The 45,189-nt window shown below is 46.4% G+C and carries 34 protein-coding genes; 13 read left to right on the top strand and 21 right to left on the bottom strand.

Annotated features, from left to right (window positions below; translation table 11 throughout):
- The first annotated feature begins 136 nt into the window (after positions 1 to 136).
- Positions 137 to 337, top strand: a complete 201-nt coding sequence (locus HMPREF2955_RS16110; RefSeq protein ID WP_070720708.1) for a hypothetical protein — start codon at positions 137 to 139, stop codon at positions 335 to 337.
- 212 nt (positions 338 to 549) lie between these two features.
- Here the strand turns inward: HMPREF2955_RS16110 and HMPREF2955_RS02775 are convergent, their stop codons facing one another.
- From HMPREF2955_RS02775 to HMPREF2955_RS02710, 14 genes are all read right to left on the bottom strand, one after another.
- Positions 550 to 1,575, bottom strand: a complete 1,026-nt coding sequence (locus HMPREF2955_RS02775; protein ID WP_070720706.1) for a glycosyltransferase family 2 protein — start codon at positions 1,573 to 1,575, stop codon at positions 550 to 552.
- Positions 1,576 to 1,597: 22 nt separating this feature from the next.
- Complete coding sequence (mtaB, locus tag HMPREF2955_RS02770; RefSeq protein ID WP_070720702.1) at positions 1,598 to 2,938, bottom strand: tRNA (N(6)-L-threonylcarbamoyladenosine(37)-C(2))-methylthiotransferase MtaB; 1,341 nt, start codon at positions 2,936 to 2,938, stop codon at positions 1,598 to 1,600.
- A 47-nt stretch (positions 2,939 to 2,985) separates the two neighbouring features.
- Entirely contained in the window at positions 2,986 to 3,849 is an 864-nt protein-coding gene (locus HMPREF2955_RS02765; protein WP_070720700.1) for a phosphatidate cytidylyltransferase, read from the bottom strand.
- Positions 3,850 to 4,033: 184 nt separating this feature from the next.
- On the bottom strand, positions 4,034 to 6,037 hold the full coding sequence (gene ftsH / locus HMPREF2955_RS02760; protein WP_070720697.1) for an ATP-dependent zinc metalloprotease FtsH: 2,004 nt from the start codon (positions 6,035 to 6,037) through the stop codon (positions 4,034 to 4,036).
- A gap of 48 nt (positions 6,038 to 6,085) precedes the next feature.
- Positions 6,086 to 6,445 carry a ribosome silencing factor gene (gene rsfS, locus HMPREF2955_RS02755; RefSeq protein ID WP_009235315.1) on the bottom strand — a complete coding sequence of 120 codons (360 nt, stop codon included), beginning with the start codon at positions 6,443 to 6,445 and terminating at the stop codon, positions 6,086 to 6,088.
- A gap of 162 nt (positions 6,446 to 6,607) precedes the next feature.
- A complete protein-coding gene (locus tag HMPREF2955_RS02750) occupies positions 6,608 to 7,288 on the bottom strand; it encodes a Crp/Fnr family transcriptional regulator (protein WP_070720694.1) in 681 nt (226 codons plus the stop codon).
- A gap of 53 nt (positions 7,289 to 7,341) precedes the next feature.
- On the bottom strand, positions 7,342 to 8,370 hold the full coding sequence (locus tag HMPREF2955_RS02745) for an FAD:protein FMN transferase (protein ID WP_070720692.1): 1,029 nt from the start codon (positions 8,368 to 8,370) through the stop codon (positions 7,342 to 7,344).
- A 95-nt stretch (positions 8,371 to 8,465) separates the two neighbouring features.
- A complete protein-coding gene (locus HMPREF2955_RS02740; RefSeq protein WP_070720690.1) occupies positions 8,466 to 9,161 on the bottom strand; it encodes a DUF6048 family protein in 696 nt (231 codons plus the stop codon).
- On the bottom strand, positions 9,112 to 9,603 hold the full coding sequence (locus tag HMPREF2955_RS02735; protein WP_070720687.1) for a DUF6452 family protein: 492 nt from the start codon (positions 9,601 to 9,603) through the stop codon (positions 9,112 to 9,114). Before HMPREF2955_RS02735 ends, HMPREF2955_RS02740 begins: the two co-directional genes overlap by 50 nt.
- Positions 9,591 to 10,553 carry a glycosyltransferase family 2 protein gene (locus tag HMPREF2955_RS02730; protein WP_070720682.1) on the bottom strand — a complete coding sequence of 321 codons (963 nt, stop codon included), beginning with the start codon at positions 10,551 to 10,553 and terminating at the stop codon, positions 9,591 to 9,593. The genes HMPREF2955_RS02735 and HMPREF2955_RS02730 overlap by 13 nt, the downstream gene beginning before the upstream one ends.
- 163 nt (positions 10,554 to 10,716) lie before the next feature.
- Positions 10,717 to 11,235, bottom strand: a complete 519-nt coding sequence (locus HMPREF2955_RS02725; RefSeq protein ID WP_070720681.1) for a DUF4199 domain-containing protein — start codon at positions 11,233 to 11,235, stop codon at positions 10,717 to 10,719.
- A 280-nt stretch (positions 11,236 to 11,515) separates the two neighbouring features.
- Positions 11,516 to 13,147, bottom strand: coding sequence for a hypothetical protein (locus tag HMPREF2955_RS02720; protein WP_070720766.1), 1,632 nt, complete (start codon positions 13,145 to 13,147; stop codon positions 11,516 to 11,518).
- A gap of 22 nt (positions 13,148 to 13,169) precedes the next feature.
- Positions 13,170 to 14,894 (bottom strand): hypothetical protein, encoded by a 1,725-nt coding sequence (locus tag HMPREF2955_RS02715; RefSeq protein WP_070720763.1) that lies wholly within the window; start codon positions 14,892 to 14,894, stop codon positions 13,170 to 13,172.
- Positions 14,895 to 14,943: 49 nt separating this feature from the next.
- Positions 14,944 to 15,195 carry a hypothetical protein gene (locus HMPREF2955_RS02710; protein WP_019187911.1) on the bottom strand — a complete coding sequence of 84 codons (252 nt, stop codon included), beginning with the start codon at positions 15,193 to 15,195 and terminating at the stop codon, positions 14,944 to 14,946.
- Positions 15,196 to 18,006: 2,811 nt separating this feature from the next.
- Here HMPREF2955_RS02710 and HMPREF2955_RS02705 point away from each other — a divergent pair.
- From HMPREF2955_RS02705 to HMPREF2955_RS02695, 3 genes are all read left to right on the top strand, one after another.
- On the top strand, positions 18,007 to 19,395 hold the full coding sequence (locus tag HMPREF2955_RS02705) for an amino acid ABC transporter substrate-binding protein (RefSeq protein ID WP_070720678.1): 1,389 nt from the start codon (positions 18,007 to 18,009) through the stop codon (positions 19,393 to 19,395).
- Between the two features lie 3 nt (positions 19,396 to 19,398).
- A complete protein-coding gene (locus tag HMPREF2955_RS02700; protein WP_070720674.1) occupies positions 19,399 to 20,145 on the top strand; it encodes a porin family protein in 747 nt (248 codons plus the stop codon).
- Between the two features lie 104 nt (positions 20,146 to 20,249).
- Positions 20,250 to 21,923 (top strand): peptide MFS transporter, encoded by a 1,674-nt coding sequence (locus tag HMPREF2955_RS02695; protein WP_070720672.1) that lies wholly within the window; start codon positions 20,250 to 20,252, stop codon positions 21,921 to 21,923.
- A 182-nt stretch (positions 21,924 to 22,105) separates the two neighbouring features.
- On the opposite strand, the gene kbl is transcribed toward HMPREF2955_RS02695, so the two are convergent.
- On the bottom strand, positions 22,106 to 23,293 hold the full coding sequence (gene kbl / locus HMPREF2955_RS02690; RefSeq protein WP_019187904.1) for a glycine C-acetyltransferase: 1,188 nt from the start codon (positions 23,291 to 23,293) through the stop codon (positions 22,106 to 22,108).
- Between the two features lie 183 nt (positions 23,294 to 23,476).
- Between kbl and HMPREF2955_RS02685 the strand changes: the two genes are divergently transcribed.
- A complete protein-coding gene (locus HMPREF2955_RS02685; RefSeq protein ID WP_009229511.1) occupies positions 23,477 to 24,433 on the top strand; it encodes an NAD-dependent epimerase/dehydratase family protein in 957 nt (318 codons plus the stop codon).
- A gap of 401 nt (positions 24,434 to 24,834) precedes the next feature.
- Here HMPREF2955_RS02685 and uvrA read toward each other — a convergent pair whose 3' ends face one another.
- A complete protein-coding gene (gene uvrA, locus HMPREF2955_RS02680) occupies positions 24,835 to 27,666 on the bottom strand; it encodes an excinuclease ABC subunit UvrA (RefSeq protein WP_246830052.1) in 2,832 nt (943 codons plus the stop codon).
- A 164-nt stretch (positions 27,667 to 27,830) separates the two neighbouring features.
- Between uvrA and HMPREF2955_RS02675 the strand changes: the two genes are divergently transcribed.
- Genes HMPREF2955_RS02675 through HMPREF2955_RS02665 form a run of 3 tightly spaced genes read left to right on the top strand, consistent with a single transcriptional unit; the run spans position 27,831 to position 29,370 of the window.
- A complete protein-coding gene (locus HMPREF2955_RS02675) occupies positions 27,831 to 28,490 on the top strand; it encodes a DUF6249 domain-containing protein (RefSeq protein WP_070720667.1) in 660 nt (219 codons plus the stop codon).
- Positions 28,491 to 29,042 (top strand): RNA polymerase sigma factor, encoded by a 552-nt coding sequence (locus tag HMPREF2955_RS02670; RefSeq protein ID WP_070720665.1) that lies wholly within the window; start codon positions 28,491 to 28,493, stop codon positions 29,040 to 29,042.
- The gene (locus tag HMPREF2955_RS02665; RefSeq protein ID WP_246830051.1) at positions 29,026 to 29,370 is read left to right on the top strand and encodes a DUF5056 domain-containing protein; all 345 of its coding nucleotides are present in this window, start codon (positions 29,026 to 29,028) and stop codon (positions 29,368 to 29,370) included. Before HMPREF2955_RS02670 ends, HMPREF2955_RS02665 begins: the two co-directional genes overlap by 17 nt.
- A 1,227-nt stretch (positions 29,371 to 30,597) precedes the next feature.
- Here HMPREF2955_RS02665 and HMPREF2955_RS02655 read toward each other — a convergent pair.
- The 5 genes from HMPREF2955_RS02655 to HMPREF2955_RS02635 all read right to left on the bottom strand — a co-directional run bounded on the left by HMPREF2955_RS02655 (position 30,598) and on the right by HMPREF2955_RS02635 (position 36,382).
- Positions 30,598 to 32,019, bottom strand: coding sequence for a threonine/serine exporter family protein (locus tag HMPREF2955_RS02655; RefSeq protein WP_070720654.1), 1,422 nt, complete (start codon positions 32,017 to 32,019; stop codon positions 30,598 to 30,600).
- Between the two features lie 125 nt (positions 32,020 to 32,144).
- A complete protein-coding gene (locus HMPREF2955_RS02650; RefSeq protein WP_070720755.1) occupies positions 32,145 to 32,873 on the bottom strand; it encodes an SDR family NAD(P)-dependent oxidoreductase in 729 nt (242 codons plus the stop codon).
- 246 nt (positions 32,874 to 33,119) lie between these two features.
- Positions 33,120 to 34,481: a tRNA lysidine(34) synthetase TilS gene (gene tilS / locus HMPREF2955_RS02645; protein WP_070720652.1), complete on the bottom strand. Its 1,362-nt coding sequence runs from the start codon at positions 34,479 to 34,481 to the stop codon at positions 33,120 to 33,122.
- Between the two features lie 33 nt (positions 34,482 to 34,514).
- A complete protein-coding gene (locus HMPREF2955_RS02640; protein ID WP_070720650.1) occupies positions 34,515 to 35,702 on the bottom strand; it encodes a class I SAM-dependent rRNA methyltransferase in 1,188 nt (395 codons plus the stop codon).
- 56 nt (positions 35,703 to 35,758) lie between these two features.
- The gene (locus HMPREF2955_RS02635; protein ID WP_070720648.1) at positions 35,759 to 36,382 is read right to left on the bottom strand and encodes a 3'-5' exonuclease; all 624 of its coding nucleotides are present in this window, start codon (positions 36,380 to 36,382) and stop codon (positions 35,759 to 35,761) included.
- A gap of 112 nt (positions 36,383 to 36,494) precedes the next feature.
- Between HMPREF2955_RS02635 and HMPREF2955_RS02630 the strand changes: the two genes are divergently transcribed.
- The 5 genes from HMPREF2955_RS02630 to HMPREF2955_RS02610 all read left to right on the top strand — a co-directional run bounded on the left by HMPREF2955_RS02630 (position 36,495) and on the right by HMPREF2955_RS02610 (position 45,068).
- Positions 36,495 to 38,981, top strand: a complete 2,487-nt coding sequence (locus HMPREF2955_RS02630) for an FtsK/SpoIIIE family DNA translocase (protein ID WP_070720646.1) — start codon at positions 36,495 to 36,497, stop codon at positions 38,979 to 38,981.
- Positions 38,982 to 39,067: 86 nt separating this feature from the next.
- Positions 39,068 to 39,679 carry an outer membrane lipoprotein periplasmic chaperone LolA1 gene (locus HMPREF2955_RS02625; protein ID WP_070720642.1) on the top strand — a complete coding sequence of 204 codons (612 nt, stop codon included), beginning with the start codon at positions 39,068 to 39,070 and terminating at the stop codon, positions 39,677 to 39,679.
- Positions 39,680 to 39,715: 36 nt separating this feature from the next.
- Positions 39,716 to 41,233, top strand: coding sequence for a DUF5687 family protein (locus HMPREF2955_RS02620; RefSeq protein ID WP_246830050.1), 1,518 nt, complete (start codon positions 39,716 to 39,718; stop codon positions 41,231 to 41,233).
- 148 nt (positions 41,234 to 41,381) lie between these two features.
- Entirely contained in the window at positions 41,382 to 43,130 is a 1,749-nt protein-coding gene (gene recJ, locus HMPREF2955_RS02615; protein ID WP_070720635.1) for a single-stranded-DNA-specific exonuclease RecJ, read from the top strand.
- Positions 43,131 to 43,136: 6 nt separating this feature from the next.
- Positions 43,137 to 45,068 carry a RecQ family ATP-dependent DNA helicase gene (locus HMPREF2955_RS02610; RefSeq protein WP_070720633.1) on the top strand — a complete coding sequence of 644 codons (1,932 nt, stop codon included), beginning with the start codon at positions 43,137 to 43,139 and terminating at the stop codon, positions 45,066 to 45,068.
- Positions 45,069 to 45,189: the final 121 nt, after the last annotated feature.

Genomic DNA, 45,189 nt, shown 5'->3' with positions numbered 1-45,189 from the left:
AAATGCAGTGCGTTTTGGTGCTAAATGCAAGGTGTTTTGCTGCTAAACGCAAGGTAAAATGGTGCTAAATGCGAGACGAAAAGCATAAATATACATAACATTGGTATAAACAAAACCTTTTAAACCCATCAAAAACATGGCTAAAAAGGGCAAAATGGCCGCTAAAAAGTGGGGTTTGGTGGTTAAAAAGTGGGTAATTGGGCTTGGAAAATTACGAGCTGGCATCCAAATTAGAAAGGCTAAATGGTGCAAAATGCAGGTTTTGTTCTCACAGATAGACAAAATAAGCGGTGTGGAAGGTTATAAAAAGTGGAAATTTGTGTACTTTATAGCCTAATTTTGCGCTAGAATGGAATGAAAAATAGAGCCATGTTGTAAAATAAAAGCGATATTTTAAGATTTGTGTTGGTGAGTTGATAAGCTTGTGTGTTTTGGAGCTTTTAAGATGAGCTGCTTATGTTTTTTGAGTTTTAAGGTGGAACAGGGGGATAATAGCAAGTATGGGGTGTTGCCCACGCCCTTGCAGCTGTTGCGGGGGAAGGCCTTTGCTTACTTTTGTGGTAGCGCGTGGAAAGTGTGCTTGCCCATTGCATAATACTTCCACAGGATGGAGAAAGGGCTATTGGGGTTTTCGGTGTGTATAGTTTTGGTGCTTTGTATTTCTTTTCGGGCGGTGTCAAAGCTGTGTTTCCATTTGTTGAAGTCGCGGCGCGCCTTGATAATGGCCTTGAAGTCGCCCCAGTTTCTGTTGAAAACGAGGGTTTGGAAGGCCGCGACATAGTCTAAGAATAGTCGCCAAACCATAACCTTACGCATCTGTGAAGGGGCAAGGTTCTTGTAAAGCATGGTTAGATTGTTGCGAAAGTTGAGGTAGGTTTTCATTGGGTTTACCTTGGGGAGCGTGCCGCCACCTACGTGGTAAACCGCACTTTCGGGTATGCAGAATATCCTTTTGCCTCTGAGTCTTAGTCGCCAGCAGAGGTCAATCTCTTCGTTGTGGGCAAAGAAACGTGCATCTAGGCCGCCTACGGCCCAATAGTCTTTGGCTCGCACCATGAGACAGGCTCCTGTGGCCCAATGTATTTCTTGGCGATAGTCGTATTGTCCTTCGTCTTTTTCAACGTGTTCGAATATTCTACCGCGGCAATAGGGATAACCCAAGCTGTCGATGAAACCGCCCGACGCACCGGCATATTCAAACGATTCCCTGTCGTGCATGGCCAAAAGTTTGGGTTGGCAGGCCGCTATGTCGGGGTGGGCGTCCATCTCTTCGATGAGCGGCGTTAGCCATTGGTGGGTAACTTCAACATCGGAATTGAGCAACACGTAATATTCGGAATCTATTTGTGCCAAAGCTTTGTTGTAGCCTTCGGCAAATCCCCAATTCTTTTCCAAGGCGATGGTTTGACAATGGGGAAAATGTTGGGCGAGATAGGCCAATGAGTTGTCGGTAGAGGCGTTGTCGGCAACATAAACCGCCGCATCGTTACGCGAATGACGCATAACGGAAGGCAGATATTGGGCAAGCATTGACTGCCCATTCCAGTTCAGAATAACGATTGCTACCTTGTGCATGACTCTGTTTTATGTTGAGATGTTATATAAGTTCTACCTTTATGGCACTCTTGTTATGGTTGAATTGGGTTAACCTAACGGGTAACAGTTGGTTGTCAAATTCGTCTTTGGCTAGCGAGGCTGGCAATTCAACGCGCACATAGTTGGGGGTAAAGCCGTGCATAGCCTTGCCTTTGGCTGCCTTCTCAAAGAGAACTAGGCTTTGTGAGCCAATCTGCGAGGCATAGAAGGTTTCCAGTTTCTCGTCGGACAGCTCTAAAAGCAGTTTGCTGCGGCGGCGTTTCTCGGCATCGTTAACTACGTAGGGAATGCGAAGGGCAGCCGTTCCTGGACGTTCGCTGTAAGGGAAAACATGCAACTGGCTGATGTCTAACGATTTTAGGAAGTCGTAGCATTCTTCGAAATAGGCGGGTTCTTCGCCTCGCGAACCCACCATAACATCTACACCGATAAAGGCATTGGGTATTCGTTGCTTAATGAGTTGTACCTTATGGGCAAAAAGGGCTGTGTCGTATCGACGGTGCATCAGCTTTAAAACCTCGTCGCTACCGCTTTGTAAGGGTATGTGGAAGTGGGGCATGAAAGCTCTGCTGGATGCGCAATAGTCGATAAGCTCGTCGGTAAGCAAATTGGGCTCAATGCTGCTGATGCGAAAACGCTGTATGCCTTCAACTTGGTCGAGTGCCTTGACAAGGTCGATAAAGCATTCGTTGCCCTCGCCTTTGAACTCGCCTATGTTTACACCTGTTAGCACAATCTCTTTTCCACCTTCGTTGGCGGCATCGCGTGCTTGCTGAACAAGTGATGCGATGGAAGGGTTTCGGGAAAAACCTCGTGCGAAGGGAATGGTGCAGTAGGTGCAGAAATAGTCGCACCCGTCTTGCACTTTAAGGAAATAACGTGTTCGGTTGCCACGGCTGCAACTGGGGGCAAAGGTCTTGATGTCTTTGGTGTTCACCGAGAAATGACGGTGTAAAGCCTTTCCGCGTTGCCCGTCGGCCCAAGCATCGTTAAGATATTGTATGAGGTTGGCCTTTTCGTTGCTGCCTAAAACGAGGTCTACGCCTTCGATGGTGCTAACCTTTTCGGATTCAAGTTGGGCGTAACATCCCGTTACAACCACAAAGGCTCCTGGGTTTTCGCGCACCATGCGGTGGATAATCTGCCTACATTTGTGGTCGGCCACTTCGGTAACCGAGCAGGTATTGATGAGGCAAATGTCGGCAGGCTCGCCTTCGTTGGCGGTTGTAACGCCCATGTCTTGGAGCATTTGCCCAAAAGTGGAGGTTTCCGAAAAGTTTAATTTGCAACCTAATGTGTAGTAAGCAGCCGTTTTACCCTGAAAAGCTGAACTGTCTATCATATTATATATGGAAGAGAACGCACAATGCTGAGACGTTCTCTACGATGTTATTGAAATAGTGTTAATGAATAGAGATATACCACAGAGGCGGGTATGGCCATGAATGAGGAATCGAAACGGTCGAGCATTCCACCATGACCAGGCAGGATGTTGCCGCTGTCTTTGATGCCGAGTGTGCGTTTGAAGAGCGACTCAACAAGGTCGCCCCACGTGCCGAACACCACCACTACAAGGCCTAAGCCTAACCATTGGGGGATGGTGAGGTTTGTGGGAGCTGTGGATTGCGTTTCGAGATAGCCGATAAGAGCGGCTACGAGCAGTACGAGAATGCCTCCGCCGATGCTGCCTTCCCAACTCTTGGCAGGCGAAATGCGTGGGAAAAGCTTGTGTTTGCCGAAGAGCGAACCAGAACAATAGGCACCAGTGTCGTTGGTCCAAAGGAAGATAAACACGCTAAGGGGGAGGAGATGGTAAAAGTAAATTTGGTTGTCGGCTTGTCTGAACGCCAACACATTTATCATTGAGAGGGGTAGGGCGATGTACATCTGCCCCAACATGGTGTAGGCCCAATTGTTGATGGGGTCGTTGGCCTTGGTGTAAAGTTCGCTGACGAAGAGATAAACGATGGTTAGGAGATAAGGCACGAACACGGCATTGGTGCCGATGAAACCGCTGTTGACGCCTGCAACGGCTAAGAAAAGGTATGTGCCGGCAACGGTTGAAATGAAACGATTAACGCTAGTGCCCTTGTTCTCGTTAACTAGCCCAGCGTATTCCCAAAGGCTGAGCGACGTTATGAGCGCGAAAACAAATACCATGCCCAATGGGCGCAAGAAACAAGTAACCATGATGGCTACAAAAAAAACACCTGTTATGGTTCGCGTAATCAAATTCTTAATCTTTGGAGTCATTGTCTTCTCTTTTTCATCATTATATTAATGGTAACTGATGGAGGTGCGTTGTGGCATCCCCGTTTTTGCGTATGGGCCGGTTGAACGTATTTTACTTGTGGAGTAAAGCGGGAAATGGTAACAGCGTATCGCCATCCGCCTGTCTTGTAAGCAAGATGGGCGAATGGCGACAGCACGTTTGGGGTTATAGTCCACGCGACCTGCGGTGTTCTTCCTCGGCCGCTTTCACCTCGTCGGGCATGTCTTCCAACTTCGGTGTATTGTCTTCAATGATTTCTTCGGAGCGGCTAACCCATGGTCGTTTGCCGAAAATCTCTTCTACGTCTTCGGCGAAAATAACTTCTCGAGAGATGAGCAGGTCGGCCAACTTGTTGTGGCCGTAGCTGTTTTCTTGAAGTATTTTCTTCGCACGGTCGTACTGCTCGTTTACCATCTTCATCACTTCGTCGTCGATAACTTTCGCCGTTGTTTCAGAATATGGCTTTTGGAATTGGTATTCCTGGTTGTTGTAGAAACTGATGTTGGGCAACTTATCGCTCATACCGGCGTATGCCACCATGCCGTATGCACTCTTTGTGGCTCTCTCTAAGTCGTTCATTGCACCGGTAGAGATATGGCCAGTGAACAATTCTTCGGCAGCACGTCCGCCCATCAGTGCACACATTTCGTCGAGCATTTGCTCTTTGGTGGTGATTTGGCGTTCTTCGGGTAGATACCATGCTGCACCCAAGGCTCGGCCACGTGGTACGATAGAAACCTTTACCAAAGGGTCGGCATGTTGGCAGAACCAAGACACGGTGGCGTGGCCTGCCTCGTGCAAGGCGATAGTGCGCTTTTCGGCGGCAGTCATTATCTTCGTTTTCTTCTCTAATCCACCGATAATACGGTCTACGGCGTCGAGAAAATCTTGCTTGCCTACCGATTTACTATTATGACGTGCCGCAATAAGAGCAGCTTCGTTGCAGACGTTGGCGATGTCGGCTCCTGAAAAGCCCGGAGTTTGCCGCGAGAGGAAATCGATGTCTACGGTGGAGTCGACCTTTACGGGGCGAAGGTGTACTTGAAAGATTTGCTTACGCTCAGGCAGGTCGGGCAGGTCTACATTTATTTGTCGGTCGAAACGCCCTGCTCTAAGTAGTGCGCTGTCAAGCATGTCGGCGCGGTTGGTGGCTGCAAGAATGATAACGCCACTGTTTGTGCCAAATCCGTCCATCTCGGTAAGCAGTGCGTTGAGGGTGTTCTCGCGCTCATCGTTTCCGCCCATCGAGGGATTTTTGCTCCTAGCACGGCCCACTGCATCAATTTCATCGATGAAAATAATACAGGGTGATTTTTCTTTGGCTTGGTGGAAAAGGTCGCGAACACGACTTGCACCTACACCCACGAACATTTCGACAAAGTCGGAGCCGCTCATGGAGAAGAAAGGCACGCCCGCTTCGCCTGCAACGGCTTTGGCCAAAAGCGTTTTACCCGTACCCGGAGGACCAACGAGCAATGCGCCCTTGGGGATTTTACCACCGAGGTCGGTGTATTTCTGCGGACTTTTAAGGAACTCTACAATCTCTTGAACCTCTTGTTTGGCTCCTTCTTGGCCGGCAACGTCTTTAAAGGTGATGCCGATTTCGTTTCCTTTCTCGTACATCTTGGCTTTGCTTTTGCCTACGCTGAACACGCCCGAACCCCCTCCGGCTCCGCCACTGCCCATTCTACGCATGATGAAAATCCAAATGGCAATGAGCGCGATGAATGGAACAAACTGGATAAGGATGTCGGTGAAGTGTCCGCCTTTATCGTTATCGAAAGCAAAGTCTTTGATTTTACCTGCCTGTTGAATTTCAGTGAGATACTTTTCAAGTTCCTCGGCCGAACCATATTGTACACTTACGTATGGTTTTTCGCCTAGTTGTTTCGGGTCTTTTCCGAAAACGTCGCGCAGGTTGGCAGGCTTAACGTACATTTTAAGCGTACGTTGCTCGCTGTTTACCACCACGTTGTTGACATAGCCTTTGTTCACATACTCCTTAAATTTGGTGTATGTAGCCTCTTGCTTAACACTTCCAGCCATCATGTCGCCTTTCCCCGTGAAGAAGAAAAGCCCCAACGCGATGATGATCAACCCGTAAATCCAGTTCATGTTGAAACGTGGCATCTTGGGTTGCTTATTGTTGTATGGTTGTTTGTTGCTCATAATTGAATTGTTGGTGACACGAACGTTCCATCAAATGCCATGCCAATTTTAGTCGATGTCAGTGAGGTGGGTTAGTTTGGCATCGGCCCAAAGGTGTTCAAGGTCGTAAAAAGAACGCATCTCTGGCATGAAAACGTGTACGATAACGTCTACAAAGTCTATTGCTACCCATTGGTTTAACCCTAGGCCTACGGCACTTGTGGGCTTGTCTTTGAGTTCTTTACGCACGGTTTCGCCGATAGATTCGGCTATGGCCTCTACCTGTGTGGGCGAGTTTCCTTGGCATATAACGAAATAATTGGTTATTGCACCTTCTATTTCCTTTAAGTCGGCTACAACGATATTGCTGCCTTTTTTCTCTTGTATTCCTTTAATAATGGTATTTACCAAATTGTTTGTTCTTGTCATTCTTATGTTGATGTAATAGCTTTAAGCTACAAAGTTAAGGCTTTTTATTTGATTTGGCGCGTATTTTACCGCATATTTGTGGTAAGAACGGCAGAATAGCAAGAGAAGGGAGGTTAAGAAGGGCTGTGTTTGATATGGAAGATGTTGGGTAACATGCCTAGGCTAACCCCATTCGGCCACAAGTTTTTCGAGCATGGGTATCACAATACAGCCGCGTTTAAGTTGAATTAGCCCCTGCTTTTGCATGCCATTGAGAGCTCGCGAGACGTTTAGACGGTTGTCGTTCAACTCGTTTGCAAGTTTCTGCATCTTGATGTGCACAAGCTTACTGCCTGCGGGATGTATACAATGCGTCGTGATGAAACGGGTGATGCGGTGTTCGAGGTTGGGGGCGCAATGTCGCCAAGGTAGCCTTTCTGCTTTTTGGGCTTGTGTGGAGATGGTGTTGAGTAGGTTGAACTTGAAGATAATAAAGTCGTCTGTAAGTCTTAATACCTCAGACTTGCTTAGCAAGAGCAGGCTACATGTAGCTTTGGCAACGAATGTTCGGGTGTAACGGGGGGAAATACCGAAGAGGTTTTCGGGCTGGAGAATGTAGGGCGCGCCTATCTCTTCTGTGAAAACGTAGCCATTATCGTGGGCTTGCGCGCTCACTTCCATCCGTCCGTTAAGCAAAAAATAAAGGTGCGTGCATTCGTTTCCTGCTCTAACTATCGTAGCCCCTGCTTTCTTTTGCGCAAAGTCGAATCGGGTTTGACCAAGTACTGCGGCCAAATCTTCTTTGCTCATGCCTTGAAACATGGGCAATTCCATTAGTTTGCCATATAGAGGAATGCGGTGCATCTGTTGTTGCTTGTTGACATTAGCCTATTGTCGCCGTGGGGGGTACAAAGGACTTACTTCTGAATTTTGTCTTTTAGCGATGGCGAAAACCAAACGGCGTTTTTCCCATTCTTGTCTGAATAGATAAAATATGCCATGAGTTCGGGATGCTGCTCCAATACTTTCTTGGCCTTGTCGAGCCCTAATACCATGAAAGCCGTGGCATAGGCATCGGCTTCTGCACAGTTGTTGGCTAGTACCGTAGACGAAAGAATGTTGTGCTGAACAGGATAACCTGTGTTTGGATCGATGGTGTGGGCGTATTTCTTGCCATTCTTATAATAGAACTTGCGGTAATTTCCGCTTGTGGCCATCGACTTATCCGTTACGTTCAAGATGGTTTGCAGCTCTTGGTTTACATTTAACGAATCGTCAGTGGGCTTGGTTACGCCCACTTTCCATGGCAGACGCTTTTCGCTAATACCGCGTGTAACGATTTCTCCGCCAATCTCTACCATGAAGTTCTCAATGCCTTTGCGCTTTAGTAAGTTGGCAACTACATCGCTGCCATAACCTTTGGCGATGGCACTGAAATCGAGCATCAATCGTGGGTCTTGTTTCTTGATGCGCTCGTTAACGTAAGCCACCTTTTGATAGCCGATGAATTGTTTCAGGCTGTCAATGGTTTGTGGGGTGGGGTGGACTCCGTTTTTAAAGCCGAACCCCCATGCGTTAACCAGAGGAGCAACGGTAACATCGAATGCCCCATTGGTTTCGATGGATATTTTGTTGGCCAATTGGAATACATCTACGAACATTTTGTCGGGCTGTACCTGTTCGTTGCGGTTTATTTTGGAGATGACAGACCCTTTATTAAAGGTAGACATCGATTGGTCTACCTCGTTGAGTGCGGCCATAATTTCTTTGTTCAGGTTCTCGTTGCTTTGGTAAATGATACTATATGTTGTACCGAAGATTGCACCCTTGTTGTGTTGATAGGGTGCATCTTGCTGCTGTTTAATGATGTAGATTGTTCCAACAATGAGGAACAAGAGAAAGGGTATTTGCCAAAGCAGGCGTCGTTTTCTATTTGGAGTGGTCATTTGCTTATTTGTTTAGTGCTTATTGTCGACGGCCTGAAAAGACCGAAAGGGAATACTTTTCTTGCTTTATATTTTTTGAAGGTGGACAAAAACATCTACAAGTTGATGATGATGTTAAATGTTCCACCTAGTCGAGAATTGCCCGTTTTTCCAAAACCTGGCACATACCAAACATTTCCCGATTCGCCATCGTTGTGAGCTAAGCGTCGTCTGTAACGCACCGACCATCCTAAATGTAGTGGTCCCCATATCTTGGCATCCACTGCGAACACAAGTTCTGCCCAATGGCATGAGGCTGGAATGTTATTTAACTCGATTTCGGCTGGGTCTTTCCATACGGGGTCCGTCAACACGGGGCTGGCCACATCGTACTTAAATGAGGTGAAAGCGTATCTCGCCCCTACATAAACTCGGTAAATGTCGTGCTTGTTTTTCATGATGTTGAAATCCATTCCCACCTTGCCGTATGGTGCGGAGGTTTTATACACTACGTGAGTAACGGGGTCGTCTTCGTGATTGGCTGTGCCGTAGCCAAGCTCGAACACAGGAAAATACTTGTCTTTTAAGTTTATGCGCAGGGCGGCCTCGTATTGTCCATAGTCGCTTACTGCCAGCTGTATTGGTCCGACAGCATCCACCATGACTTGAAGGCCACGGAAAAAGCGAGTTGTGTCGGGGCGTTCGCTTTGTGGTTTCAATCCTTGCGCACTGGCCGACAACGCGCCCAAGGCAAGTAAGGTGCTAATGGCCGCTCTTGAAATAGATACGGAAATGTGGCGATGAGGTGTCATATGTTACGTTTGGATTGACAAGTATAATGGAGTCGATGGCGTGATGCGACGTACTGACAGCTGTTATCGTGTGAAAATAAGACATGGGGCAATCTACCGATTCGAAGTGCGGCGTGTTAGTCTTACTTACCTTGATGGTGTCGTGCACAATATGGCCAAGGGTATCTTTCAATTGGAAGAAGAGTGCGTCTTGGTCGCGTGTATAACTCATAGGCAAGCTAAAACTTGTTGTCTTAACCCCTCTATTAAAGATAATGGTGTCTTGTCCGTCTCGCCTTGTCGTAAGAATGGTCAGCGTATCAGTGAGGGTGTCGGCTTTAATGCCGCCACCTTTCATCAGTACATATTGCGAATAGACCGTATTATTGAACGGACAGTCTATCGACGAGCATGCGGTTAGCACGGCCGAGGCCAATATGAGCAATGGAATTAGTCTCCGCATCTTATCTCCTCCTCTATTTGGTAATCGTTTCTTCCTTGCGAATTTCGGCTGATAAGGTCGCCTAAGAAACCTGCAAGGAAAAGCTGCGTACCTATCATCATCGTTGTTAGCGAGAGATAGAAGTAGGGCGAGTCGGTTATCAGACGTTGTGGAATGCCTTGGGTAATGCAATATAGTTTGTCGGCACCCAACAGACAAGTGGCGATGAAACCCAAAAGGAACATCAACGAGCCTAATAGACCGAACACGTGCATGGGCTTTTTGCCGAAATTACTGAGAAACCAGAGTGTGATGAGGTCTAGATAGCCATTGAAAAAACGGTTTAGACCGAATTTGGAACTACCGTATTTGCGGGCTTGATGCTGCACCACTTTCTCGCCAATGCGTCCAAAACCTGCGTTCTTGGCCAGGTAGGGAATGTAGCGGTGCATCTCACCATACACTTCGATGTTCTTAACCACGGCCTTGCGATAGGCTTTCAGGCCACAATTGAAGTCGTGTAGGTTCTTTATCCCACTTATTTTCCTAGCCGTGGCATTGAACAATTTGGTGGGGATAGTTTTGGAAAGCGGGTCGTATCGCTTTTGTTTGTAACCCGAAACGAGGTCGTATTTCTCCTCGGTAATCATGCGATAGAGTTCGGGTATTTCCTCGGGCGAGTCTTGTAGGTCGGCATCCATGGTGATAACCACGTTGCCGTTGGCCTCCTTGAAACCGCAAAACAGGGCGGGACTTTTACCATAGTTGCGCCTGAACTTTATCCCCCGAACGTGTTCGGACTGTTTGCTCAGTTCTTCAATCACCTCCCACGAGCGGTCGGTAGAGCCGTCGTTGACGAATATCACTTCGAAACTAAAATGGTTGTCGTTCATTACCCGCTCAATCCATGAGTAGAGTTCGGGCAGCGATTCGTCTTCGTTGTACAAGGGTATAACTACAGAAATGTCCATTGTTGTTTGTGTTGTATTATCTGTTATATTGCTTAATCGTTTATTCTTGATGTGGGGGCGATGGGCTTTGTCTGACTTTGGGAAACTTTTCTTTGCTGTTGTTTATGGTTTAGGCAGCCTTTGTTGTTGCTCCCATTTTGCTTTTAAACGTCAGCTTAGCTTGTTACCTTCTGTACCTCATTCCAAATGCGGCTATGATGAGGCTAAGGAAAAGACCAATGAAAATGTTTTGGGTGAAGAAAAGGAATACCAACTCGATGGGTTGAAGTGTGCCAAGGAGTTTAACCGCCTCTTGCATTTGGGCTTCGTTCATGCCCATTTGCTGGTAAGCTGCACCAAACGCGTGTACCGAATCGCGCATCATGGTGATGAGCGACTCTGAGTCGTAGAAACGAATATAGAGATATTGTGCCAAGGCGAAAATGAGTGAGGCATAAACGAAGGTGTACCACGAGTAGGCCAGTGCGCGCCGATATGAGATTTCGCCATCAAGGGCGTTGTTACGGAACGCGCGTAACCGCCACGCCACGACGAATGGTGTGGAAAGGGTTAAGAGATTTCCCACCATGGATTGGGGTAGCTGCATGGTGAAAAGAAAGGCCACAATCCATACCAATGCCAAGATGGCACCGTCTTGGCGTGCAAACGCCTTGAGTTGTTTCAATGATTCTAAAAAGTTCATGTCGTGCAAAATTACGTATTTTTTATTATATATTGCGCGCTATGCGCGGAAAACTAACAAATCTAGTTAAAGTATGTTATGGCTTTGGTGTTATTGGCGTTAAGATGGTTGGCCTAATGGGGCAGGGGTGGGTAATGAAGAGCAGAACGTGAGAAACGTTGTTCAACAACTTTGAGCCTGTGTCGTATAAAGAATAAATCAAAAAGGCAGGCTGATGTCTCATCAGCCTGCCTTCCATTAAGCTATGAAGTATTATTGATTGATAAAAACGAGTTCGTTGTTAGGGGCGAATGTCGCCCGTGAAAGGTGTGCATCCCCACTCCTTATTGCCGTCATGGTTTATGCTCACCCCTGTTTTGGTTACCTTCAGGTAGTAGGCTTTGCTGTTCGCACTGCTAGGGTCGGCTCTGTTAATCCAGTAGTAGCCAGCTGTTCCCACATCTACAAGTGCACCGTCTACATACCGCCCGATGAGTGGCAAGGGATAGTAGCCCACAATTGGATGCTCCTCGTCTGAGATTGCATTTTTTGACTTAGAGCTTGGTACGCTTGTCCAATCCTTACCATCGAAAGCCGTGGTGTGCCCTTTACTAATAATAGGAACCCATAGCGCTCCTTTTTGTAGATGCCCATCGAAAGCCCACAGGTAATTCTCGTCCCAATAGCAATCCTTGGCCAAGATGTAAGAGGCATCGTTGATTGTGAAGGCATCGTCTGTTAACACACCCGCAGGCGCATCCTCGTCTTCGCTATACCAGCGTGTGTCTCCATCGTGCGGCCATCTTTCGTCTTCGGGCGCAGGTATGCTCGTTGCATTTTTGTTCCAATTGTGTGGTGCCTTTGCGTCTAGGGTGTAATATGGGTCTTCTGCGCCCCACATGCTGTAATTGTTGAACGAGGGTGTGAAGTCAACCACTTCAAGCCGGCAGAATATGGGTTGATTCAGACCCGCTTCCAAGTTCAATGCAGGGTAAGACTTCTTCACGTCGAACCTTTTCCCTGTGCTATGGTCCTTAATGATGAATTTCACAAGCACATCGGTATATTTACCCGGAGGTAGCACCATGATACCTGCATGTTCTTGGGCATCTTCCTTATTTGAAGCGATGGGCAAGCCATTTCCCATGCCTTTTGTGGCGAGGTTCAGGGTAACCTTATTTTGGTTTAACGGCCGTTTGCTAACATCCACTCCCTTTTCTGTAAATGGGAATTTGCCGTATAGGCTTTCTTTTGCCTCTATTTGCGCACTAACGAAGTAGGTGTTGTCCATGTGTCCGCGGGGGTTATATGGCATAAAGGTTACGTATGCTGCCTTGTGTTCTAGTTTAAAGGTATGTTTGTCACCATGATAGCCCCAACCCTTTCCTTCTTTCTTATAATAGTCACAGGTTGTCTTTGCAACACCGCAATCGCCGCTGTTTGCTAGTTCCCCATCATCAAGAGATGTTTGTTTCTGAATTCGGGCAAAGTCTACGTAAAGTTTACTCTTTGAGGACTGTTTTTGGTCACCGCCAACATAGAGCATGGTGTATTGCTTATTTTCATATTTGCCCTTAAACCTGAATGAAGCATTTGCGGAATGGGTCGTTGCATCTTTATCTGTAAAGGACACTTTGCTAGCGCGTTCCCAGATAGGCGAAGTGTCTGTACCTCTGTTTATGTACATGTGCTCATGGTCGTTGGTCGTCCAGTAAAAGGTTATGCCCAGGTTTGTTGCATCAATTTTCCCGTATTTCCCACTGGTGCGTGATGAAGGTGAGTTCATCGAGCCAGTGAAACTAACGGCAGGTTCCAGTTCTTCTTGGTTGTTGTCTGGCTGTGCCAGGCTCTGTTCTTCCGAGCATGCCATTGGCATCATGGCCAATGCGCATACAGGAAGAAAACTCAACAATTTATATATTAATTTAAACATGATCGTTAATTTATGGTTGTTCTTAATTTTCTCCTGGCCATAGTTGATAACCATATTCTTTAGGTGATGCCCAAAAGTGGGTGTTTCCAACCACGGAGACATTGTTACGATTAAACATCAGCACATAAGCCCATCTTGGACCGTAACTTTCAAAGTCTGGTACACAAGTACTGGTCCAGTATCTTCCCTCATACTCAGTCCCCATATACAGTCTTCCACCACTATCATAGTATCCTAGTGCCATGACGCAGAAGTAATGTGAGCGGTTACTTTCGGGGACATCTTCCCATTTTGTGGGAGTGTTACTAACTCCACCATTTCTCCAAGCCCTACAATCACGTCCGCTTGCGCCTTTCGCATTCATCGACTCATCTGTAAGTCCTGCCGCAGGTGCAAAATATTGGCGTTTACGAAACCACATCCTACCTGTAAAGAGATGTCCATCATAGGTAAAGGGCGAATCGTCCCAACGTGGATCGCCGAGTTTTACATACCAACTAAGAAAGTTGGCTGAGGGAACGGTGCTGGCAATCGACCCTGCTGGTGCGACATTACCTACACCAGGGGCATAATAGTCACTTTTATAGCGAGGGTCTCCTGGGGTTGGATAACCTGCTATACCGTCTACGCCACCTTGTCTCCACTTATGGTGCGCGTTGCTTTCATGCCCTTGCCAATAAAACTGTGATGCTCCCCACATGTGGTATCTTCCGAACAGGTGGGAAACATCGTCCGCCACAAGTTTCGAGAACATGGATGTGGTTTTGCCTGGTTTTAGTGTAAGTTCAGAAATGAACTTCTTAAACACACCTGTTGTCTGAACAACGGGGTCGTAAAGCGTGTAAGTTATTTCTACATTATGGTATGTGCCTGGTGCCATCACCATAATTGCCGCATTCTTTTTGGCACTTTCTCTACTTTCTGGAACCGAAAATCCCGTGTAATTTAAATGGTCGACACAGTTTAACGTTCTCGCGCGTCTTGGTCCTGTTGGTTTTTTACTTTCGTCAAGGTTACCATTTTCATCAAAGTAGTAATAACCATAGTTAGGTTCATCGGTAGTGAGCGTAATATGAGTAAGTTTACATTTAAGTAAAGCTTCTTTGCTTTTTCCCTCACCTGCGTAAGGCATGAAGTTGATATACGAAGTGACGTGTTGTAGGGTGAACCCATACCATATTCCGTTGTCGACAGCTGTGGCAATCCCACAATCTCCTTGCTCCGATAATTTTGTAAAATCGTTAGCTCGTATTTGTGTTGTGTAATCATTAATATAAGTGAACCGTTGGCCATTACTAAAGCCGTAGTAACTATACCACAGCGGATATTTTTCTTCGGTAAGCTTATAGCTCGAGTATAGATAAAAGCGTGATTGGGCAATCTTCCCGTCATTTAAAAGCTTAAGTGTATCTTGTTTGTAGAATCTTTGCCATCCCGTGGTTCCGCCCAAGTTTACCCAAAGCCTTTGATAGTCATCGTGATCCCAATAAAATTGGATGCCCATTTTACTTCCGTCTTGCTTTTTCGATACGTCTGTATACTTCCCCGACGTTTTTGTCTTGGGCAGTTCCATTTGGCTGGAAACCCCAGCGAACGACTTGGTGTTAAACGTTTCCTTCGTCTCTTTGTTCTCTGCCCTATGCTCGTTGTTGGTCAGGTCGTTAACACATCCCCCCAGCGTAAATGCTAAGGCGAACGTGTAAGCCACCATTGCCAATTGCTTCATGTGTTGTGTAATGAATTTCATGATAAATGCTATTTTTCGTTCCACCATAAAAGATAAGTGTGAGGGGGAGTTAATCCCATTCGTAGAGGGTATATCCCTTACTGTTGCTGATAACGTTGTCTTCTTCGGCTGTTCCGGCATCTCCACCCGAACTACCCGAGTTGTTGTACACCGTTCCGCCGTTTGGCAGCGTTTTGTGATCGCCTTTTGCTGATGCCTGTAGCAGTTGTCCTTGCATCGCCATTTCGGTCATGGCGATGTCGGGACATACATACGCCATTTTGCATGGGCATTGCCGTTCTTTCAGTTGTTCTTCTTTCATTTTTTGATGTGATTTGTAACAACCCGCGGGCCTTAGTTGGCGTGTGTTCATGGATTTGTTGCGGGCTGGTGTGGTTGTTGTGGCCTGTTTGTGGACACAATTATCTAAGAGAGTTGTTAATGACCGCCTTTGTGCACATTGGCGTGAGTTGTGCCTTGGCTGGGATTTATATAGTGGTTGTTAATGAATCGTTTTTGAAGTGTGTTCATGGTGTCTTGTTGTGTTTGCCTCCGCGGATGGGGTTCAAAGCGCCTCGTTTCAATACGTGGCGTTTTGAGTTACCCATCTCGAGGCATAGGCGAAATTGTTTTCCCCTTCATTGTGATGTGAACTAGCTTTGTGCATGTTCATGGCTTACTAAGGCTGTCTTTTGCGCATTGGCGCTTCAAGGTTGTGTAATGGTACTTTGATGTTGGATAGGCCAAACACGTAGGTTGGGAAACATTGCCTTTGTTTTCATGGTTTCGATATATTTGTATGGTATTTAGAAATGTAAATGTCTTTCTTGATATGGTTTAACCAAATATTATTAAACTAGATGCGTGTGGCGTTGTTTCTTTACGGAAGTATTTATTTTGTAAATTCCGAATTAAAACTAACGTTTTGTTACCCGATGACACGTTTTGTGGTATTATGGGTTCAAATTGCAACTAATTTCTTTTATTTTCATTCGATTTCCTTTCTTTTATTATAATATAATTATACTTTTATTTTTTGTGATTTTACAGATGTATATCTGATTCACATCGCAAAATTAAACATAATATTTGAACTGCCAAATAAAAAGGTCGAAAAAGTTTAAAAAAATATTGTTTTCTAAATGGTGACGTTCTGTAATGTAATAAGAATGGTTAATTTTTGGCCAAAGAGAGTGTTTTACGCCTGTGATTTGTGATTTGTTTTGTTTAGATAAAAGAAAGTAAATGTACTGTTGTTGGGTATGAATGTGTGGCGGATAGAAATGGGAGGTTCTCACATTGTTGTATAGTTTGGTACACCTCTTTATCATATAAGCTCATGTGTGTTAAGTTGTCTTGGCTTTAAATATTTCTATATGGGTAGGGTTCTAAAAGTATTCGCCATCATTCAATCACCGTTTAAGTAATGCTCTTTGCCCTTGTTTGGCATTTTCACTTGGTCTGTTGGTAGCATAGTCCGGTATGCCCTCTTGTGAAAAGCAAGAGAAATCAGCCCAGATATAATCTAAACGTTGGGGAGTAATCATTCTTCTGAAGAAGATTAAAGCGTTGTCTTAACTTTTTGTGCTTATAAATTGGGAGCTTGTTATGTTTGTGATGCCAATACAAGACGAGCACTCATCTTCTATAATAGAGTGAAGAACAAATGACCCAACAAACCTATAAACTCATAAAAACCCAATAGCTGCCGAATACTTCAACTCATCAACTTACAAATTCAAGAACCCACAAACTTGCAAATTCATTAACTCACGAACACACCAACTTCCGAATTTATCAACTCGTCTACCCACAAACTCACCAACTCAAAATCTTAAAATTGTTATCTTTATTTTACAAATGTGCTCAGGATTTCACTCCTTTCTAGCGAAAATAACGGCTATAAAGTAGTTAAATAGCCGTTGTTTCTATCCTTTCACGCCTTTCTCGTTGTCAACTTTCGAGAATTAGACCTGCGTTTTGCACCATTTTGCCTTTCTAGTTTGGTTGGAGGTTCGATTTTTTTCAAGCCCAAATGCACCCATTTTACCTCTAAAAACCCACTTTTCGGTGTACATTTTGCCCCTGTGGGGCACATATTTCATGGTTCAAGAAGGTTTTATTTATACGATTTAAGCGGATATTTATACTTTTCATCTTGCGTTTAGCACAAAAATACCTTGCGTTTAGCACCAAAACGCATTGCATTTAGCACCAAAACGCCTTCCATTTAGCACCAAAACACATTGCATTTAGCACCAAAACGCATTGCATTTAGCATCAAAACGCACTCCGTTTTACTGCAAATAGCCTGTAATCTGGTGCAAATGGCTGTCTTTCCACATAAAAATTCATTTTGCTACATTCACAGGCTAAACCTTTTTTACATCAAAACCAACCTTCGCGAGAATCGCTTATTTGGGGCAAGGTGGGCGTTTGGTGAATTACGATGGCACTCATAATGTTAAATTTATTGCTGAAAAGCTGACAAAGTTTGAGTTGCGGAGTAGGCAAGAGGGAGGTGTTAACGAGTAGACAAGTTGACGAGTTGATAACTTTATGGGTAGACAAGTTGATGAGCTGCTAGGTTTTTGTCGAAAGTAAATGCTTTTGTAATGATACGTTTGTTTGGAACAAGCAGCCATGTTACCTTGAACAAAACCCTACGAAAGTAACAGTAGTGGTGCTTAACTGGTTCGCGATAGTTGATGCTTTAATTCCTTTTGTGGAGCGTGCAATATCTAGTATGAGTCTAAAAAATCCACGTTGTGAATCCCATTTTAAGCAACACGTCACATTGTCGTTTGTTTTTATCTATCATAGCTCACCTGCCTTTTAGGTTGTTTACTTCATTATATACTCTCAAAATGCAAGCAATGTTCGCTTAGATAAAACCTACAAAGTGAGCAGCGGTACTTTCTTAAACTGACCTATAATCAAACAATCGTATCCAAGGTTTTGGCATTATAGATGTTCTCACTCTAAACAGGCTTATATATGAATTAGGTGTCTGCGATGGTGTCAATGGCTTATTGATACGTCAGAAATACAGAATAGTATGCAATTAATTTTAAAATTCATTGCTCATTCTTTCAAAATCGTTATCTTTGCAGTAACCAATTTTGGAAGAACAATGACAAAAGCAATTATCAGATACCTGTTGGTGCTGTTCGTGTCTTTTCTTTGCATCCCTGTCGAGGCCCAAAACTTAAAGTGGCGCGACATGTATCAGGTGAAGAAAAAAGACACTCTTTTCGGTATAGCTAAGAACTTTGGGCTTACGTTGGAAGAACTCATCAACGCCAACCCAGAGATGAAAGTGGCTGGATATGAATTGAAAAAAGGCGACTACATCTTTATCCCTTATCCATCGAATGCCGCTCAGAAACCCACGAGCACAAGTGCAGCATCTGCCACAAAGCCGCAATCGCAAAGTGCAGCCGGCTCCACTCAACAAGGGCAACAGGCCAAAACCATTAAAGTTGGTATCGTGCTGCCACTACACGATGTGGACGGCGACGGAAAGCGGATGACGGAATACTACCGAGGATTTCTCATGGGATGCGACAGTCTGAAACAACAAGGCTATTCAATCGACATACACGCATGGAACGTGCCGATAGATGCAGACATTCGCACCACACTTCAAAACGCAAGCATTCGTAATTGCGACATTATATTCGGCCCGTTGTACACAAAGCAGGTGAAGCCCCTGTCCGACTTCTGCAAAGGGGCTGGAATTAAGATGGTTATTCCCTTCTCCATTTGGGGCGACGAAGTAAGTCGTAACCCTGAGATTTTTCAAGTTTATCAATCTACCGACGACCTGAACAATGCCGCAATAGATGCCTTTATCTCACGTTTCGGAAACCAACATGCAGTGTTTATCGACTGTAACGACTCTACAAGCAAGAAAGGAATCTTTACTTTCGGCCTTCGTAACCGTTTGAATGCTCGAGGTGTAAAGTACAGCATTACCAACTTGAAGTCGAGCGAAGAACTTTTTGCTAAGGCATTCAGTCGTACGCAGCCTAACGTTGTTGTGCTTAACACAGGCCGTTCGCCCGAACTAACGGTGGCTATGGCCAAACTTAAAGGGCTTGTAGCTAGCAATCCAAGTGTTGTGGTGTCGCTTTACGGCTATACAGAGTGGTTGATGTACACCAGAAACAACCTCGACAACTTCTTTAGGTTCAATGCCCACATCCCCACCACCTTCTATTACAATCCACTCTCGACGCGAACACAGCAGCTGGAAGCAGGCTACCGTCATTGGTTTGGTGTGGAACCGCTATACGCTTTACCCAAGTTTGCGCTGATGGGCTACGACCATGCCCAGTTCTTCTTGCGCGGATTGCATAAATATGGTAAGGCATTTAATGGCAGCAAGGCACAAAGTGCGTACGCAACTGTGCAAACACCGCTCAACTTCAAGCGAGTGGGTAGCGGCGGAATGCAGAACCAAGCATTCATGTTGGTGCGTTATACCAACGATAAACGGATAGAACTAATCAGTTATTAACGCATGAAAACAAGAACATTGGCAATTGTCGCCGCGTGTTTGATAGCTACTACTATGTGCAAAGCGCAGATAGGGGCCTACCGCAACAACTTCTCGATAGGTTTCAATGGCGGATATGTGTTGAGCAACGTTGGGTTTAACCCTCGTGTTGACCAAGGCTATCATGGTGGTGTTACAGGCGGATTGTCTTTTCGATACGTATCAGAGAAATACTTCAATACTATCTGCTCCATCTATGCCGAGGTAAACTACGCCTCATTGGGGTGGAAACAAGATATCCGCGACTTGGAACGCAACCCCGTAGTGAATGCCACTACGGGATTGGCCGAGGAATATAGCCGCACGATAAACTACATACAAGTGCCAATCTTCGCACATTTGGCATGGGGTAGGGAGGCGCGTGGCGCACAATTTTTTTTCCAGGTGGGGCCTCAGATGGGTTTCTACCTTAGCGAGAGCACTAAAACAAATTACGATTCGTCTACCCGAAACCTAGCCGACAGGGCTAATAAGGTGACGGAACAAGAGGCCATGCCCGTTGAACGAACGTTCGACTATGGCATAGCAGCAGGCTTGGGTATGGAGTACAGCATACCTCGTGTGGGACACTTCCTTTTAGAAGGACGTTATTATTATGGGTTGGGCAACATTTATGGCGACAGCAAGCGCGACTACTTTGGCCGCTCTAACTTCGGCAACATCATTGTGAAGATGGCCTATCTGTTCGACCTTACCCGCACATCGAAATGACAAACCATGTACATGGCGACATCCACACCCAGACAAGTTTTCATTTTGCTAGGAAAAATACATTAAACAAAATATCATTCATTAAAAACTAAAAATTAACGATTATGTTTGAAGGTCAACCGAAAGGACTTTATGCATTGGCATTAGCCAATACTGGCGAGCGCTTTGGTTATTACACGATGCTTGCCATCTTTACCCTCTTCTTGCAGGCCAAGTTTGGTTACACGGCTACAGAGACGTCTACCATCTTCGCTAGTTTCCTCGGGTTTGTCTATTTCATGCCGCTTATCGGCGGAATCCTAGCCGACAGGTTCGGTTATGGCAAGATGGTAACCTCGGGTATTGTCATTATGTTTTTGGGTTACGTGCTGCTGGCCATCCCCACAGCCGCCGACTTCTCCGGCAAGGCCATGATGTTCGGTGCGTTGGCGTTGATATCGTGCGGCACGGGCTTGTTTAAGGGCAACCTTCAAGTGTTGGTGGGCAACCTTTACGACAACCCCCAATTAAGTTCCAAGCGCGATACTGCTTTCAGTCTCTTCTACATGGCCATCAACATCGGTGCGCTTTTCGCTCCCACGGCTGCCACCAAGATTACCAACTACGTGTTGGCGGGTTCTAACTTCACCTACGAGCCGCAGATTCCTTCATTGGCACACCAATTCTTGGATGGAACAATCAAAGCCGATGGTAGTGTGCTGCTCGAACAATTGAAGGCGGCACAAGGGTATGCAGGTGACATGACCGGCTTCTGTACCACTTACATCTCAGAGCTTTCACGTGCTTACAACTATGGGTTTGCCGTTGCTTGCGTATCACTTATCGTGTCGATGATTATCTATGTGGTGTTCCGTTCAACCTTCAAGCATGCCGACGTAAACAACAAACAGAAAGCGGCCAAGGCTGGTAACGATGCCGTTGCCGAACCCGAATTAAGTCCTGCTGAAACCAAACAGCGCATTGTTGCTTTGCTGTTGGTTTTCGCCGTAGTTATTTTCTTCTGGATGGCGTTCCACCAAAACGGACTGACGATGACCTTCTTTGCGCGCGACTACACCGCCAAGTCGGTTGTTGGACTTAACCGCTTAGGTTTCGACATCCTTAACTTGGTACTGATAGTAGTGTCTGTTTATGGTGCATTCTCGCTATTCCAGTCTAAAACCACCAAAGGTAAAACCATTGCTGCGTTGGTATTGGCTGGTGCCATTATTGGTATCGTGGCCAATTACTCATCGCTTGATGCCGAAATTAAGATTTTGCCCCAGATATTCCAGCAGTTCAATCCTTTCTTCGTTGTGGCGCTAACGCCGGTATCCTTGGCCGTATTTGGCTATCTAGGTCGCAAGGGTAAAGAACCTACTGCACCTCGCAAAATCGGTTATGGTATGCTTATCGCTGCCTGCGGTTTCCTCGTTTTGGCTATTGCATCATTTGGCTTGCCCACTCCAACAGAAGTTAAGAACTCTGGTATCAGCGACAGTTTGCTCGTTTCTCCCGACTGGCTTATTTCTACTTACCTCGTGTTAACCTTTGCCGAGCTGCTTCTTTCGCCAATGGGTATCTCGTTTGTCTCTAAGGTTGCACCTCCTAAGTATAAGGGAATGATGATGGGTGGATGGTTTGTGGCTACGGCCATCGGTAACTATCTTGTTGCCATCATCGGTTATCTATGGGGCGACATGCAATTGTGGATGGTATGGAGCGTACTTATTGTTTGCTGCTTGCTGTCTGCCTTGTTTATCTTCTCCATTCTCAAACGATTGGAAAAGGTTTGCTAAGACTTAGTTCTGTTAGCATAACAACTTCATAAGGGGATGCAACCAAGAGGTTGTGTCCCCTTTCTTTTTGAAAGAGAAGGGTACGCAAGTTAATAAAGTCTATCTTTGAAGAGTTGACAAAGAAAAACTCCCGAAGGACAGATGAAATCCTTCGGGAGCGTATATATAAAAGGTGGGAGGGCTTATTTTAGCACTCCAAGCTCTTTACCTACCTTAATGAAAGCCCCAATACACTTGTCTAGCTGCTCGCGATTGTGGCCTGCGGAAATTTGCACCCTGATGCGTGCTTGCTCCTTGGGAACAACAGGATAGTAGAAACCCGTTACGTAGATGCCTTCGTCGAGCATGCGCGATGCATACACTTGCGATAGTTTGGCATCGTAAAGCATTACCGCACAGATGGCACTTTGAGTGGGTTTGATGTCGAAACCTGCCGCCATCATCTTGTCGCGGAAGTAGTTAACGTTGTCTACTAGCTTGTCATGAAGTTCGTTGCTCTCGGCCAACATCTTGAAAACTTCGATGCTGGCGCCAATGATGCAAGGCGCAAGTGAATTTGAGAAGAGGTAAGGACGACTTCTTTGGCGCAACATGTCGATAATTTCTTTACGGCCAGTAGTAAATCCGCCCAATGCGCCACCAAAGGCCTTACCCAATGTTCCTGTGTAGATGTCTACGCGGCCATAGGTCTTACAGAGTTCGCTAACGCCATGCCCCGTTGCACCAACCACACCAGCCGAGTGCGATTCGTCTACCATTACCAACGCATCGTACTTTTCGGCCAGGTCGCAAATGCGGTCCATGGGTGCCACATTGCCGTCCATAGAGAATACGCCATCGGTAACGATGATGCGGAAACGCTGTTGTTGCGCCTCTTGCAGACAGCGTTCAAGGTCGGCCATGTCGGCGTTTTGGTAGCGATAGCGTTTTGCTTTGCAGAGTCTAACGCCGTCGATGATGGATGCATGGTTAAGCGCATCGCTGATAATGGCGTCTTCGTCGGTGAAAAGTGGTTCGAACACACCTCCGTTAGCGTCGAAACAGGCGGCATAGAGAATGGTGTCTTCGGTTTGGAAGTAGTTAGAAATGGCCTGCTCCAGCTCTTTATGGGCATCTTGTGTGCCACAGATAAAGCGAACAGACGACATGCCAAATCCCCTGCGGTCCATCATGCGCTTTGCACCTTCGATAAGACGAGGATGGTTAGACAGGCCTAAGTAGTTGTTGGCGCAGAAGTTCAGCACTTCTTTTCCCTTCACCGTGATAGCAGCTTGCTGAGCACTCTCAATGAGCCTTTCCTCTTTATAGAGTCCGGCCTCTTTAATCTCAGCGAGGCTCTTGCTGAGATGTTCTTTCATTTTGCCATACATAATGATCCTTAAATTTAAGTTACAAGGGACAAAGTAAATCATTTTTTTTGATACAAAGGTTGTAAAAGGAGTTTTTTTTGCGAACTCGCTAAATTTTAAACTTCTTTAAATATTAACTTTTTATACATATAAGAAAAAGCGTTTACTTTGCATCTGAAAAACAAAAAAACAGATAAAACAGTTATGAAAAATGTTTTAGTCATTGGATCTACGGGCCAGATAGGTTCTGAACTTACTGGTGAATTAAGGAAACGTTACGGTAACAGTAACGTGGTGGCAGGCTACATTCAGGGCGCAGAGCCCAAGGGCGAGCTGAAAGATGCAGGACCTTGTGCCATTGCCGACGTGACAAATCCGGAGATGATTGCCGAAGTGGTGCGCAAGTACAACATCGACACCATCTATAACTTGGCCGCTTTGCTTTCTGTTGTGGCCGAGAGTAAACCGCGATTGGCATGGAAAATCGGCATTGACGGGTTGTGGAACATCTTGGAAGTGGCACGCGAGAATGGTTGTGCTGTGTTCACGCCAAGCTCGATTGGTTCGTTCGGACCCGACACGCCGCATGTAATGACACCGCAAGACACCATTCAACGCCCTGCAACTATCTATGGCGTATCGAAAGTTACAACCGAATTGTTGAGCGACTACTACCAAAAAAAATATGGAGTAGACACGCGTTCGGTACGCTTCCCTGGTATCATCTCGTACGTAACGCCTCCCGGAGGTGGAACAACCGACTACGCCGTAGACATCTATTATTCGGCAGTTAAAGGCGAAAAGTTTGTTTGTCCCATCGGTAAGGGCACGCGTATGGATATGATGTACATGCCCGATGCCCTGCATGCTGCCATTCAACTGATGGAGGCCGACAAGGATAAACTGGTACATCACAACGGTTTTAACATCGCCTCTATGAGCTTTGACCCTGAAACCATTTACCAAGCCATTAGGAAATACAAGCCTGAGTTTGAAATGGTTTACGAAGTTGACCCCTTGAAACAGAGCATCGCCGACAGCTGGCCCGACCAAATGGACGATTCGGCTGCAAGGAAAGAGTGGGGCTGGATGCCGCAATACGACCTCGACTCGATGACCAAAGACATGTTGGAGAAACTTACTGAGAAACTGTTGAAGTAAAAAACACTTTGAAACGCCCCTCTTGATATACATGCGTTGGTGTGGCGACAACTACGCACTGCAATGTGGCGCAGACACAAAGAGGTCTGCAATCTACCTAAAACTAAGATACACACTTGCCGCAAACACCGGATTGACCTTTTAGGCGAATGCTTTTGTTAAGCCAAACGAACAATGCCAAGCTTGCTTGAACATTGCCTTGGTGAGAAAAGAACACTATGCTTGCCCAATGACAATCTGCTGAAAACAACATCAAAAACAAAACTAAGGCGCATTATTCATGAGGGGTTTCTCTTAAACCCAGATGCTTAATGGCAGTTGGTTGAACGAATGTTATATGCTGTTCTGCCAACTGCCATTAGCATTTTGCCCATTGTTGGGATAGGGTGGGGTGTGGTTTGTTAGCTTTCCAACTGTTCTTTCAAGTATTTTCCGGTAATACTCTCTTTGCAATTGGCCAGTTCTTCGGGTGTTCCGGCAAACACTAACTTACCTCCGCGGTCGCCTCCATCGGGTCCAAGGTCGATAACATGGTCGGCACACTTTATCACATCCATGTTGTGTTCAATCACAATGACAGAGTGGCCGCGTTCAATCAGTGCGCTCATAGCCGCTAACAGCCGCTTAATGTCATGGAAATGAAGTCCTGTGGTAGGCTCATCGAAGATGAAAAGCGTAGGTTCGGCCTTCTCTTGTCCAATGAAATACGCTAGTTTCACGCGCTGATTTTCGCCTCCTGAAAGGGTAGACGAGTTTTGACCTAGCTTAATATAACCCAAGCCAACGTCTTCAAGTGGCTGTAATCTATTGACAATAACTGTTTGTTTATGTGCGGCGAAGAACTCAATGGCCTCCGAAACCGTTAGGTCTAGAATGTCGTTAATGTTCTTTCCTTCGTAGCGAACATCCAAAACGTCTTGTTTGAAGCGTTGGCCATGACACGTTTCGCATTCTAAAATCAAGTCGGCCATGAACTGCATCTCCACAGTTATCACGCCTGCACCCTTACATTCCTCGCATCGTCCGCCCTCGGCATTGAACGAAAAGTATTGAGCCGAGAACCCCAATTGCTTGGCTAAGGGCTGATTTGCGAAGAGTTGACGTATGGGTTCGTATGCTTTAACATATGTGGCAGGGTTAGAACGCGTACTTCTGCCGATGGGATTTTGGTCTACGAACTCTATATGTTTCACCCGTTTAAGGTCGCCTTCCAACGCAATGAACTCTCCTGGTGCATCGGCAACATCGCCCATGCTGCGTTTAAGGGCAGGATGAAGTATGCCTTTGATGAGCGATGACTTTCCCGAACCGCTTACGCCCGTTACAACTGTCAGCACATTGAGCGGAAAGGTAACATCAATGCCTTTGAGATTGTTCATGCGTGCGCCCTTCAATAGTATCGACTGGTTCCACTTGCGCCTTGATGTTGGCGTGTCAATCTTCTCTGCTCCCGTGAGATAAGCAACGGTATGGCTGTTGGGGTACTTCTCTAAGGCATCCTTTGTGATGTAGGATGCAGGGGCATTAAATACAATTTCGCCGCCCAAACGTCCAGCATCGGGGCCAACATCAATGAGATGGTCGGCCTTTCGCAGTATATCCTCGTCGTGCTCCACAACAATTACAGTGTTTCCAATTTGTACAAGGTCGTTCAGAACCTTTATTAAGCGGTCGGTATCGCGACTATGTAGGCCTATACTGGGCTCGTCGAGAATGTATAACGAGCCTACTAGCGAGCTGCCTAGCGATGTGGTGAGCTGTATGCGCTGGCTTTCGCCGCCACTAAGCGTGTTTGATTGGCGGTTAAGCGTGAGGTAATGCAACCCTACGTCGAGCAAGAATTGTAGTCGGTTGTTTATTTCGGTGAGCAAACGGGCAGCAATCTTAGCGTCATAGTCGTTTAGTTGCAAGTTGTCGAACCATGTTTTAAGCTTGCCGATGGGCATTTCCACGAGGTCGGCAATGCTCATTCCGTCTATCTTAACCCATGTAGCCTCTTTCTTCAAGCGTGTTCCATGACATTCGGGGCAAGTTGTTTTGCCTCGATAGCGATTCAGCATCACGCGGTATTGTATCTTATATTGGTTCTCACGTACCATCTGAAAGAAGGCATCGATGCACACTTGTTCGCTGATGTCGCGGCCCTTCTCGGATGGAAGTCCGTGCCAAAGCATGTCTTTTTCCTTTCTCGACAACTCGAAGTAAGGCTTAAAGATGGGAAAGTTATCTTGTGCAGCACGCCTGCAAAACTCTTCTTTCCAAATGCCCATCTTGTCGCCATGCCAGCATTGCACGCAACCATCGTACACGCTAAGCGTGGAGTTGGGTATAACAAGGCTTTCTTCTATGCCGATAACCTTGCCAAAGCCCTCGCATGTGGGGCAAGCGCCTAGCGGAGAGTTGAAAGCAAACATGTTGTCCGATGGCTCTTCGAAGGTCATGCCATCGGCTTCAAATCGCGAAGAGAATTCGTAGGTGATGTTGGAAGGAAGAAACACCAGCCTACATTCGCCGTGCCCTTCGTACATGGCGGTCTCTACCGAGTCGGTTAGTCGTGAAAGATGTTCCTTACTGTCGTCTACGGCAAGTCGGTCAATGAGCAATAGGTATTCGTCGGCGTTGGCAGCTTTCAGCCTTTCCTCATTTTCCACAAGCTCGTCAATGCGAACAAAGTCGCCCTTGTGCCACAACCGGGTATAGCCCTCTTGCACAAACATGGTGAGTTGTTTCTCGAATGTTCTCCCCTCTGGTACATGGATGGGCGCAAGCACCACGAACTTCGTTCCGTTAGAATATTGTTTGGTGCATTGTATCACGTCTTCCACACTGTGTTTCTTCACTTCTTGTCCCGAAACAGGCGATATGGTCTTGCCTATCCGTGCAAAGAGCAGGCGCATGTATTCGTATATTTCGGTAGAAGTGCCCACTGTTGAGCGTGGGTTTCGCGTGTTAACCTTTTGTTCGATGGCAATGGCAGGTGGCAAACCCTTAATGAAATCGCATTCGGGTTTGCTCATATTGCCGAGAAATTGGCGTGCGTATGATGAGAGCGACTCCACATAACGGCGCTGCCCTTCGGCATAAAGCGTGTCGAAAGCCAACGAAGACTTGCCCGACCCGCTAACGCCAGCAATGGCAATGAACTTATTTCGAGGTATGTTAAGGCTGATGTTTTTGAGGTTGTTTACCCTTACTCCCTTTAACTCTATATGTTTATCTATTTCATTTATCATAGTTGTACGAATATCAATCAATGCGTCGACATGCAAAAATACAAATAAAAATCCGATTTACATCATCACTCCCGTCACTTTTACGATACATTTTTTCGCATATTCTGCAACTAAATCGCATTTGTTCACGTCTTATATACGTAAAAACGATAAACAACAACACAATGAAAAAATATCTATTGGCATTTTCCATGCTGTTTCTGGTCGGAGTTACGGCTATGGATGCCACCCCCAAACACCGACATCGCCACAGAACAACAACCGTATCGGTAAAGGCCGACAGCGCATCTGCGGCCATTGAGGTGTATTCAGACACTGCTTCTGCCAACGGTTCGGGTTCGGATAGTGCCTCTGTATCCAGCTCGTGGGACGACGACGATGACGTCCACGAAGATTTTGGCCATTTCATTAATAGAGTTGTTGGCCATGGCCCAAAAGACACGGGTGTAGTCGTTATTATCGTCTTTCTCGGTTTTATTCTTGCGTGTGCGCCCTTCCTAATCTTCGGTTTCATTATCTATTATATGGTAAAGCGACACAACGACCGCGTAAAATTGTCGATGAAGGCCATGGAAATGGGTCAATTGCCGCCTGCAAAGGCTGATGCCGCGTTTGCCGAAAGCGATGAAATGCTGTGGAAAAAAGGTGTTAAGAACTCGGCTCTTGGCTTGGGACTGGCACTGATGTTCTTCATGTTCGATGCAGAAGGCCTTGCTGGTGTGGGTCTGTTGGTGCTGTGCTACGGGCTTGGACAGGTGTATATGGCGCGCGCATCTCGCAAGAAACACGAAAATAAAGACGAAAACAACCATCCCGAATTCTAAATGAACGTGACGCAGCTCAACGATAACGCACTGGTTGCCTTGGCGGCTGAACAACACAACCGTAAAGCTTTTAACGAGCTGGTTGTGAGGTATCAGTCGCCCATCAGGCGATTCTTTCTCAACCAAACGTTGGGAAACGAGCCGTTGAGCGACGACTTGGCACAAGACACATTCGTAAAAGCCTATCTCAACATCACCAAATTCAGGGGCGACTCGGCTTTTTCCACCTGGCTATATCGCATCGCCTACAATGTTTTCTACGACTATACGCGCAGCAATAAACACACTGAAGATTTGGAAACGACGGAGGTAGCACGGCGAAACGCAGAGGTTTCCGACACAACCGTTTCGCTCGACATTTACGAAGCATTGAACAGGCTGAGCAACTACGAACGAATATGTGTTACTTTACAGCTAATGGAAGGTCAGCCCATCGACAAAATAGCCGAGATAACGGGCATGGCCGCAGGAACAGTAAAGTCGCATTTGTTCAGAGGAAAAGAAAAAATGACCAGATACTTAAAAGAAAATGGATATGACAGAAAGAGATGACGAATTGTTGATGCACTTCTTTTCGGAGCATAAACAAGAAATATTCGACAACGGCTTTTCTGAACGGGTGATGCAAAAGCTACCCCGTTCGGCCATCCGCACCTACAACAGGGTATGGACGCTCTTCTGTTGCATGGTGGGTTTGGCGTTTATTCTGCTTACGCGGGGTTGGGAACAGGTGGCACGCATTGGCCACATCCTAAGCTCGCAGTTCTATGATGCACTGTATGGCTTAAACCTAACGAGTTTCACACCCGTTGTTCTGTTCGTTGCCATGCTCACGTTCATCGGCGTAACGGTTTACAATCTCAATCTCTCGAAAGATTAGCATTGGGATAATTGTTCACATTCATTATCTTGCACTAGAATAACAAAAGGGGCAGGCGAGTTCATCGTCTGCCCTTTTTGTTGGGTATTATTGTCTCCTTCTAAACGTTTTATAAACATGTACCTCTTACAGAATCTAATGCTACAAATCACACTTAATCTGTCTTTTTGTTCTCATGATAAGTTTTTACCTTGCTAAATTTGGGCTATTGGTCCTGCCAATCGTTTTATGTCGGCATACTAGTAATGCCACATTTCCTTTTTCAGTTCGTACACACCAAGAGGTATGTTTGCAACGTTCACAGGCCGTTCATTTTGTTTCTTTACGCAAGAATGTAAATATTTACGCTTGTTTTTTAACATCAAAAGTGCCCATCCAATCCATCAATCGCCCAACTTGTCGCAAAAAATCGATTCTCGCGAAGGTTTGTTTTGGTGCAAAATGGGGGTAGACGTAAATGCAGGAAAAATGAATATTTATTTCAAAGAACCGTCATTTGTGCCAGATTTTGGGCTATTTGTAGCTAAACGCAGTGCGTTTTGGTGCTAAATGTAGTGTATTTTGGCGCTAAACGCAGTGCGTTTTGGTGCTAAATGCAGTGCGTTTTGGTGCTAAATGCAAGGCGTTTTGGTGCTAAACGTAAGCCAAAAATGTGGTTAAATGCAAGATGATAAGCATAAATATACACTATAAGGAAAGAGATAAGAGCCTTTAAGGCCATTAAAAACATGGCTCGAAGGGCAGAATTTATGCTAAAATGTGGGGTTTGGGGGGTTAAAAGCGTATAATTGGGCTTGGAAAATTACGAGCCGACAACCAAAATAGAAAGGCGAAATGGTGCAAAATGCAGGTTGTTTTCTTTAAAACTGACAAAGCAAAGGACGTGAAAGACCAAGAATTGTGGTCATTTTGCTACTTTTTAGGCAATATTCTCGCTAGAACGAAGTGAAAATTTGAATGGTATTGTAAAATAAAAGATAAAAATTTAAGTTTTTGAGTTGAAGAGTTAGTGAGTTGATGAGTAGATGATTTTTTTTGAGTTTATGTGTTGGTGGGTTATTGAGTTTTACTTCAAGAGGAAAGAGGTAACGAAGTTAAACCAAGTACTTCTTTGTTGAAAACTAAAAGTTGCGACAAGTAAACTCATTAACTCATCCGTTCATAGACTCACTAACTCAAAAAATCATCAACTCATAAACTCAAAAACTCACCAACTCATAATTTCTGTTAGATATCCACCTCGTCAAGGTCTACAAACCTACCACGTGCTTTTCTTTCTTCAATCAACCGTTTTAGTTTGCGTTGTCTATTGGGTGCAATCCACTTCCTTGCAAAGATGTTGGGGATGGCCACACCAACGGCAATGCACAACACAATGAGCGATGCACGGATACCATTTGTCATGGCAGTGGTTAGTTCGCCCACAACACCGTGCATGTCTAGCAAAGCAAAAAGGCAACGGTACATCAGCACACCAGGCACCATAGGTATGACTGTGGGTATGGAAAGACACTGGTGTGGTAGATGAACCCAATGAACCACCTTGACATAGATGATGCTGATGAGCGATGCGCCAACTAACGAGCCAATAACAGGCCCTAAATCAAGTCCGATGTTGTGAGAACTGTCTCCTAAATTAACATAGTTTCGGGTGCATACGGCCACAATTCCGCCCAGTGCGAGTATCCACAATTGCTTAGGAGGGAAGTTGTAAATGGTGGCAAAGCCCATGGCCGAGATGGCGGCCGCTATGGCATATTCCCAATAAGCGTGGTGGGGTGTCATGCTAAGGTCCCTTACAAAGTTGTCTATTCCACACACGCGTATGGCCACTACTATGCCGAATGCCATAGCAGCGACGATGAGTATGGTGTTGACACCACGCACAATACCCACCTCGATGTTGTTGTCGAGCACATCGCTAACAAAGTTGATGATAGGCACCCCTGGCACAATAAACAACGTGCAGGCCATAAGTGGATGCCAGGGGGTGGTGGTTTGTAGTGCATGGGCAAGCCATTGGGGCATGTCGGCCACCAACTGCGAGTTGGCAAATGTACCCAACAGCCATGCTATGATAGTAGAAACAAAGGCCGCAATGGCAATGTTGGCATAGCCGTTAGAGCCTATCTCGTTGAGTTTTGTACGCAAACGGAACCCCAAGGCTGCTGCAAGAGATGCGTAAAAGAAGGCCGTCCAATCGCAACCGAACTGAATGCAGAAACCTCCACATGCAAAACCTGCCGCTATGGCTACCTGCCAGGGCGTGTAACTGCGCTTGCGCTTGCTGATTTTGTTGAGTTCTTCCTCGTAGCGGTCTAACGAATAGTCTTCTCTGATGGCACTCCACGACAGCTTGCTGATGTCGGAAATGGCACGCATCTCAATGCCATGCTTGTCGCAACGCTGGAATTTTGAAAACGAATGTGCACCATCGCTGAGGTTCACCATCAACATGTTGTAGGTGATGTGGATGTGCAGATGCTCTTCTTTTAACCCCAAATAGGCGGCGGTTCGTTTCATGTTACGCATAATGCGGCTCGTGTCTGCCGAACTTTCAACGAGGATTTGGCCTGTTCGAAGTAATAGGTCTAACTTTCTTCGCAACAGTTTCTTGGACTCAACGTGTTGACTTTCTTCTATTTTCATCGCTTGTGTTAAACTAAGTGTTTGTATTTTTGTTTCCTGAAAAACGCCTGCAAATTTAATAAAATATAACGAAATGTGCGAACATTTTCGCCTTTATTGTACTTTCGAAGCGATGGATTGCCGCATTAGGCTTTGCCAATCTTCATTTTGCGCCAAATAGAATTGGGTATCATGCGCCAAATACGAACCATCAGTCGATAACGCCAGTCGATAATTCGCACACGTTTTTTGCGTTTTAATGCCCACATAATACGCTCGGCAACATGTTCAACCGTCATCAGCATCGGGTAGTTGTCGCCCGTAAGGATGGGGGTGTCTACAAAGCCAGGCCTTATGTCGGTGAAGATTATGGGCAATCCACGCTTTACTGCCAATTGGTCGAGAGCTTGGATATAAGCATTTTGGAATGTTTTAGACGCGCTGTACGATGCCGCGCTGCCAATACCCTTGGTGCCTGCAACCGACGAAATGATGGCTATGTGTCCGCCACCGTTGTCGGCCATGTAGTTAAACACGAAGTCAACCATGCGTGCAAAGCCCATTACGTTGGTGGCTAGTGTGGCTTGCTCGATGCTTTCGTCTAGCAAAGTGTTTTGTTTACCAATGCCTGAGGCATGAAAATAGAGGTCGATACCACCCAAGCGAGCGATGAGTTGCGATAGAGGCGTTGTAGCCTCAGTGTCGGTTACGTCAATGCGCTGTGTAAATACCCGTTCGGGAGCCAGCTGTGTTAATGTTTCTAGCGGTTCTAGTCGGCGGGCAGAAAGTCCCACCATCCAACCTTCTTCAATGAGACGCTTGGCAACGGCATAGCCAATGCCCGAAGATGCGCCCATAATAATAGCCTTTTTCATTGTCTTTTTGGTTTGATAATTGTTTCTTCCAATCACTTCTTGGCGACAAATACGCCGTAAGGATTGTTCTGTTGAGATTTTACGAATTGGGCAAACGCCCGCGTTAGAGGTTTAAAAGCTTATAAGATTTTGAAGATGTGCATAATACCACACGCCACTTCAACAAAATATGACGAACTTATAAACTTTGTGGCGAATACAAAGACCAAAGAATTAAGAAACATACAAACTGGCAAACTAAGGAATTTAAATCTCCAGATAGTCGAGTTGTAAAAAGTTGGTTGTTCTTTCCGTTATCCTAAAACGGTTGTCTGTGCGTTCGCCCACGAGCCACAAAAGCGCATCGTTGGCATCGAAAACGGCTAGCTGTCGTTGTCGGTCGAAGTACGAGCGTTTTCTGTCTGTTAGAAAATCGCTTACCAATTTAGAGCTCCGCATGCCGAAAGGCACAAATCGGTCGGCCGTTTTTATGTGCCTAACCATTAACGGAAAGGCGATGTTGGCCATGTCGAGATGTGCACAATGGGGAGCCTTACTGGGTGAAAAACCTTGGTCTTTCGCGCCCTTACTCACTTTTATGCGCACATCGGGGGTGTAAACATAGGTTCCTTCTTCGGGTATGCGCATTGTTCTGGCCAGTTCGTCAGCGTTCATCGTTTGTTCAACCAAGAGCATTTGCCTATCAACAACAAGTGTATGTGTGGGCGATTGCCACAGCTTACCCGTTTGTTGGTCAGCACTTTGCGCTATCTGTTCTATCTGAGCAGGCGTAAAGCCCAGGGGATGTATTAGTTGGAAGAGCACGTATTCGGGCGAAGGTGTTTGCCGTAGCCTGTCTATCGAGATGCCCAACCGCCATCTGGGTGTATCTTCGCGCACCACCGTAACATCGCTTGCATGGCTTTCGATGGCAGGATTAAATATCTTTTCAGCCTCGGCAAGCCTTTCTATTGTTTTCGCGATGTTGTTTGTAGAAACGCGATTGATTTCTGTTAACAGGGGAACAAGCGTTAGCCTGATTTTGTTTCGTGTGAAATCGGTGGTCAGGTTGGTACTGTCTGTTACGTATGCTTGGCCCAGTGCTTGCAGATAGTTAAGCAAGTGGGCGTGCGAAACGGCGAGTAGGGGGCGCAACACGTACCCATTTCGAGGTTTCATGCCCGTAAGACCGCTTAGCCCCGTGCCTCTTATGAGGTTGATGAGCATGGTTTCTACGTTGTCGTCTTGATGATGGGCCACGCAAATTCCGTCCATATCGAGGTCGTTGCGAAGTTTTTCGAAATGGTTGTAGCGCAGTTCGCGTGCTGCCATTTCTATGCTAAGCTTGTGCAAGGCGGCGTATTCGGCGGTGTCGAAGTGTACAGTATGGAAAGCTACGCCGTGTTCTCTGCATAGATTTTCGCAAAAGGCCTCGTCGCGAAACGACTCTTCGCCGCGTAGCTTGAAGTTGCAATGCACGGCATCTACATTGTAGTCCAGACGTAAGAGCATGCGGAAGAGCGCCACACTGTCGGCTCCACCCGACAGGGCAACGAGGTATCGACCACTTGGCGAAAGCAAGTTGTGGCGGTCGATGTATTGGCTTACCTCTCGTTCAATCTTCTTCATGCACGCTTGGGGTGTTATTGGGTGAGGCCAGGCCTATTCTACGTATAGCACAAGCCCCTTTAAATACTCGCCTTCGGGATGGAAAATGTTGATGGGATGGTCGGCAGGTTGGTGCAATTGGTGCATGATGCGAACCTTGCGACCAGCTTGTGCGGCAGCCGTAAACACCGCATTGCGGAATTGGTCTTTGGTAACCACCTGACTGCAACTGAATGTGAAGAGCAGGCCGCCAGGCTTAATACACTCGAACCCCTTAGCGTTGAGCCGCGTATAGCCTTTAAGTGCATTGTGAAGTGCGGCGCGATGCTTAGCAAATGCAGGGGGGTCTAGCACAATGAGGTCGTACTTGTTCTCGTTGGCGTTTAGAAATTTGAATGCGTCTTCGCAGAAAGCCTCGTGCCTGTTGTCGTTGGGGAAGTTCTGTTCCACGTTTTGGTTGGTCAGTTCGATGGCCTTTGCACTACTGTCTACCGAGTGAACGAGCTTGGCGTTGCCGCGCATGGCATACACCGAAAAGCCTCCCGTGTAGCAAAACATGTTGAGAACGCTTTTGCCCATTGCATACTTTTCGAGCAGCGAACGGTTGTCGCGCTGGTCGATGAAGAACCCAGTCTTTTGTCCTTTCAGCCAATCAACGTGGAAAAGCAAGCCGTTTTCCATGCCCGTATTGTTCTCGCTGCCGCCATAGATAAACTCATTCTCTTGTCCCAACTCGGCTTTGAAGGGTAGGGTAGTGTCACTTTTGTAATACACATTCTCTATGCGAGAGCCCATAACCTCGACCAATGCCTTGCAAATCTCGTGTCGGGCAAGGTGCATACCCACGCTATGGGCTTGCATCACGGCCGTTTTTCCGTAGCAATCAACGATTAGTCCAGGCAGATTGTCGCCTTCGCCATGCACCAGTCGATAGGTGTCGTTGTCGGCTTTGTTGGCAATGCCGATGGCCAAACGGGCGTTTAGTGCCGAGGTTAGGCGGGTTTTCCAGAAGTCGGCGTTAATTTTCACATCCCTGAAAGACAGCACACGTACGGCGATAGAGCCGATTTGATAATGCCCCACGGCGATAAAGTCGCCCCCATTTGTGAGCACGCGCACCAGTTCACCCTCGTCAATGTCGCCCTTTTCGGCAAAATGACTGATGGCCCCAGAGAACACCCAGGGGTGAAAACGCTTTAAACTTTCTTCCTTTCCCTTTTTAAGATATATTGATTTGTACATACTGTTAATATTGCCAGATGATGTTGGATAAGTGTTTGGTTGCAAATGACCTGGCGTTAGTCTTGCTCGTTAATCACCAATTCGTAGTCGCCACTTTGTTTTAGGCGCAAGATTTCCTTATATAAGTTGATGCAAGCCCATGCGTCGAGTGCGGCATACGCTTTCTGCTTGTCGTTCAGAACATCCGAATCCCAATTTGTTAGCCGTTGTCTTTTACTTATTTTTTGGTGGAATAGGTTGGCGTAGAGCTTTTGCAGGCTTAGGTCTTCGATGCCCAATTCGCCCACAAGGTCTTGCAAGTCAATAAAATAACCTGGCGTGAAAGCAACTCGCTTGTGCAAGGAGAGCATGTCATCGTGAAGTGACAGGCCCACCATCGGCACCGCCTTATTTTCTAAAAGGCGCAAGATGGCAGGGGTTATGCCAATGTGGTTGAGCCTGAAAAGGAAACAAACGTCGCTTGTTGACACCTGCAAGAGCGACACCATGTGCGTTTCCCCCTTCTTAAACGAGGGACGCGTCTCGGTGTCTACGCCCAAGATGTCTCGGCTAAGAAGGAAGTCCACTGCCTTTTCTGCCTCGCTTTCGCTCATCACCACCACCGTTTTGCCGGGGAAGGTGACAGTTGGAAGTTGTGCAATGCTTTTCTTATCGAATTTGTTATATATAATCTTTCTCATTTCCACTTCGAGTTATAACGTGTTGCAAAATTAGAAAAAAGTTGTGACTTTATAGGCCTTTCTTGGTTTTTTACGCTAATTTTGCAGTTGATTTTCAGATAAAAAAACAACGATGGTAAAAAGAAAGACAGAGAGTAAGCCAAAAAGGAAAAGCTCAACGTTCTCACTTAGCGGCATATTCAAGATAAGCAACGAACGGACCGACTTCGTTTTAGGTGTCGTACTCATCCTCATGGCTGTGTATGTGGGCTTAGCTATGTTCTCTTTTTTCACCACAGGCAAGGCTGATCAAAGCATTTTGGAAGACCTTCGCCCCGGCGAATGGCTCAATACAGGCAAGGAATTTTCCAACTATTGCGGTTCGTTGGGTGCTATTTTGGCCTACACGCTCATAACGCTCAACTTCGGTTTCGCAGCTTTTGCCATTCCCGTCTTCATCCTTTTGGTGGGAGCTAAGCTAACGCGCGCTTATAAAGTAAACCTTTGGAAAACCTTCTTTTACCTTGCCATCATCATGATTTGGTGTTCGGTGGCCTTCGCTAAGTTCCTTACCCCGCTTACAGGTAACCTTACCTTCAACCCAGGTGGCAATCATGGGCTGTTTTGTGTGCAGAACATCGAGAACATGATAGGCACTCCCGGACTTACTGCCTTGTTGTTTATCGTGGCTTTGGCGTTTCTAACTTACCTTAGCGCAGAGACTGTTTCGTTTGTTCGCAAAGCGATAAATCCCGTTAAATACATCACTAGCAAGGTGAAATTCACCATTGCTAACAATGGAAGTAGAACCGTTCCTGCCGACAGAGACGAGGAAGTGGAGATTGAAACACAACGAGAAAACAAGACCACAAACGACGAAGAAGACCTCAATGACGAAGAAGATGAGCTGCCAACGGTTGTAGATCTCACCGACGGAACAATGGGGTTAGGTGGCGATAAAGCGTTTGGCGGTGCACATACCCATAAGGGACAGCAGGCGAATGGCGACCCTTCGGCGCAGCTGAAAGTGGAAATTCCACAAGCAGAAGAAACAGCTAGCGGCCGAGAACTAACCGCTGCCGATGTGTTGAGTACGCCCATTAACCCCTTAGAGCCTTTCTTATCTTACAAATACCCCACGCTCGACTTACTGAAAGCCTACGACAAGGACAACAAGCCCTACGTGGACATGACCGAATTGAAGGCCAACAACGACCGGATTATCAAGGTGTTGCGCGACTTTGGCGTTGAAATAAGGGAGATTAAGGCAACGGTTGGCCCAACCATTACGCTCTACGAGATAACGCCAGCCGAGGGTGTGCGCATCAATAAGATACGAAACCTAGAAGACGACATTGCTCTGAGCCTTGCCGCACTGGGTATTCGCATCATCGCACCCATTCCCGGCAAAGGCACTATCGGCATAGAGGTGCCCAATAACAAGCCCAACATCGTGTCGATGGAGAGCATTCTCAATTCAAAGAAGTTCCAAGAAACAAAGATGGACCTGCCTTTGGCCTTGGGAAAAACCATCACCAACGAAGTGTTTATGGTAGACTTAGCCAAAATTCCACACTTGCTTGTGGCTGGTGCAACGGGTCAAGGTAAGTCGGTTGGCCTTAATGCCGTCATCACCTCTTTGCTCTACAAGAAACATCCCAACGAATTAAAGCTTGTTTTGATAGACCCGAAGAAGGTTGAGTTCAGCATTTACTCGCCCATCGTTAACCACTTCTTGGCCAAAGTGCCCGAAGAAGATGATGAACCCATCATAACGGACGTTACAAAAGTGGTTCGTACGCTCAACAGTCTTTGCAAACTGATGGACACGCGCTACGACATGTTGAAGATGGCAGGGGCGCGTAACATTAAAGAATACAACGATAAGTTTGTCAACCATCAGTTAAACCTCACCAAGGGACACGAGTACATGCCCTATATCGTGGTGATTATCGACGAGTTCGGCGACCTTATCATGACTGCCGGCAAAGAAATAGAGTTGCCAATAGCACGTATTGCACAGCTTGCGCGTGCCGTAGGCATACACATGGTGATAGCAACCCAACGCCCAACAACAAGCATTATCACAGGTAACATCAAGGCAAACTTTCCAGGAAGAATGGCTTTCAAGGTGAGCGCAATGATTGACTCGCGTACCATTCTCGACCGCCCAGGTGCCAATCAGCTCATCGGGCGCGGCGATATGCTTTTCCTTAACGGCAATGAGCCTGTTCGTGTGCAGTGCGCATTTGTAGATACACCCGAAGTTGAGCGCATCAACAGGTTCATTGCAGACCAACCTGGCCCAATAGAACCAATGGAACTGCCCGAACCAAACACCGACGAGGGTGGCATGGGTGGTGGCGGAACGGCCGACATGAACAGCCTTGACCCCTACTTCGAAGAGGCTGCTCGCGCCATAGTTATTTCGCAACAAGGCTCAACAAGCATGGTTCAGCGGCGTTTTTCCATTGGATATAACCGTGCAGGGCGACTGATGGACCAGTTGGAGGCGGCAGGCATTGTGGGCGTAGCGCAAGGCAGCAAGCCCAGAGAGGTGCTCATCACCGACGAAAACACGCTGAATGTCCTCTTGGCCAAGCTGCGCGGGGCTGGATAAGCCACTTATTGCCCCGCCATATCGTGCCAATCGGCACAACGAAAAATAATTATCACTTTAAGCTATAGATATAAAGTAACACAGCTATGTTGAAGAAAGTATTATTATTGGTTTGCCTTTCGATGTTCGTTTTCAATGCCACAAAGGCACAAAAGGATAACGATGCCCGTAAAGTGTTGGACAAAACGGCCGCCATTGTAGGCAATAAAGGTGGGGCTTTGGCCAACTTTAAGCTGTCGAATGGCAAGTTGGGAGCCATCAGCGGAACCATTTCCATCAAGGGTAACAAGTTCTATGCCCACACATCGAAGGCCACTGTGTGGTTCAATGGCAAGACGCAATGGAGTTATCTGCCCTCAACCAACGAGGTGAATGTTAGCAACCCTAACCAGAGTCAGCAGGCTGCCATGAACCCTTACACCTTTATTAATATGTATAAGAGCGGCTACAACCTGTCTATGAACAAGGTGGGGCGCGACTATCAGGTGCATCTTGTGGCCGAAAAAGGCAACAAAGGCATTCCCGAACTCTATGTTTTGGTAGATGCTACGTACAAACCGAAACAAGTAAAGATGAAACGTGGCGGCGAATGGACCACCATAACGATAAGCAATTTCCAGCATAAAAACCTCTCCGACCATCTTTTCAGCTTTAATTCAAAAGACTTTCCCAGTGCCGAAGTGGTGGATTTGAGGTAAGCCAAACCCATTAACACCTTCGCTTTCGTAACGTTTATGCCGATGAATCGCCTGCAATTATACCGCACTTTATACAGACATCGTTCGTTATCCATGCGCCGCGCCTTGGACTACGAGCACAATCGTTCGGCCAAATACCTATTTTATATAGGCTATATAATGGGTTTCGCGTATATGTTGTTTATTGCAGTGCTGCTTTCTTTGAAGGTTAACAACATGCGCGACACCAACGCGGCCGGCCTAATAGTGGGCATTTTGCCTATCATCCTGTTGGTAGACCTCTTTATACGTTTCACCTATCAGCAAACGCCAGCACAGATAATCAAGTGCTATGCACTGCTGCCGTTACCCCGAAAGGTTTGCATTGAAAGCTTTATAGGTGCCTCGCTCTTTAATCTAGGCAACACATGGTGGTACGTATTGTTTGTTCCCTATTGCGTGATGTCGGTGGTGTTCAGCTATGGTTTGCTTGCAACCATCTTGCTTTTGGCGTTTATTGGATTAACCATCTTGCTTAACAGCCAGCTGTATGTGCTTTTCCGAACCCTCATTTCGCAATCCTTGTTATGGGTATTTGGGCTTTTAGCAGCGTATGGCCTTTTGGCAGTACCGATGTTTTTGGGGGGAAACGGCTCGGTTGCGTCGTCCCTTTTCGTTTATTCACGCCTAGGTATAGCCCTGTCGCAAGGTGAAATGTGGCCGTTACTCATTGTTCTATCCCTACTCATAGCGGTGGTTTGGCTGAACAGAGAAGTGCAATTCCGTGCCATTTGGCGCGAGTTGACAAGCGAGAAAGCTGCAACCAAGGTCGATGGGAAAGACCGACTGGCCTTTCTCAGGCAGCACGGTGAGATTGGCGAATACGCTCATTTGGAGTGGAAATTGATTTCGCGCAACAAGTTTCCGCGCAAAACATTCATTTATAGCTTTTTCTTGATAGCGCTTTTAAGTGTTCTCATCACTTTCACACAAGCCTATAATGGCGATGGAATGGTGCGTTTTTGGTGTTCGTACAACTTTGTTATCCTCGGCCTTACACTCCTGTCGCGATTGTTAAGCATGGAAGGCAACTATATCGACATGCTTATGGTACACCCCAACAGCATCTATTCGCTTTTGCGAGCCAAGTACTACGTGTATTGTGGTTTGCTTATAGTGCCCTTTATGCTTATGCTGCCAATGGTGTTCGTTGGTAAGGCCAGTTTGCTTATGTTGTTGGGATTCGGTCTTTTTGCAGCGGGATTCCAGTTCTTTGTTTTCTTCCAGTCGGCCGTTTACAACAAGCGAACTCAAAAACTTAACGTCTCGCTCATGTCAAGCCGAAACGTGGAACGTAACTATCTGTACATATTTGTTTGTCTCTTGGCGCTACTTACCCCAGTGATATTCGTAGGTACGCTTTCCATGTTCTGCTCACCCACTATTTGTTACTTATGTCTTGGCTTGGTAGGGCTTATCGGTATTGCCACCCATCGCTTATGGATAAGGAACGTTTGTGTGCGAATGATGGCACGACGGCATGAAAATTTGGAAGGATTTAGGACTTCCAAATGATAGCGCGCATGGCATTGCAGGGCAAAAGAACCAAAGGTTTTTAGCCAGTCCACTGCAAATGTCATAGGTATTTAGTAACTTTACAGCCTATATGCGGTTCGTTTATTGAACCGCCATTAAGGATAAGAATCAATAAACCAACACGATAATGCACTTTAAATGGATATACGAACCGCTTTCGCCACAAATGCAATCTGCGGCAAAAGAATTGGGCGAGAAACTCAATATGAGCACCATTCTAGCTCAATTGCTCATACGTAGGGGCATAACAACAGAAAGTGCGGCCAAGCGTTTCTTCCGTCCGCAGCTCAACGACATCATCAACCCCTTTCTGATGAAAGACATGGACGTGGCCGTAGACAGGCTTAACGATGCCATGGGACGTAAAGAGCGCATCATGGTGTATGGCGACTACGATGTCGACGGATGCACATCGGTTGCCCTCGTGTATAAATTCCTCCAACAATTCTACTCAAACATCGAGTATTACATACCCGACCGCTATGAAGAAGGCTACGGCGTTAGTCGCAAAGGCATAGATTATGCCCACCAATCGGGCGTAAAGCTTGTTATCATCCTCGACTGCGGAATTAAGGCCATCGACGAAATAGCTTACGCCAAATCGCTGGGCATCGACTTCATTATCTGCGACCATCACGTTCCCGACGAAGAGATGCCGCCAGCAGTAGCCATTCTTAACCCCAAACGCCCCGACGACCATTACCCCTTTAAGCACCTTTCGGGCTGTGGCGTGGGCTTTAAGTTCATGCAAGCCTTTGCCAAGAACAATGGCATTCCTTTCTCGCGGCTCATACCCATGCTCGACTTATGTGCCGTTAGCATAGCTGCCGACTTGGTGCAGGTGGAAGAAGAAAACCGTATTTTGGCTTTTCATGGGCTGAAACAGCTCAACCAAAACCCAAGTTTGGGCTTAAAAGCCATCATAGATATATGCGGACTTTCGGGTAAAGAGATTTCCATGAGCGACATCGTATTCAAAATAGGGCCGCGCATCAACGCATCGGGGCGTATGGAGAGTGGAAAAGAGAGTGTGTCGCTGTTGGTAGAGAAAGATTATAACGTGGCTTTGCAAAGCGCTAAGCACATTAACGAATATAACGAGCAACGCAAAGACATCGACAAGCAGATGACCGAGGAGGCAAACCAAATTGTGGCACGCCTGGAAAGTCAGAAAAAGCAGTCGAGCATCGTGCTGTATGATGAGAATTGGAAAAAAGGCGTGATTGGAATCGTTGCCTCACGACTTACCGAAATTTACTTCCGACCCACAGTTGTCATTACCCGCGATGGTGATTTCGCCACAGGTTCGGCTCGCAGCGTCATGGGGTTCGACATTTATTCGGCCATTAAGAGTTGCCGCGACTTGCTCATTAACTTCGGCGGACACACCTATGCCGCAGGACTAACCATGAGATGGGACGACGTACCGCATTTTGTGGAACGCTTTCACCAATATGTAGACTGCCATATACTGCCCGAACAGACCGAGGCCATACTGCACATTGATGAGATAATAGACTTTAAGGACATCACCAAGAAGATGCACCACGACTTAAAAAAGTTCTCGCCCTTCGGTCCGGGCAACCTTAAACCGCGCTTTTGCACCAACAATGTTTACGATTATGGCACAAGTAAGGTGGTGGGGCGCGAGCAAGAACACATCAAGCTCGAACTTATCGACTCTAAATCGAGTAATGTGGTAAACGGCATTGCCTTTGGGCAGAGTGCCTCGGCACGCTATATCAAGTCGAAACGCAGCTTTGACATTGCCTATACCATCGAAGACAATGTGTTTAGACACAACAACGTACAACTGCAAATAGAAGATATTAGGCTTACCGAAAGCGACGAGAACGACGAACACAACGCCCTTTAACTGCCTATGGAAGAAACTAACGGCACGCAAACCGCCCACGACGCGTTTAAACGAACGTTGCGCGAGTATTGGGGCTACCCCGATTTTCGTGGCATCCAGCGAGACATCATCGAGAGTATCGCCCAAGGAAAGGATACGCTTGGACTGATGCCCACGGGCGGTGGTAAGTCTATCACCTTCCAAGTGCCTGCCTTGGTGATGTCTGGTGTTTGCGTGGTGATAACCCCTTTGATAGCCTTGATGAAAGACCAAGTTGACCATCTGCGGCAGAAAGGCATACAGGCGGCCGCCATCTATTCGGGAATGAGCCGGCGCGAGATAATCACAACGCTCGAGAATTGCGTCTTTGGTGGTGTAAAACTCCTTTATGTGTCGCCCGAACGATTGTTTTCCGACATCTTCAAAACCAAGTTCAAACACATGGAAGTGAGTTTTGTCACCGTAGACGAAGCCCACTGTATCAGCCAATGGGGGTACGATTTCCGCCCTTCTTACCTGGCCATTGCCGAGGTTAGAAAGCTTAAACCCGATGTTGCGGTGCTTGCCTTAACAGCCACAGCCACTCCCAAGGTGGTTGACGACATTCAAGAGCGATTGAATTTTAGGCAAAAGAACGTGTTCCGAATGAGTTTCGAACGTTCAAATTTGGCCTACATCGTTCGCGACACAATGGATAAACACACCGAACTGATACATATTCTCAACGCCGTGGCTGGTTCGGCCATCGTTTATGTGCGCAGTCGCAAGCACGCCAGCGACATTGCCTCCCACATTTCCTCGGCAAACATCTCTGCAACCTTCTATCATGCAGGTCTAGAACCTGCCGTAAAGAACCAACGACAGAACAGCTGGCAGCAGAACGAGGTGCGAGTGATGGTGGCCACCAATGCCTTTGGCATGGGCATAGACAAGCCCGATGTGCGCTTGGTGGTGCACATGGATTGCCCAGACTCTATTGAAGCTTACTTTCAAGAGGCGGGTAGGGCAGGGCGCGACGGCAAAAAGGCTTATGCCGTGCTGCTATGGAACAATAGCGACCGCAGGAAACTGAACAAGCGCGTGGCTGAAACCTTTCCCGAAAAAGACTATATAAAAGAGGTGTACGAAGACTTAGCCTATTATTATCAAATAGGTGTGGCCAGCGGTGCTGGCTATTCGTTCGTATTCGAGATAGACAAGTTTTGCCGAACGTTTAAGCATTTCCCTGTACAAACGCATTCGGCATTACAGATTTTGGAGCGGGCAGGCTATATACATTACGAAATGGACCCCGAAGCAAGGGCGAGAGTGATGTTTAAGCTCGGGCGTAACGACTTGTATCGCCTAGATGAGGGAAGTGCGTTTGAAGAGGCCGTGATTACGGCTTTGCTAAGAAACTACGGCGGATTGTTCAGCAATTACGTATATATAGATGAAAGTTTATTGGCACAAGAGGCCGAACTGACCACACATCAGGTGTATGTGATACTAAAAAATCTAGCCCAGCGCAACATCATCAACTTTATTCCGCAACGCAAAACACCGTTTATAACCTATCTGCGGGATAGGGTAGACGGCGAACGGGTTGTGTTAAGCAAGGAGATATACGAAGAACGTAAGGCACAATATGTTGCTCGCATCAATGCTATGCAGGCTTACGCCACAAATGGGGATGTTTGTCGAAGTCGCCAACTCCTTATATATTTTGGCGAAGAGCGACACAAAGATTGCCAACAATGCGATGTTTGCTTGGAACATGCCTCGTCCGAACCTAGCAACGGGCAAACAACCACGGCTCGTAACGCCATACTAAATTTGTTGAAAGATGGCGAACGGCACCATATAACCGAACTTCACAAGCTAAACTTACCTCAAAAGGGTTTAGATGTGGCACTCGAATACCTCATTCACGAAGAGGAAGTACGCCTTGATGGTAGTTTCCTTTATATTTTAGAGTGAGTTTGTGAGGTTATGAGTTTGTGGGGTTATGAGTTTTGTGAGTTTTGTGAGTTGTGAGTTTTGTGAGGTTATGAGTTTGTGAGTTTGTGAGTTTTGTGAGGTTATGAGTTTGTGAGGTTAT

It is taken from the genome of Prevotella sp. HMSC073D09 (assembly GCF_001814145.1).
GTDB classification, from domain to species: domain Bacteria; phylum Bacteroidota; class Bacteroidia; order Bacteroidales; family Bacteroidaceae; genus Prevotella; species Prevotella conceptionensis.
The sequence above is the reverse complement of the archived record's forward strand: the minus strand, read 5'-3'. Positions and strand labels throughout refer to the sequence as shown.

What these genes read in the sequence shown, in the direction of transcription:
- HMPREF2955_RS02730 (WP_070720682.1), bottom strand. Translation starts at nt 10,553, where the DNA reads ATGGACATTTCTGTAGTTATACCCTTGTACAACGAAGACGAATCGCTG.
- HMPREF2955_RS02775 (WP_070720706.1), bottom strand. Translation starts at nt 1,575, where the DNA reads ATGCACAAGGTAGCAATCGTTATTCTGAACTGGAATGGGCAGTCAATG.
- ftsH (WP_070720697.1), bottom strand. Translation starts at nt 6,037, where the DNA reads ATGAGCAACAAACAACCATACAACAATAAGCAACCCAAGATGCCACGT.
- HMPREF2955_RS02740 (WP_070720690.1), bottom strand. Translation starts at nt 9,161, where the DNA reads ATGACACCTCATCGCCACATTTCCGTATCTATTTCAAGAGCGGCCATT.
- recJ (WP_070720635.1), top strand. Translation starts at nt 41,382, where the DNA reads ATGCACTTTAAATGGATATACGAACCGCTTTCGCCACAAATGCAATCT.
- uvrA (WP_246830052.1), bottom strand. Translation starts at nt 27,666, where the DNA reads ATGATAAATGAAATAGATAAACATATAGAGTTAAAGGGAGTAAGGGTA.
- HMPREF2955_RS02635 (WP_070720648.1), bottom strand. Translation starts at nt 36,382, where the DNA reads ATGAGAAAGATTATATATAACAAATTCGATAAGAAAAGCATTGCACAA.
- HMPREF2955_RS02685 (WP_009229511.1), top strand. Translation starts at nt 23,477, where the DNA reads ATGAAAAATGTTTTAGTCATTGGATCTACGGGCCAGATAGGTTCTGAA.
- HMPREF2955_RS02630 (WP_070720646.1), top strand. Translation starts at nt 36,495, where the DNA reads ATGGTAAAAAGAAAGACAGAGAGTAAGCCAAAAAGGAAAAGCTCAACG.
- HMPREF2955_RS02715 (WP_070720763.1), bottom strand. Translation starts at nt 14,894, where the DNA reads ATGAAATTCATTACACAACACATGAAGCAATTGGCAATGGTGGCTTAC.
- HMPREF2955_RS02650 (WP_070720755.1), bottom strand. Translation starts at nt 32,873, where the DNA reads ATGAAAAAGGCTATTATTATGGGCGCATCTTCGGGCATTGGCTATGCC.
- HMPREF2955_RS02745 (WP_070720692.1), bottom strand. Translation starts at nt 8,370, where the DNA reads ATGACCACTCCAAATAGAAAACGACGCCTGCTTTGGCAAATACCCTTT.
- HMPREF2955_RS02625 (WP_070720642.1), top strand. Translation starts at nt 39,068, where the DNA reads ATGTTGAAGAAAGTATTATTATTGGTTTGCCTTTCGATGTTCGTTTTC.
- HMPREF2955_RS02620 (WP_246830050.1), top strand. Translation starts at nt 39,716, where the DNA reads ATGCCGATGAATCGCCTGCAATTATACCGCACTTTATACAGACATCGT.
- rsfS (WP_009235315.1), bottom strand. Translation starts at nt 6,445, where the DNA reads ATGACAAGAACAAACAATTTGGTAAATACCATTATTAAAGGAATACAA.
- HMPREF2955_RS02750 (WP_070720694.1), bottom strand. Translation starts at nt 7,288, where the DNA reads ATGCACCGCATTCCTCTATATGGCAAACTAATGGAATTGCCCATGTTT.
- HMPREF2955_RS02765 (WP_070720700.1), bottom strand. Translation starts at nt 3,849, where the DNA reads ATGACTCCAAAGATTAAGAATTTGATTACGCGAACCATAACAGGTGTT.
- HMPREF2955_RS02705 (WP_070720678.1), top strand. Translation starts at nt 18,007, where the DNA reads ATGACAAAAGCAATTATCAGATACCTGTTGGTGCTGTTCGTGTCTTTT.
- HMPREF2955_RS02675 (WP_070720667.1), top strand. Translation starts at nt 27,831, where the DNA reads ATGAAAAAATATCTATTGGCATTTTCCATGCTGTTTCTGGTCGGAGTT.
- HMPREF2955_RS02710 (WP_019187911.1), bottom strand. Translation starts at nt 15,195, where the DNA reads ATGAAAGAAGAACAACTGAAAGAACGGCAATGCCCATGCAAAATGGCG.
- HMPREF2955_RS02695 (WP_070720672.1), top strand. Translation starts at nt 20,250, where the DNA reads ATGTTTGAAGGTCAACCGAAAGGACTTTATGCATTGGCATTAGCCAAT.
- HMPREF2955_RS02655 (WP_070720654.1), bottom strand. Translation starts at nt 32,019, where the DNA reads ATGAAAATAGAAGAAAGTCAACACGTTGAGTCCAAGAAACTGTTGCGA.
- HMPREF2955_RS02735 (WP_070720687.1), bottom strand. Translation starts at nt 9,603, where the DNA reads ATGCGGAGACTAATTCCATTGCTCATATTGGCCTCGGCCGTGCTAACC.
- HMPREF2955_RS16110 (WP_070720708.1), top strand. Translation starts at nt 137, where the DNA reads ATGGCTAAAAAGGGCAAAATGGCCGCTAAAAAGTGGGGTTTGGTGGTT.
- HMPREF2955_RS02700 (WP_070720674.1), top strand. Translation starts at nt 19,399, where the DNA reads ATGAAAACAAGAACATTGGCAATTGTCGCCGCGTGTTTGATAGCTACT.
- HMPREF2955_RS02670 (WP_070720665.1), top strand. Translation starts at nt 28,491, where the DNA reads ATGAACGTGACGCAGCTCAACGATAACGCACTGGTTGCCTTGGCGGCT.
- HMPREF2955_RS02640 (WP_070720650.1), bottom strand. Translation starts at nt 35,702, where the DNA reads ATGTACAAATCAATATATCTTAAAAAGGGAAAGGAAGAAAGTTTAAAG.
- HMPREF2955_RS02665 (WP_246830051.1), top strand. Translation starts at nt 29,026, where the DNA reads ATGACAGAAAGAGATGACGAATTGTTGATGCACTTCTTTTCGGAGCAT.
- tilS (WP_070720652.1), bottom strand. Translation starts at nt 34,481, where the DNA reads ATGAAGAAGATTGAACGAGAGGTAAGCCAATACATCGACCGCCACAAC.
- mtaB (WP_070720702.1), bottom strand. Translation starts at nt 2,938, where the DNA reads ATGATAGACAGTTCAGCTTTTCAGGGTAAAACGGCTGCTTACTACACA.
- kbl (WP_019187904.1), bottom strand. Translation starts at nt 23,293, where the DNA reads ATGTATGGCAAAATGAAAGAACATCTCAGCAAGAGCCTCGCTGAGATT.
- HMPREF2955_RS02610 (WP_070720633.1), top strand. Translation starts at nt 43,137, where the DNA reads ATGGAAGAAACTAACGGCACGCAAACCGCCCACGACGCGTTTAAACGA.
- HMPREF2955_RS02720 (WP_070720766.1), bottom strand. Translation starts at nt 13,147, where the DNA reads ATGTTTAAATTAATATATAAATTGTTGAGTTTTCTTCCTGTATGCGCA.
- HMPREF2955_RS02725 (WP_070720681.1), bottom strand. Translation starts at nt 11,235, where the DNA reads ATGAACTTTTTAGAATCATTGAAACAACTCAAGGCGTTTGCACGCCAA.